This window comes from Myxacorys chilensis (genome assembly GCF_059505265.1).
In genome coordinates this window covers 1-56,416 of record NZ_JCACKG010000149.1, presented here as the reverse complement: position 1 = coordinate 56,416, position 56,416 = coordinate 1, and the positions used below count along the sequence as shown (strand labels likewise).

Below are 56,416 nucleotides of genomic sequence, written 5' to 3'. Positions count from 1 at the left end.
TCTTGACTGATTACACGAGAACGCCCGTAGTCTGGCTCGATATAAAAGGTGTTTCGAGCAACGTGGGCGCAGTGCTTGCAGCCAATACAGACCAATTCATCAACATAGACGCCCTTTTGCCTTAAAAGACCTCCCAACTCAGGCTCCAAACCAGAGCGATCTTGAGCGTCTCTTAAGAAGCCACCCAACTCCGGCTCCAAACCGGTGCGATCGGAGTCAGAATTTGGCTCATCTGCAGAGTTGTACTGTTGGGAGGGGTCAAGCATTATGCACTCCAGCGTTGCAGGACTAAACGAATTGATCCATCTTGATTGGTCTTTTGCTCAGCAACCTGAAAGCCCTTGTGAGAACCTTCATTGACGATCGTGTGGTAAGCATAGCGCTGGGTAACTTTGCTGAGAAAGCGATCAACCGAGCTGCTTTGCTTCCAAAATTGCAAATCGGCGACCAACTCGTACTCATGACCATTCCAGGCAAACCCAACATCGTAGCCGTTGTCTTGTTCGACAACAACTTCGGCAGTCTGGGTCTGTCCGCGATAACCTCGAACATCGCGAGGACCGGTTTTCCAGTCTACGCCTAGATCGTCTAGGGCAGCTTTTAAAGAAGGAAGATTTCGAATTTGGGTTTTAATTTGGCTAAAGTGTGACATGGCAATCGCTACGAAGTTTAACTGCAATCGATCAAAAAACTACCAATCGCTAAAGGTTGCTTGAGTGTTAACGGTTTCAGACTGCTGCACCGGTTGTTGAGCAAAGTATTCAGACGTTGGTTCTTGAGCAATGACTCGACCAAGTTGTGCCTCGATCGCAGCTGTCACCTCTTCGCAAGAGGCTCCAACAATGCCAGTTACTTTCTCCTGAACTCGACCATCTGGATAAATCACAAACTCTAACGTTTCCATGCTGGTTGCCTAGGATAACCTGTTTCTAAAAAACAACAACAGAAACCGGATCGAAGAAAAACGAGCAAAGACCCATTCAGAGTACTGTTCATTTCTCATAAAGCAATCCAGCTGTATCTATTCAAAGCGTCACAGAACTTAGTAATTGATAGGAGTGCGTCTCGACTAACTGTCAGTTTCGCTTAACTTTAAAGGTGAGTCAAGATAGCAGTCCAACGGAAATCTGTTTACATAAATTTGTAATTTTTTGCCTTTCGCTATTCTTCTGTCTGGGGAGTGAGATGCAGCAGTACAGGATCAGTCAGTAATTTTAGATAGGAAAGGCAATTTGAATTACGCACTCAACCTTCTATTTCATAGTTCTCAAGTTGAGACACTGATTTAAGTTTAATCCTCTGAAAATTGGTAATTCATAAGAATTAGATGCTCTCGAAACTGAGCAACAAAAAAACTTTAGCAAACAACTTTTTTTCAGTAGATTTAGCTAATTTCTCGTATGTTAATTTTCTTAAATCAACAACTACTTAGGACAAAATCCATTGAGTGTGATCGTTGTCACATGTTCTAGGAGACTTGTATCACAAGAGTTCTGAGCGTCTAGCTTTTTTCAATTGAGGGGTCAAGCCCCATAGGTCTAATCCGTATCTTTAAGTAACAATAATTACAGTGATTTATTGATTAATTGTTACTGCTCTCCGAAGCTATGCGACCCGAAATGGTGACTTCAATTCCGACAGGAACGCTCCTTAGACAGCGCTACTTGATCAAGCAAGTTTTAGGACAGGGTGGATTTGGTCGAACTTACCTTGCGATCGATCAAGAGCGATTTAACGAGCCATGTGTTTTGAAGGAATTTACGGTTCCCTATCAGGATGATGCTCTCATTGACAAAGCCAAAATCCTGTTTCAGCGTGAAGCAAGCACCCTTCATCAGATTCAGCATGCTCAAATTCCTCGATTCTGGGCTGCATTTGAGCATGAGCAACGGCTTTTCTTAGCACAAGATTTTGTGAAAGGGCAGACCTATCGCACCCTGCTACAAGGACGGAAACAACGTGGTCAAACCTTTTCGGAGACAGAAATTCTTTACCTGCTTAAACACCTTCTGCCAGTACTGAGTTACTTGCATAACTCCGGCATCATTCACCGGGATATTTCACCTGACAATATTATTCTCCAAATCTCTAACGACTCTTATGAGATCGGTGGTGCAGATACGTTCAACGCCAAGTTACCTGTTTTGATTGACTTTGGATCGGTCAAAGAAGCTGCGAGTCATTGGCCCATCATTTCCACAATTACGCGTGTAGGAAAAGTCGGATATGCTCCGCCGGAGCAGTTGCAGACGGGTAACGTTTCGCCTCACAGCGATATTTATGCCTTGGGAGCGTCCTGTTTAGTGCTGCTGACAGGTCGGGAGCCACAAAGTTTGCTTGACAGCCAAACGCTGACTTGGCAATGGCAACCTTACACGCAAATGAGTGAGGGGTTAGCAACTGTAGTGCAGAAAATGTTGGCGCTGCATCCGGGCGATCGCTATCAGTCAGCAGAGGATGTTTGGGCAGACCTACAGCCTTGGATTGAAGGTGAAGTCAAGTCAACTCTACTTAGCCCTGCGATAGCATCCTCTGTTGACCGAGATATTGCCCCTGCTGCAAGAGATATCAGCGATTCAGCCATCATTACGACCCTCAAGACAAAGCTGTTTATGGGTTCTACTCATTCCAACAGTGGATCTTCAGATCCGCCACGTACCATGATTAAACCGTCAGAATCTCAAGGATTACCTCGTAAGAGAGGGCTTACGCCGGGACTCGCGATCGCAGCGAGTCTACTCATTGCCACAGGAATCGGAGCGCATTTGTTTAAGGTGACTTCTCCCCGTGGCAGCGCTCAAGCGATTGGTGTGGAGGCTGGAAAAAATGGAGACAATTCTCGCCCACTCGTCAGCAATGGGCAGCCCAAAAAAATCGAATTTGAACCTGGCGCAATTTCGTCTGTGGAGCAGGGAAATTTGCAAGACAGAAATATGCAGCCCTACTACATTGAAGCGGCTCAGGGGCAAATTATGACCGTCACGCTAGACGGAGCAGGAGTAGAGATGAATCTGCTGCGTGCCAACGGACAAGCGATCAATAGTTCCGCTTACCGAAGCCACAGTTGGACTGGACAATTGCCGGCTGATGAAGAGTACATCATTGAGGTGAATGGCTCAGGTGCCTATTCTATGGATGTTGCCATTACGCCAATCTCTAATTCTCCATACTCGGACACTCAACTGGTGAAGTTTGAACGAGGCAAAGCCTCCACAACGGTAACAGGAGATATTCGGGCGAACCGGATTCGGCGTTACCTGCTTGAAGCCAGGACTCGACAAGTGATGGCAGTCCGGGCATTAAAAGGGGGCGTGGCGCGTAGCGCAGTTCCTTCAGAGTTACGCTTCGCGGTGATTGCGCCGAATGGTCAGCGGATCGGTGGAAGCTCAACCGGTTCTCGCGATTGGCAAGGACGATTACCGATGGAAGGAAAATACGTGATTGAAGTATCCTCACCGAGAACGGAAAACTTCGCGCTGTCCTTGGAGGTGAATTAGAGTCGGGACTGCTTCAGTAAGCTTGGTCTAATCAACTAATCTAATTAAACAGGGATCGGCTGATATCGATCCCTGTTTTGTTGTTAAGGCGGCGTGACTTTGACTCGTTTACTCAGGCAGCGTTTGCACGGTGCCATTTGTTTTGAGAAGCAGCCGAACTTTCGTTTCTTGCCCATTGGGATTGGGCGTAGCGATGACTTCTCCAAGAGCAGGAATAGAAGCGCGATCGCGGTATAGAGTTGCATTTGGTCCGACTGGCTCAACCGCTTGCAGGGAGCCATCTGGTGCCAAGGTCAGAACGAACTGAATATCATCAGGCAATTCTTTGGGCGCTTGCCAACGAGACGTGAAGTAAGTCTTAAGTTCGTCAACTTGAGTTTTCGCAGTCTCAGGAGAAGCCTGTCTTGCAGCATCGCGGACACTCGGCAACTGAGGGCGATCGTTGGCTGCTCCAGCCCCTTGAATACTAGCAGCAGAACTGTTGCTGGGTTCTGAACCAAGGGGAAGCGGATCACCGTCCGGGTCTTTAGCGATCGATCGAGCAGCTGGAGGGGCTTTAGCTACCACTTGAGGCGCTTGAGCACCACTTGCCGTTTGATCGGGAATCGGTGCAACTTGAACAGATCCTTCTGGAGCTTCTCGAACGGGAAGTTGAATTCCTGATTGTGCTCCTTCTGGTGCTTTCTGCTCGACTTTGAATTTCGGCAAATTTTCTGGAGCTGTTGGAGCCGAGGGCGGACTATTTTCTAGCGATGGTAAAGGAACGGTTGTAGTCGGTAGACTTGGCAGTGTAAGGGAAGAGGATGGCTGAGGACTACTCGGTAAGGGCTGAACGGCTAGACGCTGATCGGCACTGCTTGCACCTTGGCTGGAAGCCGTTTGGGGATCAGGTTGTCGATCGAGCAAGCGGACGGCGGTAGTAGTCAACCCGATCGCGACGAGCGATACGGCGGCAATCTTGCCCCAAGCGGGAGAAGTGCTTGCCCAACTGGGTCTATTTAAGGTGGGAATAGCCGTTACGTCCGCCGCGTATTCATCGAGTGCGGTTGCTAAATCGGCAAGTTGGACAGCACTCAGTTGAATGGTGGAACCTGACTCCTCGGTGGCAAGGCTACCTAAGTGTAGTTCGTGGGACAACATGCCCTTGGGTTCGAGGTAGATGCCTGCGGTATTGCTCTGAGATTCAAAAGGCTGCCCATCTGACCCAACAAAGCTTTGGGGAGCGGCAACTGCACCATTGCTCAAGCTTTCGCGCTGTGTGATGAAGTTAGAGGACTGATGCAAGAACCTTTGAACGTAGCTGGTTACTGCATCACATAGGGCTTGAAGCTGGTTGCGATCGCCGCGAACGGCAACCCATCGATCTTCACTAACTCGCGGATCGTCAAAGCTGAGTTTGAAGCGGACATTCTTCAGCGCAGACTGCCCCATCCAACGAGAGAGGGGAGAATTGTTGGCTGCGATCTCTAGAGTGCAGGTGGGCGGCGTATACCGTCTTAAAACTGAGGTTGCAGAGGACATGGGTTCACTGTTGAATGCGGCAAAAAGAGCAGTTAGGGAAGCATAAGGGAATTGGAGCAGACGAGAGCAAGCCGCTCTGCTATGCTCCGAGCGATCGCTCTAGTAAGGTTAACCAGAGACGCCGGACTCCATGATTGCTTCCGTAAAACAATAAATCAATTAGCAGCTTTAGCGCTAAGTTTGTAAGCGATTCAGTCGGAATAATTTCGCCATCTTCCATGCGGTCTTGGTAAGTGTTGTGGAAGGCATCTAAATAGTTTCCTAGTAGAGCGGCTTGGTGAGGTTCGCGGTTTTGTTCTGTCATCTGTTCTAAAAGCGCGACGGCTCGACGAATGAGTTCGTTGTGCTGTTTGGCAAGATGGCAAATGATCAGGGTCAAGGCGCGTGCTTCGTCTACATCTAACTTTTTGCGTCCGCCTTGCCCCTTTCTCAATGGACTCGATTGACGCAGTCGCCACAACGACACACGATCACTGATCATGGATTCAAGTTTAAGATCGGTGGCGGCTTGGAGCATGGCTTCGGAACTGATGCTTGCGATCGCTTCGAGTGCCAGCAAAATCAGATCCAATTGAGCTTTGATGTTATCTAGCTGCTTGGAATCGGGCTGAATTGGAAGCGTAAGTTCCTCTAGGGAAGAGGAAGAGCTAGAGGGCTGCACGGTAGAGGTCATAGTTTCAGAGTAGAAGACAGTCGGGGTGAATGTCCGGCGGTTACAAGTCTTGAAACAAAGGACTTGGCAGAAATTACGAAAGTTTCTAATTGGAGGTTTTTATCAGTCTAGCGGTAGTGGTGCGATTGATCAGTCATCCAATGGACAGAAGACAACAATTTTTCTACTTTGTTAGATAAATAGAAACTGGCTCAAGAAGAGGCCAACAGCAGCACTGCCAATGGGTACAGTCAGATTGTCAATGCCAAATTTGGAGAAGGCTTCTAGGGTTGCAGCTACGATCGCGATCACGAACGAGATGAACCACGCTTGCCAAAGATTTCCTTGGGTTGCAATCAAAATAATTAGGCTCACTAAGAAACTAATGGCCGCCATCGTGAGCGAGCCTTCCCAGCTTTTCTTCATGTCCCATAACCAATAGGGATGGCGTCCAAAGCGCTGCCCGACTAGTGCAGCGAAACCATCTCCCCAGGTCATTACTAAGATTCCGATCGCAGCAAATTGAGGCAGGTTTAATGTCCAAAACCAGGCGACTAAGACGCCAATGCTCACTGCATAGAAAAATGTCCCCAAACTCTTGCGACCGACGCCGTTGATGCTTGGCAAAATGGGTACATAGTACGATAACAGCGCGATCGCGCTAAAGAAAACTGAAGCCACAACGCCGACCCACATCGGAATTTTGAGTAGCCACGCAAATAGAATGACGTTTCCGGTTCCAATGTGAACCACTTTACGAACAATTTCTGTGCCCGCTTGAGTGTAGCGGTTTACGCCTTCTGCCAGTAAGCCAATGAGGAGTAGCCAGAGGGCTACGATCGCAACGTTCATCAGCACGCTTGGAGACGTAGATGCGATCGGGTACTGAGTAAGTGAAGTGAGCAAGCTTGACCAGAAAATCACAGTCGAAACAGTGGAAGGAGCATTTTTAACGAAGCTTTCTCTCTACACTTTATCGGGTTTCGCTCTGTTGCATCTATTACGGTTTCTTAGCATTTCTTTTGAGGAAAAAGAGACACAATCTGGGTGTAAGGCAGCTAGAAGTCGGCACTAAACAGCCTGGAGTTGACGCCAATTCTACTGAAGATCGAATTTTCAAGTCTTTAGAGGGATGGTGAAACCAAAGAGCGGGGATAATCGTCGAGCGATCGCGAAAATTACCTTGACTAGCGCTTAAATTCTCTAATCTTTTCTGATGCAAATTTAATTTATACCGCTAAGCTTTTTTCATAACTGAAAATGGAACCTTTTGCGTGACTTCTAGTGTTGCTCCTTGTATATTCTTTTGCACAAACAAGTAATCCTTGTTTTGCCACAGTGGGATAAACGGAACGTCCTGCATTAAAATCATTTGTAGTTCAGCAAATAGCTTGTTGCGGACTTCTGGGTTTCGCTCTTGTCGGCTCTGATCAATTAGAGTGTTGACGCGATCGCTATAGTAATACGACCCTTGAGACGCGCTCGCTCCCTCTTCACAGCCTGCCTTCGATCCTTTTGTACACTCCATGAACGGTTGGATATAGTTGTCAGAATCGAGAAAATCGGGTGTCCAATCCAGCAGGAACATAGGATACGCACCAGTATCAAGATTTTTGTAGGCTGTGGTTGATTCGACGCTTTTGAGATCAAACTGCATCCATCGACCTAGTCTTTTCTGAGCGATCGCTTTTAAGGTGAGGGCAGCTAACTGATCGGTGACAACATTAGAACGATACCAAAACTCCACTTTCAACGGATTCGCTTCCGAATATCCTGCTTTTGTGAGCCATGCCTTTGCTCGTTCAGTATTCGCATCTCCCTCGGTTTGAAACACAGGTTTTTGTTCCTTCAAGGTAGCGGGAATTAAGCTATATAGCGGCTTAATCTGTCCTTGAAATACGCGATCCTGCAACAGCGATCGATCGATGATTGCCGCGATCGCTTGCCTTACCTCTACTTTATCCAACGGCTCAGACTTGAGATTAATCGTCAAATAGTTAATACCGCTACCCGATTGCTCAATCACGTTCCAGCCTGACTGAGCCGCCTTTTCTTGCAAACTGCGAATTTGATCGAGTGCCATCCCTTGATACGCGACATCGATCGCTCCGGTTCGGAACGCATTGAACAAGTTTGCAGGGCTAGAGAAAAACTGGACATTGACCCCCCGATTGGCAGGCTTTTCTCCCCAATATTGGTCAAACGCATCAAGACGCAGCGAATCGGTTCCATACTTTACCAATTTGTAAGGACCTGTCCCCACAAATCCATCTGGCTTAAAGTCTCCCGACTTAATTTGGTAAGCGTTAGGCGAAACGGCACATGCTCCTGAGAACGCCAACAGAGATGGAAACGCCGCAAATGGTTTTTTTAATTTGATCGTGAGTTGATCGGCTCCAGTAGCCGCGATCGAATCCACGGCATCTGATAGTAAAAATGCAGGAGAACCTCCGTTCTGAATAAATCGTTGAAGCGAAAACTCCATCGCTTTTGCATTAAATGGAGTGCCATCATGAAACACAACTCCTTTCCGTAAGGGAATCGTGTACGTCAATCCATCTGCGCTGACTTTGGGCAAGGCCGTTGCAAGCTGAGGCTGCAATTCGCTTGTGCCCAGTTTGTAGCCATACAGTCGATCACCCAAGTTATAAAGCAAGTTACCTGCAAAAATGCTGTAAGCATCCGCCGGATCAATTGTGCTAATTGTTGCTGTTGTGCCGACCGTGAGGCGATTTGTTTCGGTTGTGAAGGCGTCGGGAGTTGAGCGGGCGCAACTGATGGCGACAAAACAGCACAAGCAGAACAACAAGACGGGCTTCAACAGCGATTTCCAAGCGTTCATAGACGGTGATCGACACGGTACAGATAGTTTATACTAGCGCCGCCTATCCTTAAGAGTTCATGTAGCTCAGTGCAATAGAGACTAAATCAAAACTCACACCAAAATGTTTCGTTGGCATCGGATTTGTATAGTGGATATAGCGGCTGAACAAGTCGATTACAGAAGCTGCTGCCAGTGCGTAAGACCTATTGATAGCAATTTTCTAAAACGCGATTCCCTTTTGTGCTGCTAAGTCAGTGCCGGAAGCCAGTTGAGGCTAGGACTGAAGATCAATGGAGACAAAATCTCCTCGCACCCACCCCGTTGCACCCGATTTTGGAAATTTCACTTGATACCAATACGCCTTGTCTGATCCGGTGCGGCGAGCCAGTAATGTTACTTCATCGCCCGCATATCCAATATGGCGAATCTTTGCGGTTGTACTAGCTTCAGTTCGGATATTAATCGGAGTGTTGTAGTCTTGGCTGGTTGTGAGCGTACCCACACCCCCTGCAAACGGCTCAACGTTTGGTGAAGAGAATGTCTGTACAGAGTTCGCTAATGCTAATACATCCGGTTTGAGTCCGTTCTTAATGAACACGCCATACCTCACAGCGTTAGACTTCCAAGCAACAGAGGCTGTGCAGTATGCACCACACTGATTACTATATTGTGCTGGTGTTCCGTTAGCTAACGTGACTGGCTCAACTGTATTGCTTGGATTTTGAGTTTCATCAGAAATTGGTTCTATTTCTCTACCTTGTTGAGCCGAAATGCCGCCAAAGTTGCAAGCTGTTACCCCATGACAGTCTTTCGTGTGATCGAAGCTAACCTCATAGCGATCGCGGCTTGCCGTGCCGTTAAAATACATTTGACCCTCGACAAGCACGGCACTCGGCAATAGAACCGGAATCTGCGTAATTTGCTGGAGTTTTGATGCCAATGCTTCCGATTCAGCAGAATTCGGCTGTGTGATGTTTGGAGAATTCTGATTCGTGTTGGCTGAGGATGCTTCAGCAGAATTCGGCTGTGTGGTGTTTGGAGAATTCTGATTCGTGTTGGCTGGAGATGCTTCAGCAGAATTCAATTGTGTGGTGGTTAAAGAATTTCGATTCGTGTCGGTTGAGGATGGTTTTGCGGAACTCGTTTGAGATTGACTACAGCCTGTAATTTGAAGAGCGATCGCTAAACCAAATGTAAAGCATAATTTAGCAGGGAATGGAACTGAAAGTGACGTCTTCATAGGTTTATTTCTAATCCCATATCTCAAGGATTAAGGTTGCGATTGTCATTGGCTGTTATGACTTAATACAGAAAATAGCGGAGCAATTCCGGATGGGAATTCGCTGAAAACGCTTGGTCAACTGAGGATAAGCTGATTCGCTAGCGATCGTATTCAAGAGATGATTAGCGATATATTGCCCACGCGATCGCAGATGTTGCCAAAAAATATCGGATTACTCAAATTGTGATTCGGGAAAGCCAGTACCCACATAGAAAGTTATTTCTCTGGCGATCACTCAGCAGTTTCTTTGACTGCTTAAAGACATCAATATTTGCATTATTTGGATAAAAAAAGGAGTCAAGAGATAGAGAGAATGGCATGATGAGACAAACCATTTTTTCTCTCGTTCTATGCGTGTAATTGGTTTAATTAGTGGAACGTCGGTTGATGGCATTGATGCGGCTCTCGTTGATATTTCTGGCTCTGGATTTGAGCTACAAGCAGAGCTAATTGAAGGCGCTACGTATCCTTACCCTGAAGAGTTACAGCAATTGATCTTAAGAATTGGCGGGGGCGCTGCGATCGCAATGCTCGAACTTGCCGAGCTTGACGATCGCATTGCCGATCAGTTTGCCCAAGCTGCGATTGCAATTCAGAACAATCATGCCAAGGCTGACCTGATCGGCTCACATGGGCAAACCGTCTTTCATCGACCTCCTCGCAAGAGCAATGGGTTACAGCTTGGGTATACAGTGCAGCTTGGGCGAGGAGACGCGATCGCGCAGTTGACGCAAATTCCAACCGTCAGCAATTTTCGGGTTGCAGACATTGCCCTAGGCGGAGAGGGCGCACCCTTAGTTTCTCCGGTTGATGCTGCCTTGTTGCGACATCAGACCTACGATCGCTGCGTTCAAAACATTGGGGGTATTGGGAATCTCACTTATCTTCCGGCTAAAAATTCAGAGCATTCAACCAAGATTCTCGGTTGGGATACTGGACCTGGGAATATGCTGCTCGATCTCGCGGTTCAGCATCTGTCGAACGGCGAAAAAACCTTTGATGACAATGGAGCTTGGGCAGCGACGGGAACGCCGAATCGAGCGCTTGTAGACCACTGGCTTGAGCAAGACTATTTTCAAGCCCCGCCGCCTAAATCGACTGGTCGAGAACACTTTGGGCAAGCGTACTTAGCGCAATGCCTAGTCGATGCCTCTGAACTAAACGCGGCGGATCTTCTGGCAACGCTGACTGACCTTACTGCTGCAACGATCGCGCACAGTTACCAAACCTTTCTGCCTCGCCTGCCCGATCAGGTTCTCCTATGTGGAGGTGGTAGCCGGAATGGTTATCTAAAACAGTGCCTTCAAGCGCGTCTGGATCAATCTACGGTGATCACCACCGATGACGTAGGGCTAAGTGCTGACTTAAAAGAAGCGATCGCGTTTGCCGTGCTTGCCTACTGGCGATATCACACCTTCCCTGGTAATCTCCCGGAGGTGACGGGAGCCACTCGGTCTACCCTTTTAGGGGAAATTCGCCACGTACCCTAAAACCCAAGCGTGATAGCATAGGCAGCCATTGAGGAAGGCTAAACGATGAGGGGATACCTTCGACCAACGCTTTGCCAAACCGCACAGGCAATCATCCCAAACCGCCCTCTCCCCATCCCTTAGCACCCAAGGACTGCCATTGTGAACCACACCTTTTTACTGGAATCCGGACGCTGGACTCTTCAGGGAAACTGGCTAGAGCGGCATGGACCCCCCATTCTTGTAAAAGGCAAAATTCTGGTTGCCTGGAGCCGAGATGATTGGTTCACGATGGTGACAAAGCTGGTTTTTCCGGCGGGCGATCGCGAGGAAATAAGCTTTCAGTACAGAGGGCGGTTAGATGCAGGCGATCGTCGCTATACGTTTGTGCTGCAACACAGTCTCCTCGGTCGCGTTGAAGGAGAAGGTTGGATTGCCCCGGAATCAATTGTGCAACGCTATTGGGCCTTGGGTGATCGCCAGCGCCGCAGCGGATTTGAAACGTTGTATCGCGTAGATGACCATAAGTATTACTTGTCGGGTAATGTCCTGTCTGGGCACTATCTGACGAATACGATGGAAGCGACCTTAGAGCGCCAGTCGGAATAGAGCATCAGTGGGAAGTCTCCAGACCTGACAGTTACTTTACAAACCGAACTGTCCATACTGGGCTCAGACTTTTTCTCATGTTTGGTTGCCTCTTCATCTCGAATCTCTACTCCCATTTTTGTCCCCATTCCCCAAGGACTCCTGTGCAGACTCGCTCCCGTAAAGACCCTAGAATCGGACAGCTTCTCTCCAATCGCTATCAGCTAATCGAGTTGATTGGACGTGGGGCAATGGGACAAGTGTACAAAGCGGAAGACGTGTTACTCGGTGGCGTGATTGTGGCGATCAAATTTTTAGCCCAAACGCTGCTGACGCGCAAAATGCGCGATCGCTTCCGCAGTGAAGCCCGAACTTGCGCCCTGCTCAGCACCAAAAGTATGCACATTGTGCGAGTGATGGACTATGGCGTTGATGAGCAGGAGGTGCCTTACTATGTGATGGAATACTTGCAGGGTAGTAGCTTCAGCGATATTATCTCAACCCAGAATTTGCCGTTACCTCGGTTTCTCAGTTTGGCACGTCAGATTTGCGCGGGTATTCAGTGCGCTCACCAAGGCATTACGATCGATGGCTCGACCTATCCGATCATCCATCGCGACATTAAGCCGAGTAACCTGTTGGTCATTCAAGACTCGGGCTTTGGCGAACTCGTCAAAATTCTCGACTTTGGCATTTCTAAACTGCTGCAAGCAGACGTTAGCCAAACGAGTTCCTACATGGGCACGTTGGCCTATTCGTCACCAGAGCAAATGGAAGGGCGCGAACTCGACTCGAGATCGGACATCTATAGTTTGGGTGTCATGTTGTTTGAGATGCTGACCGGAAAAATGCCGCTCCAAGCCGATACTCACTCGTTTGGTGGTTGGTATAAAACGCATCACTTCCAAGCTCCGCGCACGTTTGAATCGATCAATCCCAATCTCAAAGTGCCGAAGATGCTGGAGAACTTGGTAATGAGTTGTCTGGCGAAGGATGTAAATGCTCGTCCTCAAACGATCGCTGATATTCTCAAAGCCTTAGAACCGTTGGAACAGCGCTACAGTGCGACGCGGCAAATTAGCCATCGCATTAGTGAAGCGCTGCTCAGACGCCCAGTAGCTGCTCCTGCTCGCGATCCTGATGCCCTGACACCGGATGAAGCGTGCCAACTAACGACGTGGCCCAAAGACAAACCCGTGGCTCAAATTGTGTTTCCGCATGTTCTAGAAACCAAGCGAGAAACGCTTGCGACAATTTGGGTGATGTTGCCTCAGCAAGAGATTGAAAACATTCAGATTGGCAAGCTCTACAATCGGCTTTACAAGAATTTTCTGTGTACGATGTCGCCTCATCCCATGATTTTATGGGTTACAGCGTTGTATAACCAACTCCACCACAAAGAGACCGATCCGCGATGGTTGCGCTGCTATTTGGATCTTAAAACCGAGCAGGGCGAGAAGATTTCGCGCCTGCTGATCGATAAAGAGAAATATTACATTCTGTTTTTTGCGATCGAAGATCCGCACCATTGCGCTTATGTTCTGCCCTTGCAAATGACGCCGATACAGCGATCGCAGTTGCTTCAATGGACGTTAACGAGTCGTACCTGGGCAGCGATCGGCAAACCGACGCTCAGTAAAGATGTCCTCAAGGACGAATTTGAGAAGCTCAAACCCAAAATCAAAGAAGAACTACAGGCACAGGGAGAGAGGCTTGGATAGCGACAAGCAAAGAGACAAAGAATTTGTTATTCGACAAGATAGATAGCAACAAAAAAGCCCGGTCAGTGATGACCAGACTTTGGAGCTACTCTCTCTTAAACCTGTAAAAATTTTGAGTTCACGGGGAACTGTTTATTCTGTCAAACACTGTTGCGGGTTCTCAAAGCCAACAAACACTGAAAGCGCTTGTAACTATTAGAGATTGCTACTAGAGATCGCCACCGCGAAAGGCTAACAGAAAGATCACCACCGGACCTGCCAGCATAATCATGCCTACCAGGGTCAACTGTGCGATCGCTTCAAAGTTAATGTTACTTAGAAACTCCATCTCTCCTCCCAAACAAGCCCAACTGGGTCATGAACAATGCTGCGCTAAGCGCTATTCTATCGGTCGATTTGTATCAATCTTAAGAAAGTTAACAAAACTCAATAAAACTCTACTTTGTCAGAAGCAAGGTCTTGATAAGCGGTACTTCCCCAAAAATAGTTTCTCATATTCTGGGAGTTGTTAAACTCTAGAGTGTTGTCTTTTCAACGCGATGTATGGAAATTCTGATTGTTGAAGATGAAGCAGAAATTGCTCAACTGATTCAGCTTTACCTTGAGAAAGAAGGATTCTCCTGTCGCACCTGCCGAGACGGATTGAGCGCACTAACCATGTTTCAAGACCAAAAGCCTGATCTAATCATCCTGGATCTAATGATTCCAGGCTTAGATGGTTTGGAAGTGTGCGCTAGAGTCCGTCAAAAGCCAGGGCTGAAAGATCCGTATATTCTGATGCTGACGGCGAAAGGAGAAGAACTCGATCGCATCATTGGGCTTTCGACGGGAGCCGATGATTATATGGTTAAACCATTTAGCCCCAAGGAGCTGGTTGCCAGAGTTCGAGCGTTGCTTAGACGAACTCTGCGTCAAGGCGGACAGAGCCAGATCTATCGGACTCAAAATTTTATGGTGGATTTAGACCAGCGCTCAGCGGTTCGTCAAGTGGATGGCGCTCGCACTGAAGCTTTAGATTTGACCACGCTAGAGTTTGACCTGCTCTCGACATTTATGAGTTACCCTGGTCGCGTCTGGAACCGGACTCAACTGATTGATAAACTTTGGGGTAGTAACTTCTTTGGAGATGAACGCGTGGTCGATACTCATATTGCTCGGCTGCGCAAAAAGATTGAACCCGATCCGGCAAATCCGACGTTTGTAAAAACGGTGATCGGCGTTGGATATAAGTTTGAAGACGCCGTTGCCTAGGCTTAGATGAACAGAATTAACCTCAGTACACGCCTCTTTTTGTCCCACATGATCGTGATGATTGTGGGCATCAGTACGCTGTTGGTGGTCGGAAAAATTTATTCTCCGCAGCTATTTATTTGGCATCTTGAAAAGCTGCAAGGGTACGGGTTTAACTTGATCTATTCCCGACGGCAACTTTTGGAGGGATTTGATTCGGCGTGGAGTCGAGGCGCGTTCTGGTCAGTCATTGTTGGAGGAACCTCTGCGATCGCACTGAGTTATTGGGTGTCCAAACGCATTATGCAACCCTTAGTTCAGATGGAACGCATCACTCGCCGCTTTGCCTCTGGACGTTTAGAAGAACGGGTTCCGACGAACGAAATTCCTGAACTGAATCGTCTGGCTCAAAGTTTTAATCGTATGGCAAAAAACCTGGAAGGAGTGGAACAGCGTCGCCGTGAATTGGTTGGTGACTTGACCCACGAATTGCGAACGCCTTTAACGGTTCTGGAAGGCTATTTAGAAGGGTTGAGCGATGGCACGATCGAGCCTTCAACTGATATTTATCAGCGTCTTGCCAAAGAAACGACGCGGCTTCGCAGGCTCGTAAATGATCTACAAGAATTGTCTAAAGCAGAAGCGGGCTATTTGCCGATCAATCTGCAATCGCTTAATCTCTACCCGTTGTTAAACTCCCTGATTCAAAAATTCTCCGATCAGCTGTTAGACGATAATCCGAGTCTAAAGCTCGACTGTCCTCAAACTCTACCGCTCGTTCTTGCTGATCCAGAGCGAGTCGAACAGATTTTGATTAATTTAATTGGTAATGCGCTGCGCTATACTCCCGAGGGCAGTGTCACCCTACGGGCGTGGGAAGCGGCGGCTCAAGTTTGGGTTGCTGTCGAGGATACCGGACAAGGGATTGCGCCAGAAGAACTACCTCATGTGTTTGAGCGATTCTGGCGATCGGATCGATCGCGCGATCGCCACTCTGGAGGAACGGGTATCGGCTTAGCCATTTCTCAGCGATTGGTCGAGTTACAAAATGGGGTGATTCAAGCCGAGAGTGAATTGGGCAAAGGCAGTATTTTTCGATTTTCTCTACCGATCGCGCCATCTGAAGCATTTAGCATTTCTGCGATCGCAAAACGTTAGTTCTTTGCATTTTAGGATTGACTCGCTCCTGCTGCCTGTTAAAGCGTCGCGATAACAGAGTCATGCGGATGTCAAACCACAACTGTACATTAAGACTTAGTAACCTGAGATTCGCTAAGCTGTGATGTTGCCCTATGGTTTTTGATCTTTTGATGGTCGGTATCATTATCATGTGTGCCCTCGCCTCAATTCGGTATTTGTTTCCTCGAAGCAAGCTTTCGTACTCATCGAGACGGAAGCGCTAATCTGGTTTTGCCCAGCCTCGGTTTTTTCCAGTCTCAGTGCCTATGCCGTACTCGTCAGCGATAGAGGAACCAATCACGCTTGCAGGAACGCAGATTCAACTGCGGAGCGTTGCCCTGCAAGTAGCTTATGCACCGGGTCGATTGCCCGCGATCGTCTGTATCCACGGCGGGCTTGGCAGTCGCTACAATTGGCGGCTGCAATGGGAATTTTTGCGGGCGTCTGGGCAGGCGGTTCTTGCCTATGATTTGGCGGGGCATGGAGACTCTAGGCGCTATCAGCGCTATTCGGTGGGGCGACATCGACGCGATCTAACGCGGTTGCTGAGACACTTTCAGATTGAAAATCCAATTTTGTGTTGTCATAGCTATGGCGTTCCGATTGGTTTGGAGTGGGCAAAACGCCATCCGACGCGGGCCATCATTGCGATCGCAGGTGGCACGCATGATCTAACGCCATGGTGGGAAATTCCCGCGATCAAGTTTTTTGCGCTCTTTTGGAACTTCGCAGAGCGAATTGCTGGGCATAATCTCTATCGTTGGCAGCCACACGTGTTAATCAATTCTCTTGGTAGTGCCCAAGACGATGAGCCTGAACGGTCTCATGATCTCCCGACTGATCCTCACCCCTACGAAGCGATCGAAGCATTTTGGGGCTACGATGGACGCCATCACGAATTTGCTTGCCCAATTACGATTATCACGGGCAGCAGCGATCCGATGTTCCCGCCTGTGATGGGGCATAAATGGTTAGCGCGGCTGCAACATCAGCACCCAAATAGCACTCACATCACGGTGTCAGACGTAGGACATTTGATCATGGCAGAAGCTCCGGGTGTGGTAAATGACGCGATTCTTCAGAGCTTGGTGTAGCCGATTTTTTGGAGTTGTACTCTGCTTTCAGTGCAAGTGCAGTTAGCTATTCCAGAACAGGCAGCGGATTGGGTAGTAGATGAAACGGATGTAGCTTCCAGCACTCCTCTGCAAAAAACAAATAGTGGTAACTAATCTATTCCTCACAAAGTGTTGCCGCAGGCGTTGGCTATGTTCGTAGGCGAAGCTTCTTCCGAAGGTATCCAAAATTTGCTGCCAACGCGCAGTTCGCTCTGCCAAATTCCGAAGGATTGCTGTCTAAGTCCTAAATTCTTGAGCAAGGCGATCGTCTCTCAGCCTTGGCTACAGCTCTCTACTCCATATCATTCCTGAAGCTGCCCAAGCGCAGTAAAAAACCCAGTAGCGCGACACTACTGGGCTGGTAGCTGTGAAAGTTGATACTCTCTAATGAAATGACTTATGTAACTATAGTTGCAGACAAATACCTAAACCTCATCTGTGTTTTTACGTAATTTCAGATTCTACCTGAAGAAATGTTTTTGAGAGGCGTGCAGAGAACTCGTAAAACTGCGGTAGTGGGTTTACGCTAATCACGTTTGAGAGCTAGAGCGTGAGGGATGGAGTGAATTGAACCATGATTCTGATAGCCCTCAGTGTTGTTCCTGAGCAAGCGACTGGCTTTGCCAAACTCTGACCGATCGCTTGCTCCAAGCTCTAAATCGAAAAACAACATTACTTTCAGTGATGGTTGAATCATTACGATTGAGCGAAAATAACAACATGTTTTAAAAATGCGTCAGATGTTATTAGAACTCAGTCGTATTGAAGTTCCGCCGGGGCAGCACGTCTTGCTACAAGATGTTACTTGGGAAGAATTTGAGCGGATTTTGGACGAGTTAGGTGAACATCGTGCCTCTCGGCTGGCTTACGATAATGGAACTCTAGAGATTATGTCACCGCTACCTGCTCATGAAGGAGACAAAGAAATTATCGGAGATCTGATCAAAGCATTATTGGAAGAACTAGATATCGAATTTTTGACGTTAGGCTCTACAACGTTTAAAGATCAGGCCATGTTGACAGGAATTGAGTCTGATCAATGTTTCTATATTCAAAACGAGTCCCAAGTGCGGGGTAAAAGACGGTTCGACTTGGAGACTGATCCTCCTCCCGACTTAGCGCTAGAAATTAATGTCACTTCTCGGACGCATCCACGCCTCTATCAAGCATTAGGCGTTTCCGAACTGTGGCGATTTGAACAGGAAAATCTACAAATTAATATTTTGAAAGACGATCGATATCAGATATCAGAACATAGCTCGATTTTTCCAAATTTGCCATTAACGCAAGTCATTCCTCAATATTTGGTAGAAAGTAGAACGGTAGGGAGAAATACAACATTGAGAGCATTTCGGCAATGGGTAAGAAATAGTATGAACAGTAAAGAGTAGATGAGTAGCTCTTTCAGGAATTAGCACTTCTTCAGAAATTTGCGGTCAGGTTCGAGATGGTTCACCAAAATCAAAATGGATACGTTTATTTTTATTCTCAAAGTGGTTCTTCCCTCATTAGCACTCTCGATCGCTATCAAATATCTTGCTCCGTTTCTCAACGTTGCACCAACGTTGACTACTGTATTGATTGCTGTCCTGTCTCCGTCGATTGTAATTGCGATCGCGCTCCTCATTCAAACCCGCGCTCACCGTAAAAACTAGATTCGCTATGACAAGCTATCAATTTCCAAAAGACTTCCAGTGGGGCGCAGCGACGGCTGCCTATCAAATTGAAGGAGCCACTGAAACAGACGGACGCAAGCCGAGTGTGTGGGATACCTTTAGCGCGACTCGCGGACGGACGGTAAAAGGACATACGGGCGCGATCGCGTGTGACCATTACCACCGCTACGAAGATGACATCAAGCTGATGAAAGATTTGGGCATCCAGAATTATCGCTTCAGCCTCTCTTGGTGCCGCATTATTCCCGATGGTCGAGGCAAGGTGAATGAGGCTGGAATTGATTTCTATAGGCGATTGGTCGATCGCTTGCTCAAACATAACATTACCCCCTACGCGACGCTGTTTCATTGGGATAGTCCGGCGGCGTTGGAGCAAAAATACGGTTCTTGGCGCAGTCGAGAAATGGCGCAAGACTTCGCGGACTATGCAACAGCAGTCGTGAGTCGATTGGGCGATCGCATTACAAACTGGATGACGCTCAACGAAATCTCTTGTTTTACACACATGGGATATGCCGTGGGCAAAACGCCTCAACATGCGCCCGGAACTCGTGTGAAATCTCAAAAAGACGTTTGGCAAACATCCCATCATGCACTGTTGGCACATGGATTAGGATGTCAAGCAATCCGAGCGGCATCGACAAAGGCGCAAATTGCTTTGGTCGATAACTTCGGAATCACGGTTCCGCTCACCGAATCAGCAGAGGATATTGAAGCGGCAAAGCGAGCTTTTCCGTACCACTGTGGCAATGGTGGAATGATTTACCCAGCATTAACGGGAGCATATCATCCCGCGTTGTTAGAACAACTTGGAAGCGATGCACCGGATGTTCAAGATGGTGATCTGAAAACTATTCATCAACCCCTTGATTTTTTAGGTCTCAATATTTATACAGGAACCTACATTCGTGCCGCCGATAACTGGCAAGGCTGTGAGTGGCTCAACTTTCCAAAAGCTTATCCCGCGCTGAATATGCCTTGGCTACAGCTTGTTCCAGAGAGCTTGTACTGGGGGATTCGTCATGTTAGCGAAACGATGAATCGCCCGGATCTACCGATTTACATTACTGAAAATGGTTGTGCGGCTCAAGATCAAGTAAAACCTTCGGGTGAAATCATTGATCTTGATCGGGTTTTGTATTTACGTCACTATCTTCAGAGTGTTCATCGGGCGGCTGTCGAGCACTATCCGATCAAAGGATACTTCGTCTGGAGTTTGATGGATAATTTTGAATGGTCTTACGGCTACGATCGACGATTTGGCATCACATACATCGACTACAAAACGCAGCAGCGAATCCCAAAATCTAGTTATCGCTGGTACGCAGAATGTATTCGCCAAAACCGAGTGGTCTAGGTTTCCTAAACAGTTGTAAAAAATAATCGCCGCGAAAATCTGAAATCGACGATCTGCACGCCTTAACGTTGGGAGTTAACGTGTTACTAATGAATTGGTCACGCCTCTCGTTTTCAACCTATGATTTCAATCTGTAGAAGATGTCCTTGGCTCTCGCTGTCGCTATTACTGGTAGCCTATGCCATTTTTGGTAAATTTATTCTATCCGTTCATTCTCCTGTGATATTTGGAATCGCGATCGTATGGGGACTTGTTCTAGCCATCTTGATGATGAGTCCGATTCGGGGACTGCAACGCATGCTGATCAGGTGGTTTAATTCAGACACTGTTGCGTTCACGTTTTTAATCGGAGCGGCTGCTTTTGCTTCAATCTTGCTCAACTGGTTCAAGATATTCCTGCCGTTCTTCATGGTCTTCTCGGCTGAGTCATTAGCACGGCTTGACATTCAAACAGCAGAATTCAACAACATTCAGGCTCTAATTATGCTGACGCTGGTTGCTTGGTTGGGGTTGGGAATTGGATGGATAGCTGCTCAGTTGATTTAACGACCGTAAAAAACTCGCGCATCAAACTGACGATCGCGCAGAAACTGCTTCACAATTTCAGCATCACTGCGAGTGGCATAAGGACCTACGGCTATATGAGGACCAATCGGGCGATCGCGCAGCCGGATTGCCGTTCGAGAGACACCCAACTGAATGGCGCGATCGCGCAATCTAGGTAGTTCATTTTGAGATCCCGGTACGATCGCGTAATACCCACTCGGGCTTTCCCCTCCACCGGGAATTTGCCCTCCTGATTGGGTCGTAATGCTCGCTCTTATCCCTTGAGAGGCAAGCAAAGCCACCTGCTGACGGGCATTTGCCTCACTGTTATACGTGCCTGTCTGAATCACGCGCCGCCCTCCAAGAGTTTGAAAAAACGCGCCGGGTTCAAACGTTTTAATTTGCTGCAACAGATACGGATCACTGCTATCAACGTAAACCCGGTATTGTCCAACTGTCGGCTGCGAGTAGCTTCCGCTAGGCGGACTATAAACTCGTTCTCCGGGCACGGGATAGGTTTGAGGGGGTGGATAGGTTTGAGGGGGCGGGTAACTGTTGGGCTGAGCGGGAACTAGAACAGGGGGGGGTGGCAGCGTTTGCGCGACGGCTGGCGGCTGTGCTAGACCAATCTGTGCTACACCCATACAAACCGTTACCCCTGTCAAGCGCACTCCTAACGGAACCGCCCTTAATACCTGTCTCCCACACCCCATGGTTTTTGCCCCGATTCAGTAAACAACGTCACAATGAAATTTTAGCGGCAGTGTAACACGGACATTAGCCCTTAATTCAGCAACTTTTTTCTCTGTGCTTCCTACGGCTAATTCATTTCGCTAGAATTGGCGCTTTCTTGCACAGGCTTGCCGCTAGCATCCCTCATTCAACCCTCAACGAACAGTGTTAGCCTAGAGCTATATTTTCTTTCTCTCGGTTTCCATGAACAAAGTCGTGGTTGGACTCTCTGGTGGAGTCGATAGTTCTGTTGCTGCTGCTACTCTACATGACCAAGGCTATCAGGTCGAAGGCATGACCCTCTGGTTGATGAAGGGCAAGGGACAGTGCTGCTCAGAAGGCATGGTAGATGCCGCTAGGCTTTGCGAAGAACTGGGTATTCCGCATCACATTGTTGATACTCGCGATGTGTTTCAAGAAAATATTGTCGATTATTTGGTGTCTGGCTATGGAGACGGGATTACGCCCTTGCCGTGTTCGCAGTGCAACAAAGCCGTCAAATTTGGCCCGATGCTGAAGTATGCTCGTGAGCAGTTGGGCATTGATGCGATCGCGACAGGTCATTACGCCCGGACTCGGTTTGATCCGGCAACCGGACGCCACCAACTTCTCAGAGCCGTGGATCGCTCGAAAGATCAAACCTACTTTTTATACGATCTCAGCCAAGAAATTCTGGCTCATGTGGTGTTTCCGTTGGGAGAAACGCGCAAAACCGAAACGCGCCAAATGGCGGGTGAGTTTGGCTTGCACACAGCAGAAAAGCCCGAAAGTCAAGACTTGTGCTTGGTTGAGGCAAACGGTTCGATGCGGGCATTTCTTGACAAGTACATCACGCCTCAAAATGGTGAAATTGTCGATCGCGCCGGAACTGTCCTCGGTCAGCATGAAGGCGTGCATCATTACACGATTGGACAGCGCAAAGGACTTGGGATAGCCCACAGCGAGCCGCTTTATGTGATTGGTTTAGATGCGTTGAAGAATCAAGTCATCGTAGGAGAGCGGGATGCGGCGTTTCGCCCAGATTGCACTGTGCAGCGCGTCAACTGGGTGTCGATTGCTCAGCCTACTGCCCCAATCAAAGCCGAAGTGCAAATTCGCTACCGCTCGGCCGCCACCCCAGCGACCGTAATTCCGCTTGAAGCGGGGCGGGTGCGAGTTGTGTTTGATGAGCCGCAGTTTAGTATTACTCCGGGTCAAGCTGCCGTTTGGTATGACGGGGAAGTACTGCTTGGTGGGGGCGTGATTGAGCGTTCGGTTTAGGCATCGGGTCGTGAGGTCGGAACTGCGTATTTCGACGGTTGAATTGGCTTGCCTCGATATTTGGAGTAGACTTGCGTGAATTCTGCTCCAAGCAGCAGAATCTGAGCCGAATAGAACACCCAAATTAGAATGACGACCAGCGACCCCGCCGCACCATAACTAGAACTGACACCACCATTTTCTAGGTAAAGCCCAATTAGAAACCTGCCGAGGTTGAACAATATTGCAGTGACCGCTGCCCCGACCCAAAGATTGCTCCAAGGAATTTTTGCATCGGGAAGAAACTTATAAATGGCTGCAAATAGAAAAGTAATTACTCCAAAAGAGATAACGAAATTAAGAATTTTTCCAACAATTAGAAAACCAGGAACAAAATTACCAAAGTAATTGCTGATGAGAGACAATACTGCCGTAAAAACTAATGAAACAAGTAACAAAAATCCGATTACTAGCACCATTGCAAACGATAAAAAGCGGGATTGAATAAAACTCTTTACCGCTCGTCCAGGCTTAGGTTTCACTCCCCAGATGATATTTAGTGCCATCTGAAGTTGTCCAAATACGCCAGATGCACCAAATAGCAAGATCGCAACGCTAATGATCGTTGCGATCGTACCGCCCGAATTAGGTTTATTCGCATTATCAATCAGAGCAGAAATGGCGTCTGCGGCAGGTTTTCCAACGATGCCTTGAAGCTGAGTGACGACTTCTCCCCGTGCGGCTTCTTCGCCTAAGAATGCACCCGCGATCGCGATCGCAATCAGCAGTAAGGGCGCTAACGAAAATACAGTGTAGTAGGCTAGTGCTGCTGCCAGCATCGGAACGTTATCTTCATTCCATTCCTGAACTGTGTCTTTTAGCAGGCGAATTCCAGTTTTAAGTCTCATGGCGAAGGTCGCATACACTAGCTCTTTCAATATCGTCTACGACTGAATAATAGCGCCACATCGCTCCTTAGAAAGATTTATGAAGCAAGGTTAAGGGGGCATGTTCTGATTGGGCTGCAGGATGAATTCTTCGTTCCCAATCTCTAAGCGCGTACTACACTGGATGTTGACAAATGTGCTTCAAAAGCATCTCAATTGTTCGTCATGGAAAAATCAATGCAATCTAAGTCCCCCGACGCTTCCTTCTCGATGGAAGATTTCGCCAAAGCGCTTGAGCAACACGACTATCAGTTTCAGAAGGGTCAGGTTGTGACAGGAAAAGCATACAGCTATGAAAGCGGTGGCGCATTGGTCGATATTGGGGGAAAGTCTCCAGCATTTTTACCCGTTGAAGAGGCGAGTGTTCGGCAAGTGGCGGATGTCTCAACGATTCTGCCGTTGCAGGAAGAGCGAGAGTTCCTGATTGTTCGTGAACAGAATGAAGATGGGCAGGTAACAATCTCGCTACGTCAGCTTGAGTATCGAAAAATTTGGGAGCGCTTGGCAGAAATGCAAGACAGCAACCAAAGCGTACAGGTGCGCGTCACGGGCATGAATAAAGGTGGTGTAACCGTTGATGTTTTAGGATTGCGAGGATTTATTCCGCGATCGCACCTCGTCGAGCGAGAGAACTTAGAAGCCCTCAAAGGCCAAACTCTGACCGTGACCTTTTTAGAATTGGATCGCGATCGCAACAAAATTGTTTTATCTAACCGTCTCGCGGCTCGCGCTCAAAACTTCAGCCAACTCGAAGCCGGACAACTTATTGAAGGTAAAGTCGCGAGTCTCAAACCGTTTGGTGCGTTCGTTGAGTTTGACGGCACGACCGGATTGCTGCACATCAATCAAATCAGTCAAAAGTTCATCCCATCGCTTCCAGCTCTCTTAGAAGTCGGTCAGCCGATCAAGGCGATGATTGTCGATCTCGATGAAGGTAGAGGTCGGATCTCGTTGTCAACCAAAGTGCTAGAGAACCATCCGGGCGAGATGGTGGAGAATTTGGCAACGGTGATGGAAGAGGCAGAATCGCGGCAAGATCGTGCCCGGAAAAACTTGCTAGGCAGTTAGGCAATAGAGCAGTTTGCCTTGCGATCGCTTTCTCGAACAGTGCCTGTTCAACGTCTCCACGGGCACTGTTTCATTTTTATAAACCGTTTCAGTGGGCTTCCCACGATCAGCGTATAGCCGCAATAGGCCTTACAGCTAAAGCCCTGTTTCAGGAAACTTGTCTGTCCAAGTAAATGTACCGAACAGTCGATCGTAGAGTGGAAAGATTGACGCAAAATTACGATCGTAGTGTTGAGGTTCTCGACTGTGATGAATTCGGTGATGCATCGTTGTCGTTAGCACATGCCGCAGCCCCGGCATTACAACTCGACAATTGGAGTGGATTATAATCCCCCACACTCCTAGAAAGAGTCCTAGCGTACCAGTATCGGGCAAAATCAGCCGGACGCATAGCGTTGAAGGAATGACAATAAACACCCATTCTAGAGGCTGCTCTAGCGGGTGGTTCACATGATTCCAGATGTTCATCTCGGTGTGCGAGTGGTGCAGACGGTGAAACCGCCACAGTAGCCTAGAGCGATGCTGTAAACGATGAAACCAGTAGTAGAAGAAGTCAAACAGCAGAAATGGCAGACAGGGAAGAACAAAAGATTTGAGAGCGATGACAGGAAAACGGTTGTCGCTTGCTAAATACTGCACGTTGAAATGTAGCAGACTTGGCATGTTTATCTTGGACACCACCATTAGAAACACAGCTGTCCATGCAAAATATGCTAGTTGCGATAGAACACCTATCAAGTAACTTTTAGCGGAATGCCGCTTGATTGGAACTACCAGCTCAACAACTGTAAAGGTCAAAAAGACCCAAGCGTACAGCTTGTAAATGCTGACGATTTGCTCGAACACCATTGTTGCTTTCTACCTACTTCAATCTGATTTCGCGTTTCAAAGCAAACCCTGATGTTCAGTCGAATTTCGTTACAGTTTTGTCAGGTACTAGCTGCTAATCTCGCCTGGAGTAGTAACCAAAAAACGTTTTTCAACTGTAGAAATACTGACTGTTCACCTTCTATCATTGTTCCGTCCTTTAATACAACCTCATTTTCAGTGTAGAAAAAAAGGCTCAAGTGTGGTATATACTCTCAGCCTTGTCCAGCGGAGAAAAGATTCTATAAAACGCTCATTGCTTTCGATTTCTGCTACTTAACGCTCTACTATTTAACAATTGATTAATACTCGAAGTTGTGATCGTGGTCAGCTAAGCTGCGATCGCCTTGTAGAAATTGCACTTCCATCACCCAATAGCAATAGGATTGCTATAAGACACCCCCGCTTTTAACCTATGACTACGATTTGGGAACTCGATTACTACTCTCGTCCAATTTTGGATGAGCAAAAGAAAAAAGTTTGGGAAGTGTTAATCTGCGAAAGCCCGACCACTGTGGATGCTCAGCCCGAAACCTTATTTCGATTTTCGGAGTACTGTTCCAGTTCCCAGGTCAATTCAATTTGGCTGACAAGTGCGATCGAAGAAGCGATATCTCGTGCTCCGAGTCCGCCCGATAAAATCCGATTCTTTCGACAGGCCATGAATAATATGATCATGACGGCCTGCAAAGAATTAAATGTCCCCGCTTACCTGAGCCGTCGTACCTACGCGCTCAATGTATGGCTGCACGATCGCTTGCTCACGGTTTATCCAGAGCATCCTGGTTATCAGGCGGCTGCCACTCCATCCGTGGCCTTCCCTGTCACTCCCCCGCAGCCCTTACCGGATGCCTTAACGGGTCAGAAATGGATATTTGCCACCTTACCCGCAAGTGCCTTGCACGAGATGAATGACTGGTCAATCGAGTTTGGAGAAGCGTTTCCACTAACGCTCGCCCAACTGGACGCAGAAACTCCTGTATCGGGACTGATCATCTACTCGTCTCGCGCTACAACAATGGCCGCTTGGCTGTCAGGACTAGAACTCGCAGATGTCAAATTTGATCCAGCCTTGCCCAACCGACTGCTGCTGGAAACCGGAATCAGCGATCGCTGGTTTCTCACAAGTTTAGATAAACAAACCAAACCTGAAGCCGAACAGTTTGAGATTGCCAAACACCAAGCAAACGGCGTTCACTTTCTCGCGATTCAAACCAGCCCTGATGTTGAAGCCTTCGCAGGATTTTGGTTACTGCAAGACATCAACTTAGCATCCTCCACAAAAATCTAGACCATTCCTTAAAATCGGGGAAATAGGGGAATCGAATCATGGTTTGATGAAATGGGATTTCTCATTTTTCGTTCCAGCGTTTGCTCTGAGAATTTTTTATGACTTCTAGCGATGCTCAACACACTCTATCCGAACAACTGTTAGCGTTAGCGCTGCGATCGGGCGCAGAAGCCGCAGAAGTCTTTCAGTCGAGATCGCTCTCGCGTCCCGTTTATTTTGAAGCCAATCGGCTCAAACAACTCGAAAGCGCTCAGGCAGAAGGAACAGCACTCAGGCTTTGGAAAAGAGGGCGTCCGGGTTTGGCAGTGGCGTATGGAGATGTCGAGCCTCAAGCCCTTGTGGATCGCGCGATCGCGATTAGTGACCTGAATGAATCCGAGGAAATTGAACTATCTCCCGCTTCAAAACAAATTTATCCAGATGTGGGTGACGCCGTTACGGTCGAAACTTTAGTCGAATGGGGAAAACAATCGATCGAACTCGTGCGCGATCGCTTTCCAGAAGTTCTCTGTGGCGGCGGGTGGGAGTGCGAAGCCGAAACCACTCGATTGATCAACTCCAACGGGCTAGATTGTGGCTACACCGACACCACCTTGAGCGGCTACTTAGAAGTGGAATGGGTGCGCGGAGATGACTTTCTTAATGTAGGCGATGGACAAACTGAGCGGGGCAGCTTGAATCCCGACGCGATCGCACAGCAGGTTTTGCGCCGGTTGGAGTGGGCAAAAGAGAACACCTCGACTCCAACTGGGCGAGTGCCGATTTTGTTCACCTCTAAGGCAGCAGATATGCTGTGGGGCACTGTGCAAGCAGCATTAAACGGGAAGCAGGTGATCGAAGGGGCATCTCCTTGGAGCGATCGCTTAGGACAACAAGTAACTTCAGATGCCATCACCATTTCACAGCAACCTACCTCCGGGCCGTTTAGCTGTCCATTTGATGATGAAGGAACGCCAACGCGACCAATTACATTTATCGATCGCGGTGTGCTGCAATTGTTCTACACTGATCGCACCGTCGGTAAAACCTTGGGAAGCGGCACAACAGGCAATGGCTTTCGATCAGGGTTGGGCAGCTATCCTACACCAGGATTGTTTAATCTCTTGATTCAACCGGGGTCGAAGTCGCTCGATCAGCTAATTGCAACGTTGGAGAATGGGTTAATTCTTGATCAAATGCTGGGCAGCGGGGCCGGAATTTCGGGTGAATTTTCCATCAACGTCGATTTGGGCTACCGAGTGCAGAACGGTCAAATCGTCGGTCGCGTGAAAGACACGATGCTTTCGGGAAGCGTCTACACGGCGCTAAAAAGTTTAGTTGAGATGGGTGGAGACGCAGATTGGAATGGGTCTTGTCATACCCCTTCCGTGATTGTAGAAGGACTGTCTATCACGGGACGCAGTTAGGGTCTTGCTGCTCCAATCAGGCCAGAGATGACGAACAAAATCATGCTAAGGGCAAGGATGGAAAGTTGCAGAGCGCTTCTGGTCGGAAGAAACAGAATTGCCGCAATCAGCAAAACGATACCCATCATAAAGATACTGAGCCACAACCGATTTGGATTACTGTCCCGATTAGTCACCTCAGACCTCCTATGTTTCAATTCAGTGTTTAAAACAATGATAGGGACGTTGTGTTAAACATCCCTATCTGCAATTGGCTTCGCCAAGTTTAATATCTAAATTTACGGCTTCAGCACAACTTTGATACAGTCCTCTTTTTTCTCCTTGAATATCTTGTATCCTTTGGGAGCATCTTCCAGCGCAAAACGATGCGTGATGATGAAAGAGGGATCAATGTCCCCGTTCTGAATTCGCTCCATCAGAGGGCGCAAATATTTATGAACATGAGTTTGACCCATTTTCATGGTTAAACCTTTGCTAAACGCTGCCCCAAACGGAACTTTGTCCAACAGTCCGCCATATACGCCCGGAATTGAGACAGTTCCGCCCTTGCTGCACGCGACCAAAATTTGCCGGAGCGCCGTTGGACGATCGGTTTCTAATCGAACGGCTTGTTTTGCCATGTCGTAGAGCGAATCTACCCCAGCACCATGAGCTTCGAGGCCAACCGCATCAATACAAGAATCAGGCCCACGTCCTCCGGTCATTTGCTTCAGCGCTTCGCCTGCATCGACCTCTTTAAAGTTGATGACTTCTGCACCGCACTGCTCTTTCGCCATCTTCATACGTTCGGGAACCTCATCGATCGCAATCACTCTCTCGGCTCCCAGCATATAAGCGCTGCGGATGGCAAACTGCCCAACTGGGCCACAACCCCAGACCGCTACCACGTCTCCAGGCTGAATATCGCAGTTTTCGGCTGCCATGTACCCGGTAGGGAAAACGTCAGTTAGGAATAAAACTTGCTCGTCCGTCAGTCCTTCAGGAACTTTAAACAAACCTGTATCGGCAAAAGGTACACGAGCATATTCTGCCTGACCGCCAGCGTAGCCGCCAAACAGGTGTGAATAACCAAATAGCCCTGCCGCAGAATAGCCATAAAGCGCTTCTGCCATGAATTGATTGGGGTTAGAGTTGTCACACAACGACCACTTATCGCGGCGGCAGAAAGCGCAGTTGCCGCAAGCGATCGTAAACGGCACAACTACGCGATCGCCAATACTCAAGTTCTTTACATCAGAACCCAGTTCGACGATTTCGCCCATGAACTCGTGCCCTAAAATGTCACCCGATTGCATGGTTGGGATCACACCATCGTACAGGTGCAAGTCAGAACCACAAATCGCTGTAGACGTAATTTTGATAATGGCGTCGCGAGGATTCAAAATCTTAGGATCAAGAACCGTATCTACTCGAACATCCATTGATCCATGCCAACAAACTGCTTTCATCTATTTTAATTTCTCCTGTAATTTACCTTCTAGTAGACCTGGATCCTTGACTGATCTTTCTAGTGACACCTAAATTAATCGTTAGAGTTGCCTAAAACCTCGTTTGCTTTACCCTTAGTATCGTTTCCAAAATCTTTTGTACTCTAGGGAGTAGGCTCATCAAGGTGGAGTTTTTCCTTGACGTTCCCAACGATTTCTTCAAGTTTGTTTTGGGTGTTGCTAATGAGCGGATCTCTACGATCAGGCTTGCCAGCCTCTACCCGCTCTCTCACTTCTTTTGCCGTGTTCAACGTCTCGTGATTGCGAAGTTTCTCAGAAGAGTCTGAAGCTCTCAGCTTTGCGCCTGCTTCTTGAGGACTGTTCGACTCTCGGATAATATCTTTAGCTTCAGAAGGGGTAATGGCAGCGAGGCTATAAGCGCTCGTGCTAAACAGGATGCCAACAAACAGAAACACACTGGTTAACAGAACGATTAGAGTTCTGCGTAGTTGAGTCATTGATTTTAGTAAGTTATAGGTTTTGATAAGTTGTACGAGTTGAAGATTAAATGAGCAACACAGAATCAGCCACTAAGATGTCTTAATCTGTTGTTTAACAGACAAGACATCTGTTTCGGCAACATCAGGGCCTCAGCAGCACCTTGATGCAGTTATCCCGCTTGTGCTTAAACATTTCGTAAGCTTGTTTGGCTTCGGTAAGAGGCATCTGATGAGTAAACACATCAGACGAATCAACATCACCATTCACAACATGTTCAAGCAATCTAGGCATGTACTTTTGTCCGTACATTTGGCCCATGTTGATCTTTAATCCTTTGTTAAAGGCTGCACCTATTGGCATTTTGTCGATAAAGCCTGCATACACTCCCATGATGGAGAGTGTGCCGCCTTTGCGACACGCTACGATCATTTGTCGGAGTACATGAGGACGATCGGTTTCAAGTCGAACGGCTTGTTTAGCTTCGTCATAGAAGCCCATTAAGCCGGTTCCATGTGCCTCTAACCCGACGGCATCAATACAAGCGTCTGGTCCTCTGCCGCCTGTCATTTCTTTTAGCGCTTCTCCTGCATCAACCTCTTCGTAGTTGATAATTTCAGCTTTGCTGTTGTTTTTTGCCATCGCCAACCGCTCAGGAATTCTGTCGATCGCAATGACTCGTTCTGCACCCAACAAATAAGCACTCCGCATAGCAAATTGCCCGACTGGGCCTGCGCCCCAAACCGCAATCACATCTCCAGGCTTGATGTTGCAAAGATCGGCCCCCATATAGCCCGTAGGAAACGCATCTGAGACGGGTAAGGCTTGCTCATCGCTCAATCCGTCTGGAACTTTGACGCATCCGTAATCGGCAAACGGCACTCGCACATATTCTGCTTGAGCGCCTGCATAGCCACCAAACAGGTGTGAATAGCCAAAGATACCAGCCGTTCCGTGACCAAACAAAGGCTCTTGCATCCAGCCATTGGGATTGGAGTTATCACACAACGACCATTCTTGATGTTTGCAAAAATAGCACTGTCCGCAACCAATAATAGAAGAGGTGACCACACGATCGCCGCGCTTCAGTGTCCTGACTTCTTGACCGACGTCAACCACTTCTCCCAGGAACTCATGACCAATGATGTCACCCGGTTGCATCGAAGGAATGTAGCCATCATAGATGTGCAGATCAGAGCCGCAAATAGTGGTGGCTGTGATCTTTAAGATGGCGTCACGGGGATTAAGAATTTTTGGATCAGGTACAGTTTCGACCCGTACATCGTTAGCACCGTGCCAGCAAACGGCTCGCATAAATTGTTTCGCTCCAAATTATTGATGTGGTTGAAATGATTCTTAACCTCTGGGTTGTCCGTCAGTTGTAGCAATCTCGCCTGCTTCCATCAGTTGTTTGAAGCGATTCAGTTCGTCGCCAATTTGCTGTTCTGGTTCTTCACCAAATAGCTTAGCGGCGGCAGCGGCTAGCGTCCCGCCAGGAACATTGTATTCCAAAACGACCTTAACTTCAGTACCCCGATTTCCGGGTGCAGGTTGAAAGCGGACGAACCCAGAATTATCAACATCTGCTCCCTCAAGCGATGCCCACGCGATTAGATGGTTGGGCAGATCATTGATGATGTCAGCGTCCCACTCCACTGTTTGTCCTAGCGGTGCGGTTGCGACCCAATGAGAGCGACGAGCATCTTGTACCGTCACAGATTGGAGGTGCTTCATAAACGTCGGCAACCTTTCAAAGTCGTGCCAGTAGTTGTACAACTCTTCGGCTGATCTGTTGATGGTGACTGTCTTTTCGACTTTGATCGCTTTGTGTACTCCTACTGCATCACCTACCTTATCCGTTAAGCTTTTGTCAGTCGTTGCGCCGTGATAAGCAAGACCGCCACCTGCGATCGCGGTTAAAATTCCCCGCAGCGATCGCTGTTGCAGTCCAGCTAACACCATCGCACCGCCTCCGATAATCGAGGCCCACTTTTCGGTGTCCGACACGCCTGCCTGCTGAGCATCGGTAGAACTCGTGATTTTATTAGACTCAGTTTCCATGTTGAATTCCTCTAAAAATTACCTAAATGCGTAAAGCAACATTGGATGAGGAACGGGTGACTTCCCTAAAATGAATCATCCGTTTCATCCGCTTTTAATTGGTTGCTAGTCCTATCCCGCTGTAACCGAAGGACTGCTCGACGGCTGCGGAGATTGGGGGGCGCGATCACCTAGGCGATCTTTGTACATCTCAGCAACGCGAGCTTCATCTCTAGCGAGCACAATTTCCATCTGATCGAAAATGTCAACGGTCGCCGGATCGGTAAGCTTGTTACGCAAGCCATAAACATCGACAACGCCTGTTTGCATATCGCCCAGTGCCCGACGCAAAACATCAATATTGCTGCGGTTATTTTGGAAGAATGCTTTGACATCAGCATAGAAATTGCTAATTGCGGCGGTTAGAGACGGCTTCTCTCCTAATACGTTTAGACGCGATTCTAGCAATTGAATATGCTGCTGTTTATGAGCACAAATTTCGTGAAAGAGTTCGCGCATCGCTTCGTCCGATGCGTTATCGACATAATGTTGAAAGGCTTCGAGACTGTAGCGCTCTCCCGCGATCGCGGTGTTAATCGCTTGGACAATTTCGCTCTTGCTCGATCCGCCCCACTCTTCGCCCAGCTTCCACCAGCCTGCATCAGCATCAGCTACGTTCGGCAAGCTAGTGTCCGGAACACTGAGGTTTAAGTATTGAAGAATTGCTGTTGTAAAAATTGGCAAATCTCCCGGACGGCGAGAGGTAATTAAGTTGTCATCGATGACTAATGGCTCGTCAACAAAGACGGCTCCAGCATTCTGCATATCTTTACGAATGGCTCGGAACCCCGTTGCTCGAACATTCTCTAGCATGTCACCTTCGATTAGAACTTGAGGGCCGTGGCACACGGACGCTACTAAAACGCCCGCGTCTAACGCCTCTTTGACAAAGTTGACGGTGTTCATGTTCGTCCGCATCTTGTCCGGTGCTTGTCCACCCGGAATGATCACCGCGTCGAAATCGGCTGCGATCGCTTCAGTCGTTGTGGCATCAGCCTTGACCGCCACCTTATTCTGCTTACCTTTGTACTCTTCATTAGTCCGAGAGCCAAGGACGACTACATTAGCTCCAGCTTTCTTCAGCGCATTGTAGGGAATCTGAAATTCTGCATCTTCAACGCCTTGCTCAATCAGAATTGCAACTCGTTTTGTCTCTGTCTGGGTCGTCATCACCATTTCTCCTTAGTCTTTAATTTGGTTTCTAAAATCTTTTATGAATGCTTACTCTTAGCAAACTGCACCGCGTTGAATGCTGTGACGCAGAGCATGGTTTCTTATGCAGCACTGTTCAGCGTAGAATTTCTTGCGATCGCACCCCTCACTCTAGAGTGATAAGCCGTCCTCGCTCTTACGACGGATTCCCGCCGCAGAGCGCCCTGATCTGCCTATGTGAAGATTTGATACTTTCTTAAAATCGCTACCGTTCAGGTAACTAAGAAAAAACGAAATTCAACCGTCTTGGATAGAGAGGTACTAATTATGACTAACGCAGGCTATAGCCGGGATAGTTCTGGCTCCAGAAATCCCACGGATGACACTGATTTAGAATCCTCTCTTCACAACTTGGGCGGTGACGTAGAAGATGAGGCAGATGCTAACGCAGCAGAGATCGACGGTACATTCGATGAGAACGGCGAAGAACTACCTCAAGAAATCACAGAGTCTTACGGAACTGGCGTCCACGAGCTTCCGGGCTACAACATAGGGGGCCGGACGATGCGAAATCGCGCCGAAGAAATGAACGAAGCCACCCCAGAGCTGACGGGTGGTGATATTGATGCCAACTACGAACAAGCTAATGCTGTGGGCGATGAGTCGGTTGGTGGAACGGTTTCAACCCCTGATATGGATATCGTCGATAATTTGGGAAAAGCAGTCGGTCTAGAAATGGATGACGCTAACTTTCTGCATACCAACGACATTTTAGAACAACGCGATGAGCGTCGCTGGGAACTAGAACCAACCTCTTCAGAAGATTATGCTGAGAGACGAAACCTTGCCGAAGATGAATGAATACTGAGTCCAATGCTAAGTCTATAGCTACGCAAAAGTTAAGCAAACAGAAATTACGTCACTGAAGAAACAAGAAGATAATGAATTTGAAGCCAATTGATCAACAAGTTGTCGCCGTTGTTGGCGCGTCGAGTGGCATTGGACGAGATGCCGCCTTAAAGTTCGCTCAGAAGGGTGCAAAAGTAGTCGTCTCCGCTCGGAGCAAAGAAGGACTAGCAACCCTCGTCGAAGAAATTTCTAGAGCAGGCGGAGAAGCGATTGCAGTTCCGGCGGATGTTGCCGATTTTGAACAAGTCAAAGCAGTTGCCGATAAAACTGTCGAGCGCTTTGGTCGATTGGATACTTGGGTCCACACTGCAGCGACGGGAATGTTTGCCACGTTTGATTCAATTACGCCTGAGGAATTCAAGCGGGTGATCGATGTAAACCTGATGGGGCAAGTCTATGGCGCAATGGCAGCTTTGCCTCACCTCAAGCGGGAAGGTCGCGGTTCACTCATTCACATCACCTCGGTTGAAGCGCGGCGATCGCTGCCGTTCCAAAGCCCTTATTCCTCTTCTAAGCATGGTGTAGAAGGGTTTCTAGACGCGATGCGGTTAGAGTTGAAGCACGAAGGCTATCAGATTAACGTGGCGAATATTTTGCCTGCGGTAATCAATACGCCGTTCTACAATAAAGGCAAGACAAAATTAGGTGTCAAGCCTACGGGTGTACCGCCTTACTACAATCCGAGTTTGGTGTCCGAAGCGATTCTGTATGCATCTGAGCATCAGGTCCGCGATTATATTGTGGGTGATATTGGTCGAATTATCGATGTTGTACATAAAGTGTCTCCTGCATTAACGGATGCAATGCTATTAGCCATCGGATTTGCAGGGCAAAAGACTACCGACCCTAAAGCAGAAGATCCAAACAATTTGTATGACCCAATTCCGGGCTACGATCGCGTAGAAGGTGACTTTAAGGGTTTTGAAATTCCTAGTTTTCTAGACAAGATTGATAAGAGTCCGGTTGCTGCATTTGGAGCGCTGGCGATCGCAGCTCTTGGCGGTCTAGCCTTGCTGGGTGGATTGCGCGATTAGCCCGCCACTTCTAAAGATTCCCAATTCGCTCAAAACGATTCAACAACGATTCAATGTGATCTCCTCTTCGTAAAGGGAAGAGGGGATCTTTCGTGTCTAATAGCGGACTTGCTCTCTCTCATCAACAATGGCGAAAAAACAAAAGCGCGTTTCAATTCAAAAAATCGCTCACGATCGCTTAGGATACGACGATTTGCGTCCGGGACAAGAAGCCGCGATCGCATCAATTCTCGAAGGGCACGATACGTTAGCGGTAATGCCAACCGGGTCTGGAAAATCGGCAATCTACCAACTGACAGCCGCTCAAATTCCGGGTTCAACAATTGTGATTTCGCCGTTGCTCGCCTTGCAGCAAGATCAGTTGGATGCCATTGCAGAAGAAGAAGAAAGCATCGGTGCGGCTGCTGTGATTAACTCAACAATCTCACTGGCAGACCGAGAAGCCGCTTTCGCACAATGGAATGAGGGACAGCTGGAGTTTTTGTTTCTCGCTCCAGAGCAGTTTGATAATCCTGATACGCTCGATCAGTTGCAAACGAAACCGTCTTTGTTTGTCATTGACGAAGCGCACTGTATTAGCGAGTGGGGACACGATTTTCGACCTGCTTATCTTCGCTTAGATACCATAATTGAGGCATTGGGGCACCCCACCGTACTAGCGCTTACCGCGACCGCTTCTCCGCCTGTACGAGAGGAAATTGTACAGCGCTTAGGAATGCACAATCCCCGCGTCATTGTGCGAGGATTTGACCGTCCTAACCTCTGGCTGAGTGTTGACCGATGTGATGAGGAAGCTGAAAAACAGGATGCTTTCGTAAGGCAGATTCAACAGCTACAGAAACCTGGCATTGTATACGCGGGAACGCGCAAAGCAACAGAGCAACTTGCAACTCTGCTCAATCAAGCAGAAACTAGCGCGTCTGAAAAAGCCTGCAAAGCCGTTGCCTATCACGCTGGAATGAAGTCAAAAGAGCGCGAGCAGGCGCAATTTGCTTTCATGAATGATGAGGTCGATGTGATTGTGGCGACGACTGCGTTTGGTATGGGCGTCGATAAACCCAACGTTCGCTTTGTTTTGCATTACAACATCAGCGATTCGATCGACTCGTACTATCAGGAAATCGGACGGGCAGGACGCGACGGAGAGCCGGCTTATGCACTGTTGTTCTACACGCATAAAGATTTGAATCTTCGGAAATTCTTTTCAGGTAGCGCTAAAGTCGATGCAGAACAAGTGGTTCACGTTGCCGAACTTGTTGAAAGTCAACCAGAGCCGATCAAACCAAAACACTTGAAAGAGCTAACGGATTTATCCAAAACGAAGCTCAAAACAACGCTCAATCAATTACAGGATGTTGGTGTTGTTGATCTGCTTTCAACGGGAGAAGTAACCGTCGTTGAAGATCCTCCCGAATTTTCAAAAGCGGCGACAGAGGTGCTGCACGCTCAAGAACGAGCTGCGCATGTGGAGCGATCGCGCCTAGAGATGATGCGCGGTTATGCAGAAGTTCGCGATTGCCGTCGAAAATACTTACTCAATTACTTTGGCGAACAGCTTGATGAACCGTGCGGATATTGCGATAACTGCAAAGCAGGCATCACGGCAGACAACGAAGATAAATTGCAGCCGTATGAGATTGATAGCCGAGTTGAACACAATGCTTGGGGTGAAGGAACGGTAATGCGGCATGAAGAAGATAAGGTCGTTGTTCTGTTTGATGAGGTTGGCTATAAAACGCTGAGTGTTGCAACAGCTCTGGTTCAACGGTTGCTGAGAAAAGTGGAGTAGTCGAATTTGGCAAAAGGATTATGAAGTCCGAAGACCATTCAAAACAGAAACATTTTTCTTGCAAATAAGAACGGACACTTTGTGAAGCAAAGCGATCGCACCTAAAACAGAACTATTTCGATGTGAAACAGAACAGTTTCTACTCGAAACCGAAACGATCGCAATTCAAGCAGGAGCGATTGCATTTCAAATAGAACGAGTCCTACTTCAAACAGGAGCGAACAGTTTGTGAAGCACATCTACCACACTTGAAGCAGGAACGATCGCATGAGAGATTCTCGCTTTCGAGGCGTCTACATTTTTATTAGCCACCATTGAGCGTATCAGACGCGGCTAAATCCATCTCAACGTCTTCGTAGACTAGCGAAAGCGGGCACAGAAAATCAACACTAGTGAGATGAACTTCTAAGTCATCTGGGGGCGTTTTCAGGAGATCATCTGGAGTGTAGGAATTCAGTTCCCAAGTGCCTCGATCGTTGCGACGGTAGCAGTCCATACCCCTGCGATCGCACTCGACGACCACGTACTCTTGCAGACTCTCTAACTGACGATAGCGCCGAAACTTTTCGCCTCGATCAAATCCTTCAGTAGATGGAGATAAGACCTCGATAATCAAACAGGGGTAGCGTATCATCTTGATGGCCGTGCGATCTCGCTCATCACAACTCACAACCACATCTGGATAGAAGAATGGTCCTTGGTCAGTAATGCCCACTTTGGCATCTGACATGAAGACCTTACAACCTCGTCCTCGAATATGAGACTTAAGTGCAGAAGCTAGGTTAAGTGCAATAGAGGTATGAGGAAGGCTTCCACCTGTCATGGCGTAGGCTTCGCCGTTAATGTATTCGTATTTGAGTGGCTGCTGGGCTTCCCAGTCTAGATAATCCTGGGGTGACAATCTTAAATCGTCGCGATTAGCAATCATGACAGAGACAAGAATGATGGCTATTGCTATTGTCGCTTGAAAACAAAGAACTGCGGACGGCGTTCATCGCAACTCTCGCTCTTTGGCTCCAGACTGAACCTGCCACAGTTTGGCATACACTCCGCGTTGTTCTAATAGCTGCTCGTGAATTCCTTGTTCTACAATCTGTCCATGTTCGACAACATAGATCCGGTGAGCGTGACGAATGGTTGATAGGCGATGCGCGATCGCAATCGTTGTGCGATTTTGCGTAATGTGTTCTAGCGATCGCTGAATCGCTGCCTCAGTTTCGTTATCCACCGCAGAGGTGGCTTCATCTAAAATCAGAATCGGCGGATCTTTAAGAATAGCGCGTGCGATCGCTAACCTCTGTCGTTGTCCGCCCGATAGTTTCTGGCCGCGTTCGCCAACGATCGTGTCATAGCCGTGTGGAAGCTGCGCAATAAAGTCATGGGCTTCGGCTAATTTTGCCGCTCCAATCACCTCTGCACGGGTTGCATCGAAACTGCCGTACGCAATGTTTTCTGCCACCGTTCCGTGAAACAGAAACACATCTTGACTGACCCAACCAATGCAGCGTCTCAAGTCGTGTAATGTTAGCGATCGGATGTCAATATCATCCAACAGAATCTGCCCCTGCTGAATCTCGTAAAACCGCAGCAGCAGCTTGACCAGCGTACTCTTGCCAGAACCTGTTGAACCCACTACTCCGATCGTTTTTCCGGCGGGAATGTGTAACGTTAAATTCTCTAGAGCATTCGCCCGACTGTTGTACGCAAAGGTGATGTGATCGAATAGCACGTCGCCTCGAACCTGATGGACAGGCAAGCTGCGATCGCCGGTTGGAATCGAGACAGGCGTATCAAGCAGATTCATCACGCGATTGATGGAGGCCATCGCTCGCTGATATTGATCCAAGGTTTGACCTAAGGTCGTGAAAGGCCACAACAATCGCTGAATGGTAAACACCATAAAGCTGTATATTCCGACTGAAAGCTGACCGTTAGCGGCTTTTAGCCCTCCTAAAAACAGCGTCGCGGTAAATCCAATCAAAATTACAAATCGAATGAGAGGCACAAATCCAGCACTTAGGGCAATGGTTTTGCGATTGCTGCCGCGATAGGCTTCACTTTCGGCACTGACGCGATCGCGCTCATACGCTTCAGCGGTAAAACTCTTAATCGTTGCAATTCCAGACAAGTTATTGGCTAATCGACTGCTGATAAGCCCCGCTTTTTCTCGCACATCAGCATATCGCGGGGTAAGCCGTTTTTGATATGTCAACGTACCCCAGATGATAAACGGAATCGGCAGCATCGCCCACCATGACACTTCAGGCGCAACAATGATCAGCGTTCCTCCGATCGTAATCACTGTCGTCAAAAACTGCAGAATGTTATTTGCGCCGCTATCGAGGAAGCGTTCGAGTTGATTAATATCGTCGTTTAGAATCGAGAGCAATGTGCCAGTACTGCGCTCCTCAAAAAAGCCGAGTTCTAGCTCCTGCAAATGAGAATACGCCTTCATTCGCAAATCATGCTGAATTGTTTGAGCAAGATTGCGCCAGCGTAGCTCAAAGGCATACTCAAACAACGACTCTAAGCCCCAAATCATTAGGGTGAGCAGCGAAAGAACGATGAGTTGACTCGTAACGCCCGTGACGCCAAGATTGCCGAGCCAGGACTGTTCTCGTTTCACAACAATATCGACTGCCATTCCAATTAGAAACGGCGGCGCAAGGTCGAAGACTTTATTTAGAATCGAGTAGATGCTGGCTTGAACGATCGGTTTTCGATAGCCGCGCTCGTAGCGAAGCAGTCGCTGAAGCGGATGAATAGTGCTTGAACTCATTAAAACTAGGTCTCCTCAGGCTCTCCTTTTTCTGGCTTCAGCAATGGAAATGCAATGACATCGCGAATGCTAGGAGAATTAGTCAGCAACATGACCAAGCGATCGATACCAATACCTAGCCCTCCCGTTGGCGGCATTCCATATTCCAACGCGGTTAAGAAATCTTCGTCAACGCCTTGCGCTTCGAGGTCTCCAGCAGCTTTTCGCTTGGCTTGGGCGTCTAAGCGATCGCGCTGATCAAGCGGATCGGTCAACTCTGAGAAACTATTTGCCGTCTCCCGTCCCACAATAAACAACTCAAACCGCTCTACCAGCCCATGCTTCGAGCGATGCGGTTTTGCCAATGGAGAGATTTCAACCGGATAGTCGAGAATAAACGTTGGCTGAATCAGCGTTTCTTCTACCGTTTGCTCAAATGCTTCATTTAGAACTCTGCCAATCGACTCACATTTGTCAATGTCATGAAGTCCCGCTTGCTTTGCCGCCGCTTTCGCCTCTTCTACCGTCGCGAACTGCGTGAAATCAAGTCCTGACTTCTCCTTCACCACGTCATGCATCGTGACACGCCGCCAAGGTGGAGTCAAATCAATCTCTTGATCTTGATACGTGATCTTTAACGATCCTAAAACCTCCTGAGTCACCGTTGTAATTAAGGCTTCAGTTAGATCCATCATGTCGCTGTAGTCAGCATACGCTTGATAGACCTCGATCGAGGTGAATTCTGGGTTATGGCGCGTCGAAATGCCTTCGTTACGAAAGATGCGACCGAGTTCAAACACTTTCTCAAATCCGCCGACAATCAGGCGCTTTAGGTGCAACTCAGTTGCGATCCTTAAGTAAAGCTCCATCTCCAGCGTGTTGTGATAGGTGACAAACGGACGCGCATCTGCTCCCCCCGCTTCTGAGTTCAAAACAGGCGTTTCGATCTCAATGAAGCCTCGCTGATCCAAATAGCGACGCATTCCAGCTGTGACTAATGCTCGTTTCCTAAACGCATCGCGGACTTCAGGATTTACGATCAAATCAACGTAGCGTTGACGATAGCGTTTTGCAACGTCCGTTAATCCATGCCATTTGTCGGGTAATGGTAATAACGATTTCGTCAGCATTGTGTATTCTTGCACGTACACCGATAGTTCACCTTTCTCGGTGCGCTTAATTGTTCCTTTTGCGCCTAAAATATCGCCCGCATCGGTCAACTGCTTCAGATGCTCAAAGGCTTCTGCATCCTGAGAACCCATGTTTTCTTGAATGCGTTTCTTCTCCAGATAAAGCTGAATCGCTCCGGTTTCGTCTTGCAAGGTAAAGAACGCCAGCTTTCCGAAGACTCGCCGTGCCATGATGCGACCCGCGATCGCAACCTCGATTTCTACTTCTTCCCCACTCGGCAACTCCGCAAATTTTGCCTGCAACTCCGCTGCATGATGGGTCGATTTCCACCCATAAGCATAGGGATTTAGGCCCAATTGCTTTAATTGCTCAGCTTTTTCGATTCGAGTGGCACGGAGTTCTTCTGACATGACGTTGATGTTCGCTAATCGCAGTCTCCAATTATAAAGCGATTTTCCAAAGGACTGATTCAAACTTGCAAACTCAGCTGATTTGATGTCTTGAAGGTTAGCCTTCCTCAACCTGCTGCATAACGCCTCTGAAACCGACGTGTATTGCTTATGACAACTGCCTACCAAGGAAATGATGAAATTTCAACTCCGTCGCGCTCTGATAGGAGCTTCTTTGTTGACTGGGCTGTTCCTGACGTTTGCATTAGCGTTCGATATCTATGCCCGAAGATCCTATGAAGCACTAACCGATCTTCAAGTGTGTAACAACCAATTGAACGGGAAGAGTTTTGCCAGAACCGAGCTATTTTTTGGCTTATCTAAACCAGATGGCTCAGTGATCACCGAACCCGAGTTTCAACAGTTTATAGACCGTAAAATCACTCCTCTTTTCCCAGAAGGTCTGACCTTGTTAACAGGCACAGGTCAATTCCAAACCTCGACTGGAACCGTTACCAAAGAACGATCGAAGCTCTTGATATTGCTCTATCCGTCTGGCAACGATCGCAACGGAGCCGTCGAGCAAATTCGGAAAGCCTATAAAAATGCCTTTAAACAAGAGTCAGTGCTGCGGGTTGATGAGCCGCTGTGCGCGTCCTTCTAACGATTCGAGTGATTTTCTGACTCGGCAGAATCTTTGCCAAATGTTTTGGCAATGACTTTATCGACAAAATCGGTGACGGTCTGCGCGATCGTAGATGGCAAATTCTTAGAAAACCACCGATGAACATAGACTAGCGTTGGGATATCTACTTCTTTCTCATTAAAAATTTCCTTCTGTAGATCATCTAACCGCTCTAACGCTTTGCCTTTCATGTCATTTGGCGCTTCGGCTTGAACTTGATTAACCAAGCGCGCAAAATTGTTCTCTAGCATCGCAAAATCTAGATCTTGCACCTTCAATTCAGTCGTGCTTTTTGTCGCGACATGTCCATTGCCATTTGTTAGAGAGTTTACTTTGAGCTTTTCATCTAACTGTTTTGCCCGACGAACTTGTTCTAGCAGTTCTTGTCCTTCTCTAACAGGTTCAAGAGCTAGGGCATCTCTTAACCGTGCGATCGCGTCATCAAACTGCCCTAAATCTCTCAACTGCGCTGCATAATTCAAAAACGTTCTAATGTAGACGTCCCTAACCCGAACCGGATCGATTAAATACGCTCGTTCGTAAGAGACGATCGCTCGCGCAAACTGCTCCAAGTCAGCAAGTGTTGAAGCCAGTTCCAACAGCGCTTCAAAATGATTGGGATTGAGTTTTAATGCTCGATCAAGCAGCGTTGCGGTTCTAGGTGTCGCGCCGTGATCAGCGCGATCGCGCTTCGCCCGTTGGTACAAAGCGTCAGCTTCAGGACTCAACATACTGAGTTCTTTAATCTCTTTACGAATCGGATGCCTGCCGACCAACCATCGACGCACTAGTTCGATTGTGACTCGGTAAGTCGAAATGCTGGGTGGGATCGTTGCTGAGCGAACCCGTGGACGATGGGTAGACGCTTGCAGAAATTTCCAATTCACAAGATTGAGAATGCTGCGGCGGATGTCATCAGTCACAATCACACCGCAGTCGCCTAACAATTCCAGCGGCTCTATCTCTGTAAATTCCAGCGACAAATCACCCAAATTCGCGGCTAACTTCAGTTCTGGAACTTCGGCAGCGGCTGAAAACACCACTCGTTCTGGAAGCGGAATGCCGTCCCAAAACCAAGCTAGTCCCCCTTCTCCAAACTCGATTGCCCGGTCAACAATCTTCTTGACATCATCGCGAATTACCTTCCAGCGCCCTTCTTCTCGTGCATTAATAAATAGCGAGAAGCAAAGCATCTGCGTGAAATAAGGATGTCCTGCAGAAAGTTCTAAGATGGCGTCGATCGCACCCGGAAAGTACTCTAAAATTTTCTCAGCCGGTTTCGTAATTAATTTCTCGGCGCTGCGTCGATCGAGCAGTCCCACTTCCTGGTAAGGCGCTTCTCGAAACAGACTGAGCAGCGATCGTAAGTCCGTAAGCTGCCGTCCCACAACTGGAATGATGTATAGATCCCGGTGCTGATAGACTTCTGACTGCAAAAATGGAAACAAATGACCCGCCGCATCGGTCATGTCAGGTCTGTAGTCTCCTACGGCATCAAACTCATCAAGCAGCAGCACAATGTTCTTCACGCCCAGCACCCGCCGCAGATCTGGTAAGAAGCGATCGACAAACAGCTGAGGCTGTTCGGTCAACTCTTCGATCGAAGGAACCTCGACTTGATCTTTGAAGCGATCAAAATAATCGAGGGAATCCCGCGCCAGTTCATGTAGTACCATGCCAAGTGGTTTGCGGCTATCTCCTTCGAGCGAAAGCGGCACAAACTCAAAATCTTTCAGCTTCACAAAGTGCGGAATCTGCGCTAACACAGATGATTTTCCAATCCGGCGTTGCCCGTGGAGCAAAATCACCTGCGCCCCTTGCAGCAAATTATCCTGAATAAATTCAAACAGAGTCTCCCGTCCGAAAAACATCTCCGGCTCTACGATGGGACGACCAATAATATAAGGATTTTTTCGACCGAACGAATCGCTCATATACCAAAGATAAAACGTTACCTACCCGGTCAACCTACCCTTGCATGAAGCCTTTGGGCAATGCTGCCGATAGCTTCCCTAACCATGCCAGGATCGAGGGCATTGCTTCCTTATGCTGCCACAACCAGCGAATCGCCGCTGTAACACTCTCCGCTTGGCGATGACTCATCAAGTTGAGAAATCCTTTTTGGCGGGCTTGCAGAGATGCTTCATCACTGTTTTCAATCTCTTTGATCACCCACCACTCCATTAGCGACGAGGCAAATTGATAGACCTTCTGACCGTCATGCACCTGATGGAAGACTACTCCACGTTCCTCTAGATCCCTTAATTCTCGCTCTTTCTGACTGAAAATGATATCTACATCGCCCAAATCGTAACGTTTGCCTGGAATTCGACCTTTGAGGTTGACTAATGCCAGTAGCATTAATAACGTTTGTTCAATCTCGGTAGACAGATTCCAAACGTCCTCAAAATAGTGTTCCGTCATTTGCTGAAAATCTTTCGCAAAGTTGTCCGCTTGAGGCACATGTCCGGCACGAAGTTCCCGATACAACAGAAATCCGGCATTCTGTAACAGTAATGGATTGCCGTCAGCGACTTCGCGAATGCCCTCTCGCAAGGCAGGGGTCATGGGCATTCCGCCCAGCAAACCCGCGACTTCGGTTTCACTAAACGATTTGAGCGGTTGAAAAAGATAGTGGTTATACCAAGGAGAGCCGTCGGGCTTGAGTTTTGGACCGAGTTCGTTTAACCGCCGCAGCGACGTAACGACCATCGAGAGAAATTGCCGCTCTCGCGAATGAGAGGCAAGGTTGCGACAATCGCTCAAAAACACCATGATCTCTTGATCCCTGTAGTTCTCATGGGGACGAAGGGCGACATCATAATCATCCACGAGCAGCAGCAAAAACTTTCCTTTTTTGCCTAGCTCTCGCAAAATATGTCTGAGGCAATCTTTATTGGTATCGCCTTTGTCGATCAATTTAGTCACTTCTGCCTCAATATCTGGTTCATCGCTCAGTTGCTCTTTCAGCAGAACGAAGACTTCCCGCCAGAAATGGGTAGCTGTAAACGGTTCGATGCTGAGACAACTGAGAATGACAATGATCGCATTCGATGGATCGTGACCCCGCACTTTCCAAGCTGGAGGCGATGCCAACAGTTCTAGAAACGATGATTTTCCGATTCCTGGGCCGCCCCAAACGGCTAAATTACTCCGACTAAAGATTTGATCGAACGCGGTTTCAATCTCGCTGGTGCGTCCAATGAATTTGAGGGGCGGAACAGGGTTGCCTACAACATAGGGGTTTTGGGGTAATTCGGGGCTATCGGTCATAATCGACGCAATTTATTCCAGCAGAATTTCTCTGATCGTAGCTCTAGAATCTCAACTGTGTCAGCATCTCTCTATAGCTATCCAGATCAACCCGTATCAATAGCCCTCTACGCCTTCATGCTGGAGCAACCAGCGTTTACGCTCCAAGCCTCCTGCATATCCAGTTAGTTTTCTATTCGCTCCAATGACGCGGTGGCAAGGCAGCACAATGCTGATCGGGTTGAGAGAATTGGTCATGCCTACGGCTCGATAAGCTGTAGGTCGCCCGATCGCGTGCGCTAACTGTCCATATGTCCAAACCTGTCCGACAGGAATGGTTCTTAGCGCCAACCAAACCTGCTGCTGAAACGGTGTTCCGCCTAAGCTAAGAGGAATATTATCTAAACTGGAAAAGTTGCCCGATAGGTAAGAGCGGAGAGCATCACAAATGCTTTGCAGATTTGATGTTGGAATCAGATCTACCTGCCCAAACCGCTGTCTAAGCAGTCGCATCATCCGTGCTTCATAGTCGGAGAAGTCTACCGCGCACAGGCTTTCACCATCTGACACGACGAGAATGTGACCCAAGGCAAACGGGATCGAATCAACAAAGAGTTGCTTCGCCTGAGTAGCGACAGTAGACTGAATCATATTGACTGTCTTATAACTTGGCCGACTTAAACACTGACGCCATTATGACGCATTGCTTCTACTTCTACAGAGGGCTTGCTCAAGGGCGCAATACCAGCCAAATCTAGAACTTGTGGAATTAAGTCTTCTCGCTTAACTGCCATCATGTGAACCCCGTGGCATAGGTCTTTTGCGAGTAAGACTTGTTCTGCCGCGATCGCAACTCCTTCCAACAACGGATCAGACGCCTTCTCCAATCGCTCAATAATATGCTCTGGAATGTTTACTCCTGGCACAGCCCGATTGATGAATCGAGCATTCTTGGCCGACTTCAATAAAAATATTCCAGCAAGAACAGGTTTGCCTGTACCTTTGGCGATCCCCGTCATAAATTGGTCCAATCGATCAAAATCAGTGATTAATTGGCTTTGAAAAAACTGTGCACCTGCTTCTAATTTCCGCTCAAAGCGCTTCTGCAAGCCTGACCAACTGCCACACTGGGGATCAACAGCGGCTCCAGAGAATAGTTCAGTCGCACCATCCGTTAAAGGCTGATCGTTCCAATCTAAGCCGCAGTTGAGTTTATCGATCATCTTCAACAAGCGCACCGATTCAAGTTCAAACACGCCCCGCGCCGCTGGATGATCTCCTGCTTTCACGGGATCGCCCGTCAGCGCTAACACGTTCCGAATGCCTAGCGCTTGCGCTCCCATTAAATCCGCTTGCAGGGCGATGCAGTTGCGATCGCGACACGCCACCTGATAGATCGGTTCTATTCCTTGCTGCAATAACAGTGCTGCCGAAACCAGCGATGACATCCGCATTACCGCTCGACTACCATCTGTGATGTTGACGCCATGAACCCTTCCTTTCAGCATGTGCGCCATCGCCAACATGTGGGATGGGTCAGCCCCCTTTGGCGGAGCGACCTCTGCCGTAATCAGAAACTCTCCTGCTTCAGCCGCTGTCCGAAATGCAGAAAGCGGGGCTTGACCATAAGATTTGGCAAATCGGAAGTTTGTCATGAGCGATTAGGAATGGATTGCATTTGCTCTAGGGTATCGGTCGTCTACTCAAAATTTGAAGCAACCGCTCGAAACCTTTACAAGAAATTAATTTGGAACAACTCTGATTTAGAACACTAATAGCGTTTCTAACTGGGCAAGGTGTATCCCATTGCTTTCTTGGCTTTGTTCAGTGTTTGGTTTGCGATCGCAGAAGCTTTCTCACGTCCCGATCGCAACACTGACTCTAAGTATCCCTGATCGTCCATGATGGCGTCGTACTTCTCTTGGATGGGTTTGAGCGCTGCGATCGTTGTTTCTGCTAGCAATGGTTTAAACTGTCCCCAGCCCATATCCTGACACTCTGTTGCCACTTCGTCTTTGCTTTTGCCCGAAAGCAACATATAGAGCGTCAGCAAATTGTTACACTCAGGGCGCTCTGGATCGCCAAAGGTTAGACCTCGAATCGGATCAGTTTTGCAGCGCTTAATTTTGTTTTGAATTGCTTCGGGTGGATCGAGCAGATTGATGCGGCTCAACTCTGATGGATCAGACTTCGACATCTTCTTTGTGCCATCACTAAGGCTCATCACCCGCGCACCTTCTGCCCGAATTAGTGGCTCCGGGCGCTTAAGAACGGGTGCTTTTGGCGTCGCGAATTTGTGGTTAAAGCGATCGACAATATCTCGTGTGATCTCTAAGTGCTGTTTTTGGTCTTCTCCCACCGGAACTTTATCGGGTTCATACAGCAAAATGTCTGACGCCATTAAAACTGGGTAAGTCAGCAACCCTGTTCCTACGTCCTGACCTTGTTTGATCGCTTTCTCTTTGAACTGGATCATGTCTTCCAACCAGTTCAACGGAGTGATACAACTGAGTAACCAAGCGAGTTCTGTATGGGCAGGAACGTGAGACTGAACAAAAATTGTCGTGTGTTGGAGATCCAAACCACAGGCTAAATACACTGCCGCCATTCTGTAAGTGTCAGCCGCTAGCGTAGATGGATCATGGGGTACAGTAATCGCGTGTAGATCCGCTAGAAAGAAATAATTCTCGTATTGGCTTTGTCCCTCAACCCAGTTGCGAATTGCACCTAGATAGTTGCCTAAATGCAGATTACCAGTGGTCTGAATACCTGAGAGAACTCGCTGCTTGGTCATAACCGTGAAGATGGCTCAGAAAAAACAATCAGTACAATGAACTTATCAAATCCTTTAGCCCCTACCGTTGAGGTTTGCGGCTAGAAGGAGTCCTTCAGTGTACCTATTTTAGGGTGTCTCCCTGAGCTTACCTTAGTGAGATCTCAAACCAAACGGATTTAGATTGAAGCTGAGTGTCTAAGCCTAAGGTTTTTGCTCGTTGGACGAGAAGAACCAGTTTTTGATGGTGATACTCAGCCAAAACCAATGGAACCAACCAATCGCAGCTATAGAGAAAACCCAGCCCTCTGCAATGTCCTCTATATCAATCTTGCCTGAAACTAAATCAAGCCAGATAAAAGGCGCAAATAGGAGTGACATTAAATACTACAGTGGGCCAACTAATGTTGGAAGACTAATTATTGCAGGTAGAAGCCATATCAAAAGTGCTGTGATGCGCTTACTCCGGAGTGATTTACAGGAACTATAAACTAGAGCAGGAATAGACTGAACTAGAAATAATGGAATTAAGTAACCCCCAAGTGTTGACAAGGATGTGATGACACCAAGACGATTGAGGTGGTTAAGAAATAAAGAAAAGGGGATCAGGACTCCTCGCAGTTGGTCTGAATTCTCTGAAACTACTTGATGAGCAATGACTCCAAGAGCTAATGTCGCAGACTGAAACCAGCTAATACTCAAAACACAAAATAGAAGCCAAGAACGACGTTCTAACCAATAAGCTAGGGTTTCTGCAAGATTTTGTAGCTTTCTCACTAGACTCTACCTACTTTTGATACCGAGCAGCCTAATGCTCAGGTTATGCCGCTTGATTACGCAGAAAGGGTAAGGGACTAGAATCTGCTCAGTTCGTTTAGGTGCTCTCCTCCAGTTGCAACCGCATAAACGGTACGAAGAATGTCGGCTGAGTAATATCGATTGCCACGATGATGACAAACGCAGACCCTACATCCTCAAGAATCACAAATCCATCTCTATGCCTAAGCGATCGCAGTTAGGCGAGCCTTCCTCAAACCAGAATTGTTGAACGCGCGATCTCTATCATCGTTCTCAGCAAAACCGAGGCGTCTACTTCTATGAGCGTCGATTCTACCAATCACTCACAAGATTTTTGAGATTTCCACCGGGTGACAAGACACCGTTCTAAAAGCTCGACGCGGTAGTGATGCCAAAATCGTTTCGGATTTAAGATCAATGGATACGCTTGGTGAAACAAAGGCTGATTGAGGTATTGCCAAACTGGGAATTGGGTTTTGTAAAAGCCAGAAAGCATGGGAATTCGTTCTAGGGTAGGAGTGCTAGGCAACCCTTCGTAAAGCCCATTCGTGTTCCGCAGGGTGAGAAACACTTTCTACGACCTACGAGGGATGACTTAACGTTGTTTGCCTTCCCTAAGATGCCCAACTCAGTAGTTCACCCTTAGTGAGGATTGCGGAATCTAAGAAAAAAGTTTGTGAGAAAAGATCTGTAATTCTAGGGATGAAGATTAAGGCTAGAGGCAACTGTGCTCTAATCAGCGAGAAGTTTTAGGAGCGATCGCCCTAAGTACTGATACTGGTTGGGTGTGTTGTACAGTTGTGCCGAAATTCTGACCAGTCGCTTGGGTTCGCTTGGATAGGGCACGATTGGAACCTCAATGTTAAACGATTCCCACAAGGCATCTTGAAGCCCAGCGTAGGAGCCATCAGGTAACGGAATCGTCGCTAGTGCACCCAGCATTGACTCCGGGCATGGCGGTTCGACGTTGAGCAGATCGCACAGTAGCGCTCTTGCCGCGATCGCTTTGGCTCGATTACTCGCCCTCAGTTCTGCCCATCCTCCGGGGAGAAGCGATCCCATCCACTCGATTGCTTTTGCAACGCTGAGATAGGCGGTTGGGTCATCAGTTCCCATCCAGTCAAACTCTAGCTGAAAGCGGGAGCGATCGCGTCTTGGAGAGTTTGCCCCGTGACTGATCGTGAGCGGACGAATTGCGGATTGGCGATCGCGTTGAACATATAAGAACGCCGCACCTTTAGGCGAACAGATCCATTTGTGACAGGTCGCGCTATAGTATGTCGCGCCAATTTCTTTCAGGTTAACCGGAACCATTCCAGGCGCATGAGCACCATCAACCAACGTCTCGACGCCTCGTTTAGCGAGTTCTTGAGAGAGGTGCGCGATCGGCAAAACTAACCCCGTCTGACTCGTGATGTGATCTAAGAGTGCCAATCGTGTCTTCGATGAAACGGCTTGCAGCACAGGTTCAATCACTTGATCTGGTGATGCGATCGGGTAAGGTACGTCTGCAACAACAATCTTTGCTCCCGTTCGTTCGGCTACAAAATTCAAAGCATTACGGCAAGCGTTGTATTCCTGGCTGGTGGTGAGGAGTTCGTCATCGGGCGTAAAGTGCAGCGACCTTAGCACTGCATTTACGCCTGTCGTCGCATTAGGCACAAACACTAAGTCTTCTGAATCTGCACCCACAAAGTCAGCCAGCGTCTGACGGGCTTGATCCAATAATGCTTCAAAATCTCTTGAGAAAAATTTAAGTGGTTGCCGCTCTAATCGCTGTCGCAACGCTTGCTGAAATTCTAAAACTGGAGTCGGACACGCCCCAAACGATCCGTGATTGAGAAACGTTACGTCTGGGTCTAAGTTCCAACATTTGCTGAACTCCGAAGGCTGAAACTCTAGCTTAGAAGTTTCATCCCTCATCTTTTATCCCTCTTGTTAAAACTCCCCAGGCAGGATTCGAACCTGCGACCAATCGATTAACAGTCGACCGCTCTACCACTGAGCTACTGAGGAACGTCGCTCTTTGCGAATATCATAATAGCGACAAACCTAGGACTTTGGCAAGTGTTTTTGAAACTCTTCGATCAGCGATCGGGCAAACCAAGAATTATTCGCAACCTTCCGTAGCAATTGCCACTGTGATCCAGCGATATGGTCAAATGAAAGCTGAAATTCTGTTGAGTCGCCTCCCTTGCACAGTCAATTTATGGCGTCTTACCGTCTATAGGAGATCGAAATTGCAGAAACTACTTCGCCTCTCCAGCGCGATCGATCAAATAAACGAAAAAATTGGGCAGCTTGCGCTATGGCTTGTTCTATTGATGGTTGGCGTTGGGGTTTGGAACGTAATTGGGCGGTACATTGGCAAAGCGATTGGGCAAAACCTCACGTCCAATGCTTGGATCGAAAGCCAGTGGTACATTTTCGACCTTGTGTTTCTGTTGGGGGCAGCCTATGCCCTCAAGCACGATGAACACGTGCGAGTTGATATCTTCTACAGCCGTTGGAATCGCAAATGGAAGGCATTGGCGGATTTGTTCGGAACGATTTTTTTTCTGATTCCGTTTAGCTTGCTGGTGATTTACTTCTCGTGGAATGCGATCGCGCAGTCGTGGATTACCCGTGAAGTCTCGCCCGATCCAGGCGGTCTGGTTCGCTACCCCATCAAAACCATGATTATTGTGAGCTTTGTGCTGCTCATTGTTCAGGGAATTTCTGAAATTATCAAAAACTGGGCAATTTACACAGGTCAACTGCCACCCCAGCGCGATTCGTCAGAGCTTAGCAGAGCCGATCACCACGACATAGAAGGGTAGGAGGTAGGCATGGATTTTTGGAATCAGTACGAAATCGTGTTTGATGCAGAGTGGCTTGGGCCTCTGATGTTTCTAGGAGCGTTAATTCTCTTGTCTATCGGATACCCAGTTGCGTTTGCGCTGGGTGGCACTGCCATTTTATTTGCCATCATCGGCGTGTTGCTTGGCGTGTTTGATCCAATCTTTCTTACCGCGATGCCCCAGCGCATTTTCGGCACCATGTCGAACTATACCCTACTAGCGATTCCCTACTTCATCTTTATGGGGTCGATGCTAGAAAAGTCAGGGATCGCAGAACGCTTATTGGAAACCGTTGGAATTTTATTTGGCAAAGTGCGGGGTGGGTTGGCTTTAGCGGTTATTTTAGTGGGCGCATTGCTAGCGGCAACAACAGGTGTGGTCGCCGCAACAGTTGTGACGATGGGATTAATTTCGCTGCCGATCATGCTGCGCTATGGCTATGACAAGCAATTGGCAACCGGTGCGATCGCGGCATCCGGAACGTTAGGACAAATTATTCCTCCCAGCGTAGTATTGGTCGTGCTGGGCGATCAGTTAGGCGTCTCAGTCGGCGATTTGTTTATCGGGTCGGTGATTCCGGGTCTCATGATGGCGGGAGCCTTTGCGCTTCACGTGTTAATTACCGCTTGGATTCGTCCCGATGTTGCTCCTGCCCTGCCGGAAGAGGTGCGATCGCAGCTTGGCGTCGGCAAGGAATTTGGCAAGCAGGTATTTCTCGCGATCGCGCCTCCCCTCGTTCTCATTCTGCTGGTGTTGGGCAGTATTTTCTTTGGTTACGCTACTCCCACTGAGGCGGGCGCAGTGGGATGCTTGGGCGCAATTGTGCTGGCGGCGCTGAACCGAAAACTATCCCTGCGATCGCTGCGAGACGTTTGTGACTTGACCTTACGAACCACCAGCATGGTTGTATTTATCCTGTTTGGTTCGACGGCGTTTAGCTTAGTATTTCGCGGCGTTGAGGGCGATCGCTTTGTATTCGATGTCCTCACTAATCTGCCTGGTGGAAAGATTGGATTTCTACTCGTCAGTATGTTGGCGATCTTTCTGCTGGGTTTCTTTATCGATTTCTTTGAGATTTGCTTTATTGTTGTGCCGCTTTTTGCACCCGTGGCGCGACAGTTAGGATTAGATATGGTCTGGTATGGAGTAGTGCTGGGAGCAAATCTTCAATCCTCCTTTCTGACGCCTCCCTTTGGGTTTGCTTTGTTTTATTTACGCGGTGTTGCTCCTCCAGAAGTCAAAACGACCGATATCTATCGTGGAGTAATTCCATTTATCTTGCTGCAACTGCTGGTGTTGGTACTGATCATCACATTTCCTGGAATTGTCGGATTTCTGCCTTCGATCTCCAAGACTTAATTGGCAAACTGCAGATGGGTAAAATTAACTTTCAGTTAGCGCAAAGTCTGAAAAACTAAGTTCATTAATTCTGTTCCACTGATAAAGCTGACTACGGAACTGTTTCCACTGGTCGTACACTTGCTTGAACGTGGCATTTTTACTAGAATTTTCTTCATACAAATCAAAAGAAGCTTTCTGTGCAGCCTGCATGATCTCTTTGCTGTAAGGCGTCAGTTGGGTTCCGGCGGCAGTTAAGCGTGCGATCGCTTCTCGATTCAAAGAATCATATTGTGACAACATATTCATGTTTGCCTCATACGCTGCTGCTTTGAAGACTTCCTGATACTCCTTCGGCAACTTCTTCCAATCCCCAAGATTCACCTGAACTTCGAGAGTCGGACCCGGTTCCCACCAACCAGGGTAGTAATAGAATTTTGCAGCTTTGTAAAGACCGAGCTTTTCATCGTCGTATGGGCCAACCCATTCGGCAGCGTCGATCGCCCCTCGATCCAACGCTAAATAAATCTCTCCTCCCGGCAAAACTTGCACATTGACACCCAAGCGAGACATCACCTCCCCGCCCAAGCCTGGAATTCGCATCTTCAAACCCTTTAGGTCTGACAAGGATTTCACAGATTGCTTAAACCAACCGCCCATCTGAACGCCTGTATTCCCAGCAGGAAAGTTAATCACGCTAAAGTCCGAATACAGCTTGTGCATCGTCTCAAGCCCATTTCCGTGATATAACCATGCGTTTTGCTGCTGGGCATTCAGCCCAAACGGAACGGCGCATCCAAACGCTAGGGCAGGATTTTTGCCGATATAGTAGTAACTCGCTGTATGTCCGCACTCGACTGTGCCATTCTGCACCGCATCTAAAACTTGTAGCCCTGGAACAATTTCACCAGCGGCAAAGGGCTGAATCGTAAAACGCCCATCGGTCATTTCTGCCACACGCTTACAAACGGTGGCTGCACCCCCAAAAATGGTGTCTAGAGACTTAGGCCAACTTGTTGCCATTCGCCAAGCTACTGTCGGCAGGGCTGCCCCCGCAACCGCCATTCCCCGCTTCCGAATCGTGCAAGCGGTCAGGGTACTTCCCGTCGCGATCGCAGCAGTACTCACGAATGCTCTACGCTTCATAACCGTTGGGTATCTTAATGCTTTGTCGATAGCTAGATCCCAAATTTTACAGGCGAACGGAGTCCAGGTAGCTGAATGTTGCGGAACCTAAAGCTCTGTGAGGCGTTTCGTGAACTTGGAGATTTACTTCTTGTGATCGCTAGAGCGAAGTTGAGCCAGTCGCTGCTGAGCGATTGGGTCTAATGAATGCATTAAGAAGCGCCCTGTTGGCTTTTTAGCAGGCTTTAGGTGGCGTTGAACACGGCAAGCAACAAACTCTACATCAGTTGCTAGCCGTTCAGCCGACATCCAATCGGCTCCAAATCCAATGACCGTTATTTTCTGCGCTTGATCAGAAGTCGCCACGATCAGCCGCTGCTTAAATTTTCGGAGATCTTGGCGAAAATCAGCGCAAGTTCGTTCGATAAACGAGTCTGCGGTTTGTCCAAAGTCGGTGTAGTACACCGATACATGTTCTGTAATGACTTCTCGAATATTGGGTGAATCGCGGTACTGGGCATCAAACACGATCTGCGTCTCAAACCCTTTATAGGAGCTATAGCCCATGAGCGCTTCCACCAGCCGACGCCTGGCTTCCTCTAACCCCTGGCGATCGCGCACTTGTTTCAACTCATGCCAAGCTCCGACCATGTTATAGCCGTCTACTAACAAAATTGCTTCTGGTGTAGCGCGTGGCATCGCTCAAGATCCAGGAATAGGGTTTGCAAATCGAGTTCTTCCCTAATATGGCATCTTCACTCGTTATCTGTACACAAAAATTTGCATCTGTAGCAGCAGATACCGCTAAAGACACATCTCAGAAATCGAAACTCTATTGATTAGCTGAAGTTATGAATCGACATTGCTCTCAATTTACTCAAAATAGTCAACTCAGATCGAGAGTAGAGGCTTCGCTTTGCATCAGTCTTTGCTTCAACCGCTCTGGCTCTCCTTGATCGACGACTCGGCCTTGTTCTAGAAGAAAGGCTCCGTCGCAGTACTCTAATTCCTCTAAACGGTGCGTCACCCAAAGCGCACTAATCCCTCGCTCTTTAACTAAGGTTCTGACTTGAACAACCAAATCGAGTTGACTGTCTGGATCAAGAAGGGCAGTGGGTTCATCTAATAAAAGAACTTCACAGTGACGAGCGATCGCGCCTGCGATCGCAACTCGTTGCTTTTGCCCGCCGCTAAGCGCATAAATTGGACGTCGTTGAAAAGCCTCTAAATTCACGGCGGAGAGCGCTTCTTCAACTCGTTGCCGAACAATTGGCGTCGGCAGTGCTTCCTGCACCAAACCAAATGCTATGTCCGCGCCAACCGTTGGCATGACTAATTGATGATCTGGATTTTGAAATACAAACCCAATGGGTCGCTGAACCTCAATCTCACCCGCTATAGATGTAAGTAGCCCAGCCAGTAGTCTCAGTAACGTTGACTTACCACTGCCATTCGTACCCAGCAGCATCCAAAATTCCCCTTTTGGGACGTCTAAAGTACAAGCGTCGAGAATCAGTTTGTCTTCTGTCCAACCGAAATAGAGATCCCTGGCTTGAATGGCAGTAGTAACGTTCAACGTCATAGCGTTATGCTTCAGCCATTGAAAAGAAGCCCGGAGTCCTGCCTGAAGAAGTTGCACTAGACTTCTCGTACATCTGCACAGCCGCGAGGCTGTCCGTGAAGATAGCCAGTTTTTTCTCAGGCTGGCGATCGCAAGCCAACTCCAGAAGCTGGTTTCCGCCCGACTTTATGGCATCTACAATCTTTTGATAAGTCTCCTGAGCATCTTCCTCAGACTTGCGCTGGACAGAAAGAGGAATTGGATTAGTCTTGAGAGTCAATTCGATAATGAACATAAAAAGCGTGTGAAACAGCCAGATTCTAGTATTACAAATATCTGAAATAACGGCTTACAAAGTCCTTAGGCAGCCTGAGAGCAAAGTGTAGCCCTCTTGTTTATGCATGTTATAGCCCTTTTATTTATACAGATTAATTGCAGGACTAGAAATTTTTAAAACCTATTCTTATAATGAATGTCATATAGTGAAGAAAAGTAAATTCTCTCATAAACCTCCGCCAATTCTCTCATTTTTGAGATTGGTGTCTGGTTTGGGGAAGCCTTCTTTACCTGCAATAAATCTAGGAGTTTTCCAACTATGACCATAGCAGTAGGGCGTGCGCCCGCGAGTCGGGGATGGTTCGACGTCCTCG

Annotated in this window: 55 protein-coding genes and 1 tRNA gene (1 of these 56 cut by a window edge); 21 read left to right on the top strand and 35 right to left on the bottom strand. The window is 48.0% G+C overall.

Annotated elements, in window-relative coordinates; genetic code table 11:
* The 3 genes in view from AC5JLB_RS11015 to AC5JLB_RS11005 are tightly spaced (at most 39 nt apart) and all read right to left on the bottom strand, a layout consistent with a single transcriptional unit that may run on beyond the window.
* Positions 1 to 266, bottom strand: the 5' portion of a protein-coding gene (locus tag AC5JLB_RS11015) for a ferredoxin (protein WP_495873877.1). Its footprint begins 202 nt before the window's first position; only the first 266 of its 468 coding nucleotides appear in the window; the start codon lies at positions 264 to 266; its stop codon lies beyond the left edge, outside the window.
* A complete protein-coding gene (locus AC5JLB_RS11010; RefSeq protein ID WP_495873876.1) occupies positions 266 to 652 on the bottom strand; it encodes a DUF1257 domain-containing protein in 387 nt (128 codons plus the stop codon). Before AC5JLB_RS11010 ends, AC5JLB_RS11015 begins: the two co-directional genes overlap by 1 nt.
* A gap of 39 nt (positions 653 to 691) precedes the next feature.
* The gene (locus AC5JLB_RS11005; protein WP_495873875.1) at positions 692 to 904 is read right to left on the bottom strand and encodes a DUF2997 domain-containing protein; all 213 of its coding nucleotides are present in this window, start codon (positions 902 to 904) and stop codon (positions 692 to 694) included.
* A gap of 715 nt (positions 905 to 1,619) precedes the next feature.
* Between AC5JLB_RS11005 and AC5JLB_RS11000 the strand changes: the two genes are divergently transcribed.
* A complete protein-coding gene (locus tag AC5JLB_RS11000) occupies positions 1,620 to 3,497 on the top strand; it encodes a protein kinase domain-containing protein (RefSeq protein WP_495873874.1) in 1,878 nt (625 codons plus the stop codon).
* Positions 3,498 to 3,605: 108 nt separating this feature from the next.
* On the opposite strand, the gene AC5JLB_RS10995 is transcribed toward AC5JLB_RS11000, so the two are convergent.
* The 5 genes from AC5JLB_RS10995 to AC5JLB_RS10975 all read right to left on the bottom strand — a co-directional run bounded on the left by AC5JLB_RS10995 (position 3,606) and on the right by AC5JLB_RS10975 (position 9,734).
* The gene (locus tag AC5JLB_RS10995) at positions 3,606 to 5,018 is read right to left on the bottom strand and encodes a DUF4335 domain-containing protein (RefSeq protein ID WP_495873873.1); all 1,413 of its coding nucleotides are present in this window, start codon (positions 5,016 to 5,018) and stop codon (positions 3,606 to 3,608) included.
* Positions 5,019 to 5,097: 79 nt separating this feature from the next.
* A complete protein-coding gene (locus AC5JLB_RS10990; protein WP_495873872.1) occupies positions 5,098 to 5,691 on the bottom strand; it encodes a DUF3038 domain-containing protein in 594 nt (197 codons plus the stop codon).
* 171 nt (positions 5,692 to 5,862) lie between these two features.
* The gene (locus AC5JLB_RS10985) at positions 5,863 to 6,576 is read right to left on the bottom strand and encodes a diacylglycerol/polyprenol kinase family protein (RefSeq protein WP_495873871.1); all 714 of its coding nucleotides are present in this window, start codon (positions 6,574 to 6,576) and stop codon (positions 5,863 to 5,865) included.
* A gap of 331 nt (positions 6,577 to 6,907) precedes the next feature.
* Positions 6,908 to 8,512: an ABC transporter substrate-binding protein gene (locus AC5JLB_RS10980; RefSeq protein WP_495873870.1), complete on the bottom strand. Its 1,605-nt coding sequence runs from the start codon at positions 8,510 to 8,512 to the stop codon at positions 6,908 to 6,910.
* 256 nt (positions 8,513 to 8,768) lie between these two features.
* A complete protein-coding gene (locus AC5JLB_RS10975; RefSeq protein WP_495873869.1) occupies positions 8,769 to 9,734 on the bottom strand; it encodes an SH3 domain-containing protein in 966 nt (321 codons plus the stop codon).
* 392 nt (positions 9,735 to 10,126) lie between these two features.
* On the opposite strand from AC5JLB_RS10975, the gene AC5JLB_RS10970 reads away from it, so the two are divergent.
* From AC5JLB_RS10970 to AC5JLB_RS10960, 3 genes are all read left to right on the top strand, one after another.
* Positions 10,127 to 11,266: an anhydro-N-acetylmuramic acid kinase gene (locus AC5JLB_RS10970; RefSeq protein WP_495873868.1), complete on the top strand. Its 1,140-nt coding sequence runs from the start codon at positions 10,127 to 10,129 to the stop codon at positions 11,264 to 11,266.
* Positions 11,267 to 11,407: 141 nt separating this feature from the next.
* Positions 11,408 to 11,854, top strand: a complete 447-nt coding sequence (locus AC5JLB_RS10965) for a hypothetical protein (protein WP_495873867.1) — start codon at positions 11,408 to 11,410, stop codon at positions 11,852 to 11,854.
* 143 nt (positions 11,855 to 11,997) lie between these two features.
* Complete coding sequence (locus tag AC5JLB_RS10960) at positions 11,998 to 13,554, top strand: serine/threonine protein kinase (RefSeq protein WP_495873866.1); 1,557 nt, start codon at positions 11,998 to 12,000, stop codon at positions 13,552 to 13,554.
* Positions 13,555 to 13,762: 208 nt separating this feature from the next.
* Here the strand turns inward: AC5JLB_RS10960 and psb30 are convergent, their stop codons facing one another.
* Positions 13,763 to 13,882 (bottom strand): photosystem II reaction center protein Ycf12/Psb30, encoded by a 120-nt coding sequence (gene psb30, locus AC5JLB_RS10955; protein ID WP_495697339.1) that lies wholly within the window; start codon positions 13,880 to 13,882, stop codon positions 13,763 to 13,765.
* A gap of 215 nt (positions 13,883 to 14,097) precedes the next feature.
* On the opposite strand from psb30, the gene AC5JLB_RS10950 reads away from it, so the two are divergent.
* From AC5JLB_RS10950 to AC5JLB_RS10940, 3 genes are all read left to right on the top strand, one after another.
* Positions 14,098 to 14,805, top strand: a complete 708-nt coding sequence (locus tag AC5JLB_RS10950; protein WP_495873865.1) for a response regulator — start codon at positions 14,098 to 14,100, stop codon at positions 14,803 to 14,805.
* A gap of 48 nt (positions 14,806 to 14,853) precedes the next feature.
* Positions 14,854 to 15,942 carry a sensor histidine kinase gene (locus tag AC5JLB_RS10945; RefSeq protein WP_495873959.1) on the top strand — a complete coding sequence of 363 codons (1,089 nt, stop codon included), beginning with the start codon at positions 14,854 to 14,856 and terminating at the stop codon, positions 15,940 to 15,942.
* A gap of 287 nt (positions 15,943 to 16,229) precedes the next feature.
* Positions 16,230 to 17,057 (top strand): alpha/beta fold hydrolase, encoded by an 828-nt coding sequence (locus tag AC5JLB_RS10940; RefSeq protein ID WP_495873864.1) that lies wholly within the window; start codon positions 16,230 to 16,232, stop codon positions 17,055 to 17,057.
* A gap of 547 nt (positions 17,058 to 17,604) precedes the next feature.
* On the opposite strand, the gene AC5JLB_RS10935 is transcribed toward AC5JLB_RS10940, so the two are convergent.
* A complete protein-coding gene (locus tag AC5JLB_RS10935; protein ID WP_495873863.1) occupies positions 17,605 to 17,775 on the bottom strand; it encodes a hypothetical protein in 171 nt (56 codons plus the stop codon).
* A gap of 34 nt (positions 17,776 to 17,809) precedes the next feature.
* Here AC5JLB_RS10935 and AC5JLB_RS10930 point away from each other — a divergent pair, with 34 nt between their 5' ends.
* The 4 genes from AC5JLB_RS10930 (at position 17,810) to AC5JLB_RS10915 (ending at position 20,657) form a co-directional block, all read left to right on the top strand.
* On the top strand, positions 17,810 to 18,469 hold the full coding sequence (locus tag AC5JLB_RS10930) for a Uma2 family endonuclease (RefSeq protein ID WP_495873862.1): 660 nt from the start codon (positions 17,810 to 17,812) through the stop codon (positions 18,467 to 18,469).
* Between the two features lie 75 nt (positions 18,470 to 18,544).
* The gene (locus tag AC5JLB_RS10925) at positions 18,545 to 18,733 is read left to right on the top strand and encodes a hypothetical protein (protein ID WP_495697345.1); all 189 of its coding nucleotides are present in this window, start codon (positions 18,545 to 18,547) and stop codon (positions 18,731 to 18,733) included.
* A gap of 7 nt (positions 18,734 to 18,740) precedes the next feature.
* The gene (locus AC5JLB_RS10920) at positions 18,741 to 20,111 is read left to right on the top strand and encodes a GH1 family beta-glucosidase (RefSeq protein ID WP_495873861.1); all 1,371 of its coding nucleotides are present in this window, start codon (positions 18,741 to 18,743) and stop codon (positions 20,109 to 20,111) included.
* Between the two features lie 120 nt (positions 20,112 to 20,231).
* Positions 20,232 to 20,657: a hypothetical protein gene (locus AC5JLB_RS10915; RefSeq protein WP_495873860.1), complete on the top strand. Its 426-nt coding sequence runs from the start codon at positions 20,232 to 20,234 to the stop codon at positions 20,655 to 20,657.
* Here the strand turns inward: AC5JLB_RS10915 and AC5JLB_RS10910 are convergent.
* Positions 20,654 to 21,370: an SPOR domain-containing protein gene (locus tag AC5JLB_RS10910; RefSeq protein ID WP_495873859.1), complete on the bottom strand. Its 717-nt coding sequence runs from the start codon at positions 21,368 to 21,370 to the stop codon at positions 20,654 to 20,656. The two genes, AC5JLB_RS10915 and AC5JLB_RS10910, sit on opposite strands and share 4 nt — an antisense overlap.
* A 223-nt stretch (positions 21,371 to 21,593) precedes the next feature.
* Between AC5JLB_RS10910 and mnmA the strand changes: the two genes are divergently transcribed.
* Complete coding sequence (gene mnmA / locus AC5JLB_RS10905; protein ID WP_495873858.1) at positions 21,594 to 22,649, top strand: tRNA 2-thiouridine(34) synthase MnmA; 1,056 nt, start codon at positions 21,594 to 21,596, stop codon at positions 22,647 to 22,649.
* Here mnmA and AC5JLB_RS10900 read toward each other — a convergent pair.
* Positions 22,646 to 23,536, bottom strand: a complete 891-nt coding sequence (locus tag AC5JLB_RS10900; RefSeq protein ID WP_495873857.1) for a YihY/virulence factor BrkB family protein — start codon at positions 23,534 to 23,536, stop codon at positions 22,646 to 22,648. The two genes, mnmA and AC5JLB_RS10900, sit on opposite strands and share 4 nt — an antisense overlap.
* 216 nt (positions 23,537 to 23,752) lie before the next feature.
* On the opposite strand from AC5JLB_RS10900, the gene AC5JLB_RS10895 reads away from it, so the two are divergent.
* Positions 23,753 to 24,643 (top strand): S1 RNA-binding domain-containing protein, encoded by an 891-nt coding sequence (locus tag AC5JLB_RS10895; protein ID WP_495873856.1) that lies wholly within the window; start codon positions 23,753 to 23,755, stop codon positions 24,641 to 24,643.
* A 135-nt stretch (positions 24,644 to 24,778) separates the two neighbouring features.
* Here AC5JLB_RS10895 and AC5JLB_RS10890 read toward each other — a convergent pair whose 3' ends face one another.
* Positions 24,779 to 25,492: a sterol desaturase family protein gene (locus tag AC5JLB_RS10890; protein WP_495873855.1), complete on the bottom strand. Its 714-nt coding sequence runs from the start codon at positions 25,490 to 25,492 to the stop codon at positions 24,779 to 24,781.
* A gap of 433 nt (positions 25,493 to 25,925) precedes the next feature.
* Between AC5JLB_RS10890 and AC5JLB_RS10885 the strand changes: the two genes are divergently transcribed.
* Entirely contained in the window at positions 25,926 to 26,801 is an 876-nt protein-coding gene (locus AC5JLB_RS10885) for a Tab2/Atab2 family RNA-binding protein (protein WP_495873854.1), read from the top strand.
* Positions 26,802 to 26,899: 98 nt separating this feature from the next.
* Positions 26,900 to 28,207, top strand: a complete 1,308-nt coding sequence (locus tag AC5JLB_RS10880; RefSeq protein ID WP_495873853.1) for a TldD/PmbA family protein — start codon at positions 26,900 to 26,902, stop codon at positions 28,205 to 28,207.
* On the opposite strand, the gene AC5JLB_RS10875 is transcribed toward AC5JLB_RS10880, so the two are convergent.
* The 6 genes from AC5JLB_RS10875 to AC5JLB_RS10850 form a co-directional block, all read right to left on the bottom strand.
* On the bottom strand, positions 28,204 to 28,383 hold the full coding sequence (locus AC5JLB_RS10875; protein ID WP_495873852.1) for a hypothetical protein: 180 nt from the start codon (positions 28,381 to 28,383) through the stop codon (positions 28,204 to 28,206). The genes AC5JLB_RS10880 and AC5JLB_RS10875 overlap by 4 nt on opposite strands.
* 102 nt (positions 28,384 to 28,485) lie before the next feature.
* The gene (locus AC5JLB_RS10870) at positions 28,486 to 29,628 is read right to left on the bottom strand and encodes a zinc-dependent alcohol dehydrogenase (RefSeq protein ID WP_495873851.1); all 1,143 of its coding nucleotides are present in this window, start codon (positions 29,626 to 29,628) and stop codon (positions 28,486 to 28,488) included.
* 170 nt (positions 29,629 to 29,798) lie between these two features.
* Positions 29,799 to 30,152: a hypothetical protein gene (locus AC5JLB_RS10865; RefSeq protein WP_495873850.1), complete on the bottom strand. Its 354-nt coding sequence runs from the start codon at positions 30,150 to 30,152 to the stop codon at positions 29,799 to 29,801.
* 124 nt (positions 30,153 to 30,276) lie between these two features.
* Positions 30,277 to 31,446 carry a zinc-dependent alcohol dehydrogenase gene (locus AC5JLB_RS10860; protein ID WP_495873849.1) on the bottom strand — a complete coding sequence of 390 codons (1,170 nt, stop codon included), beginning with the start codon at positions 31,444 to 31,446 and terminating at the stop codon, positions 30,277 to 30,279.
* A gap of 42 nt (positions 31,447 to 31,488) precedes the next feature.
* On the bottom strand, positions 31,489 to 32,193 hold the full coding sequence (locus tag AC5JLB_RS10855) for an SRPBCC family protein (protein WP_495873848.1): 705 nt from the start codon (positions 32,191 to 32,193) through the stop codon (positions 31,489 to 31,491).
* Positions 32,194 to 32,304: 111 nt separating this feature from the next.
* A complete protein-coding gene (locus AC5JLB_RS10850; protein ID WP_495873847.1) occupies positions 32,305 to 33,402 on the bottom strand; it encodes a DJ-1/PfpI/YhbO family deglycase/protease in 1,098 nt (365 codons plus the stop codon).
* Positions 33,403 to 33,711: 309 nt separating this feature from the next.
* On the opposite strand from AC5JLB_RS10850, the gene AC5JLB_RS10845 reads away from it, so the two are divergent.
* The 3 genes from AC5JLB_RS10845 to AC5JLB_RS10835 all read left to right on the top strand — a co-directional run bounded on the left by AC5JLB_RS10845 (position 33,712) and on the right by AC5JLB_RS10835 (position 37,116).
* Positions 33,712 to 34,245 (top strand): DUF6335 family protein, encoded by a 534-nt coding sequence (locus AC5JLB_RS10845; RefSeq protein ID WP_495873846.1) that lies wholly within the window; start codon positions 33,712 to 33,714, stop codon positions 34,243 to 34,245.
* An 80-nt stretch (positions 34,246 to 34,325) separates the two neighbouring features.
* Complete coding sequence (locus tag AC5JLB_RS10840; protein ID WP_495873845.1) at positions 34,326 to 35,327, top strand: SDR family oxidoreductase; 1,002 nt, start codon at positions 34,326 to 34,328, stop codon at positions 35,325 to 35,327.
* Between the two features lie 127 nt (positions 35,328 to 35,454).
* Positions 35,455 to 37,116, top strand: a complete 1,662-nt coding sequence (locus AC5JLB_RS10835) for a RecQ family ATP-dependent DNA helicase (RefSeq protein WP_495873844.1) — start codon at positions 35,455 to 35,457, stop codon at positions 37,114 to 37,116.
* A 304-nt stretch (positions 37,117 to 37,420) separates the two neighbouring features.
* Here AC5JLB_RS10835 and AC5JLB_RS10830 read toward each other — a convergent pair whose 3' ends face one another.
* The 3 genes from AC5JLB_RS10830 to lysS all read right to left on the bottom strand — a co-directional run bounded on the left by AC5JLB_RS10830 (position 37,421) and on the right by lysS (position 41,415).
* A complete protein-coding gene (locus tag AC5JLB_RS10830; RefSeq protein WP_495873843.1) occupies positions 37,421 to 38,044 on the bottom strand; it encodes a Uma2 family endonuclease in 624 nt (207 codons plus the stop codon).
* 63 nt (positions 38,045 to 38,107) lie between these two features.
* Positions 38,108 to 39,895 carry an ABC transporter ATP-binding protein gene (locus AC5JLB_RS10825; protein ID WP_495873842.1) on the bottom strand — a complete coding sequence of 596 codons (1,788 nt, stop codon included), beginning with the start codon at positions 39,893 to 39,895 and terminating at the stop codon, positions 38,108 to 38,110.
* Between the two features lie 5 nt (positions 39,896 to 39,900).
* Complete coding sequence (gene lysS / locus AC5JLB_RS10820; protein WP_495873841.1) at positions 39,901 to 41,415, bottom strand: lysine--tRNA ligase; 1,515 nt, start codon at positions 41,413 to 41,415, stop codon at positions 39,901 to 39,903.
* Positions 41,416 to 41,587: 172 nt separating this feature from the next.
* Here lysS and AC5JLB_RS10815 point away from each other — a divergent pair, with 172 nt between their 5' ends.
* The gene (locus tag AC5JLB_RS10815; RefSeq protein ID WP_495873840.1) at positions 41,588 to 42,058 is read left to right on the top strand and encodes a DUF3574 domain-containing protein; all 471 of its coding nucleotides are present in this window, start codon (positions 41,588 to 41,590) and stop codon (positions 42,056 to 42,058) included.
* Here AC5JLB_RS10815 and AC5JLB_RS10810 read toward each other — a convergent pair.
* The 9 genes from AC5JLB_RS10810 to AC5JLB_RS10770 all read right to left on the bottom strand — a co-directional run bounded on the left by AC5JLB_RS10810 (position 42,055) and on the right by AC5JLB_RS10770 (position 50,918).
* On the bottom strand, positions 42,055 to 44,013 hold the full coding sequence (locus AC5JLB_RS10810) for an ATP-binding protein (RefSeq protein ID WP_495873839.1): 1,959 nt from the start codon (positions 44,011 to 44,013) through the stop codon (positions 42,055 to 42,057). The genes AC5JLB_RS10815 and AC5JLB_RS10810 overlap by 4 nt on opposite strands.
* A 34-nt stretch (positions 44,014 to 44,047) precedes the next feature.
* Positions 44,048 to 45,352, bottom strand: a complete 1,305-nt coding sequence (locus AC5JLB_RS10805; RefSeq protein WP_495873838.1) for an ATP-binding protein — start codon at positions 45,350 to 45,352, stop codon at positions 44,048 to 44,050.
* A 96-nt stretch (positions 45,353 to 45,448) separates the two neighbouring features.
* The gene (locus tag AC5JLB_RS10800; protein ID WP_495873837.1) at positions 45,449 to 45,982 is read right to left on the bottom strand and encodes a methylated-DNA--[protein]-cysteine S-methyltransferase; all 534 of its coding nucleotides are present in this window, start codon (positions 45,980 to 45,982) and stop codon (positions 45,449 to 45,451) included.
* Positions 45,983 to 46,008: 26 nt separating this feature from the next.
* On the bottom strand, positions 46,009 to 46,986 hold the full coding sequence (locus AC5JLB_RS10795) for a methylenetetrahydrofolate reductase (RefSeq protein ID WP_495873836.1): 978 nt from the start codon (positions 46,984 to 46,986) through the stop codon (positions 46,009 to 46,011).
* A gap of 128 nt (positions 46,987 to 47,114) precedes the next feature.
* Positions 47,115 to 48,125 carry a tryptophan--tRNA ligase gene (gene trpS / locus AC5JLB_RS10790; RefSeq protein WP_495873835.1) on the bottom strand — a complete coding sequence of 337 codons (1,011 nt, stop codon included), beginning with the start codon at positions 48,123 to 48,125 and terminating at the stop codon, positions 47,115 to 47,117.
* Between the two features lie 183 nt (positions 48,126 to 48,308).
* Positions 48,309 to 48,485: a hypothetical protein gene (locus AC5JLB_RS10785; RefSeq protein ID WP_495873834.1), complete on the bottom strand. Its 177-nt coding sequence runs from the start codon at positions 48,483 to 48,485 to the stop codon at positions 48,309 to 48,311.
* A 736-nt stretch (positions 48,486 to 49,221) separates the two neighbouring features.
* On the bottom strand, positions 49,222 to 49,473 hold the full coding sequence (locus AC5JLB_RS10780) for a hypothetical protein (protein ID WP_495873833.1): 252 nt from the start codon (positions 49,471 to 49,473) through the stop codon (positions 49,222 to 49,224).
* Positions 49,474 to 49,634: 161 nt separating this feature from the next.
* Positions 49,635 to 50,825: an aminotransferase class V-fold PLP-dependent enzyme gene (locus AC5JLB_RS10775; RefSeq protein ID WP_495873832.1), complete on the bottom strand. Its 1,191-nt coding sequence runs from the start codon at positions 50,823 to 50,825 to the stop codon at positions 49,635 to 49,637.
* Positions 50,826 to 50,846: 21 nt separating this feature from the next.
* Positions 50,847 to 50,918 (bottom strand) — tRNA-Asn (locus AC5JLB_RS10770).
* A 224-nt stretch (positions 50,919 to 51,142) separates the two neighbouring features.
* On the opposite strand from AC5JLB_RS10770, the gene AC5JLB_RS10765 reads away from it, so the two are divergent.
* Together AC5JLB_RS10765 and AC5JLB_RS10760 are read left to right on the top strand one after the other, a co-directional pair.
* On the top strand, positions 51,143 to 51,721 hold the full coding sequence (locus tag AC5JLB_RS10765) for a TRAP transporter small permease subunit (protein ID WP_495873831.1): 579 nt from the start codon (positions 51,143 to 51,145) through the stop codon (positions 51,719 to 51,721).
* Between the two features lie 9 nt (positions 51,722 to 51,730).
* Positions 51,731 to 53,101: a TRAP transporter large permease gene (locus AC5JLB_RS10760; RefSeq protein ID WP_495873830.1), complete on the top strand. Its 1,371-nt coding sequence runs from the start codon at positions 51,731 to 51,733 to the stop codon at positions 53,099 to 53,101.
* Between the two features lie 24 nt (positions 53,102 to 53,125).
* On the opposite strand, the gene AC5JLB_RS10755 is transcribed toward AC5JLB_RS10760, so the two are convergent.
* The 4 genes from AC5JLB_RS10755 to AC5JLB_RS10740 all read right to left on the bottom strand — a co-directional run bounded on the left by AC5JLB_RS10755 (position 53,126) and on the right by AC5JLB_RS10740 (position 56,061).
* Positions 53,126 to 54,226 carry a TRAP transporter substrate-binding protein gene (locus AC5JLB_RS10755; RefSeq protein WP_495873829.1) on the bottom strand — a complete coding sequence of 367 codons (1,101 nt, stop codon included), beginning with the start codon at positions 54,224 to 54,226 and terminating at the stop codon, positions 53,126 to 53,128.
* 123 nt (positions 54,227 to 54,349) lie between these two features.
* Entirely contained in the window at positions 54,350 to 54,904 is a 555-nt protein-coding gene (locus AC5JLB_RS10750; RefSeq protein WP_495873828.1) for an NYN domain-containing protein, read from the bottom strand.
* A gap of 187 nt (positions 54,905 to 55,091) precedes the next feature.
* On the bottom strand, positions 55,092 to 55,787 hold the full coding sequence (locus tag AC5JLB_RS10745) for an energy-coupling factor ABC transporter ATP-binding protein (RefSeq protein ID WP_495873827.1): 696 nt from the start codon (positions 55,785 to 55,787) through the stop codon (positions 55,092 to 55,094).
* Between the two features lie 4 nt (positions 55,788 to 55,791).
* A complete protein-coding gene (locus tag AC5JLB_RS10740) occupies positions 55,792 to 56,061 on the bottom strand; it encodes a UPF0367 protein family (RefSeq protein ID WP_495873826.1) in 270 nt (89 codons plus the stop codon).
* Between the last annotated feature and the right edge of the window lie 355 nt (positions 56,062 to 56,416).

Bases quoted from the DNA above. Each gene is read 5' to 3' on its own strand.
- AC5JLB_RS10895 (WP_495873856.1), top strand. From the start codon at position 23,753: ATGCAATCTAAGTCCCCCGACGCTTCCTTCTCGATGGAAGATTTCGCC.
- AC5JLB_RS10840 (WP_495873845.1), top strand. From the start codon at position 34,326: ATGAATTTGAAGCCAATTGATCAACAAGTTGTCGCCGTTGTTGGCGCG.
- AC5JLB_RS10755 (WP_495873829.1), bottom strand. From the start codon at position 54,226: ATGAAGCGTAGAGCATTCGTGAGTACTGCTGCGATCGCGACGGGAAGT.
- AC5JLB_RS10785 (WP_495873834.1), bottom strand. From the start codon at position 48,485: ATGTCACTCCTATTTGCGCCTTTTATCTGGCTTGATTTAGTTTCAGGC.
- AC5JLB_RS10800 (WP_495873837.1), bottom strand. From the start codon at position 45,982: ATGATTCAGTCTACTGTCGCTACTCAGGCGAAGCAACTCTTTGTTGAT.
- AC5JLB_RS10920 (WP_495873861.1), top strand. From the start codon at position 18,741: ATGACAAGCTATCAATTTCCAAAAGACTTCCAGTGGGGCGCAGCGACG.
- AC5JLB_RS10805 (WP_495873838.1), bottom strand. From the start codon at position 45,352: ATGACCGATAGCCCCGAATTACCCCAAAACCCCTATGTTGTAGGCAAC.
- AC5JLB_RS11010 (WP_495873876.1), bottom strand. From the start codon at position 652: ATGTCACACTTTAGCCAAATTAAAACCCAAATTCGAAATCTTCCTTCT.
- AC5JLB_RS10925 (WP_495697345.1), top strand. From the start codon at position 18,545: ATGGATACGTTTATTTTTATTCTCAAAGTGGTTCTTCCCTCATTAGCA.
- AC5JLB_RS10975 (WP_495873869.1), bottom strand. From the start codon at position 9,734: ATGAAGACGTCACTTTCAGTTCCATTCCCTGCTAAATTATGCTTTACA.
- AC5JLB_RS10760 (WP_495873830.1), top strand. From the start codon at position 51,731: ATGGATTTTTGGAATCAGTACGAAATCGTGTTTGATGCAGAGTGGCTT.
- AC5JLB_RS10865 (WP_495873850.1), bottom strand. From the start codon at position 30,152: ATGACTCAACTACGCAGAACTCTAATCGTTCTGTTAACCAGTGTGTTT.
- AC5JLB_RS10830 (WP_495873843.1), bottom strand. From the start codon at position 38,044: ATGATTGCTAATCGCGACGATTTAAGATTGTCACCCCAGGATTATCTA.
- mnmA (WP_495873858.1), top strand. From the start codon at position 21,594: ATGAACAAAGTCGTGGTTGGACTCTCTGGTGGAGTCGATAGTTCTGTT.
- AC5JLB_RS10900 (WP_495873857.1), bottom strand. From the start codon at position 23,536: ATGAGACTTAAAACTGGAATTCGCCTGCTAAAAGACACAGTTCAGGAA.
- psb30 (WP_495697339.1), bottom strand. From the start codon at position 13,882: ATGGAGTTTCTAAGTAACATTAACTTTGAAGCGATCGCACAGTTGACC.
- AC5JLB_RS10815 (WP_495873840.1), top strand. From the start codon at position 41,588: ATGATGAAATTTCAACTCCGTCGCGCTCTGATAGGAGCTTCTTTGTTG.
- AC5JLB_RS10810 (WP_495873839.1), bottom strand. From the start codon at position 44,013: ATGAGCGATTCGTTCGGTCGAAAAAATCCTTATATTATTGGTCGTCCC.
- AC5JLB_RS10845 (WP_495873846.1), top strand. From the start codon at position 33,712: ATGACTAACGCAGGCTATAGCCGGGATAGTTCTGGCTCCAGAAATCCC.
- AC5JLB_RS10910 (WP_495873859.1), bottom strand. From the start codon at position 21,370: ATGGGGTGTGGGAGACAGGTATTAAGGGCGGTTCCGTTAGGAGTGCGC.
- AC5JLB_RS10775 (WP_495873832.1), bottom strand. From the start codon at position 50,825: ATGAGGGATGAAACTTCTAAGCTAGAGTTTCAGCCTTCGGAGTTCAGC.
- lysS (WP_495873841.1), bottom strand. From the start codon at position 41,415: ATGTCAGAAGAACTCCGTGCCACTCGAATCGAAAAAGCTGAGCAATTA.
- AC5JLB_RS10835 (WP_495873844.1), top strand. From the start codon at position 35,455: ATGGCGAAAAAACAAAAGCGCGTTTCAATTCAAAAAATCGCTCACGAT.
- AC5JLB_RS10980 (WP_495873870.1), bottom strand. From the start codon at position 8,512: ATGAACGCTTGGAAATCGCTGTTGAAGCCCGTCTTGTTGTTCTGCTTG.
- AC5JLB_RS10825 (WP_495873842.1), bottom strand. From the start codon at position 39,895: ATGAGTTCAAGCACTATTCATCCGCTTCAGCGACTGCTTCGCTACGAG.
- AC5JLB_RS10945 (WP_495873959.1), top strand. From the start codon at position 14,854: ATGATCGTGATGATTGTGGGCATCAGTACGCTGTTGGTGGTCGGAAAA.
- AC5JLB_RS10850 (WP_495873847.1), bottom strand. From the start codon at position 33,402: ATGACGACCCAGACAGAGACAAAACGAGTTGCAATTCTGATTGAGCAA.
- AC5JLB_RS10995 (WP_495873873.1), bottom strand. From the start codon at position 5,018: ATGTCCTCTGCAACCTCAGTTTTAAGACGGTATACGCCGCCCACCTGC.
- AC5JLB_RS10880 (WP_495873853.1), top strand. From the start codon at position 26,900: ATGACTTCTAGCGATGCTCAACACACTCTATCCGAACAACTGTTAGCG.
- AC5JLB_RS10855 (WP_495873848.1), bottom strand. From the start codon at position 32,193: ATGGAAACTGAGTCTAATAAAATCACGAGTTCTACCGATGCTCAGCAG.
- AC5JLB_RS10990 (WP_495873872.1), bottom strand. From the start codon at position 5,691: ATGACCTCTACCGTGCAGCCCTCTAGCTCTTCCTCTTCCCTAGAGGAA.
- AC5JLB_RS10930 (WP_495873862.1), top strand. From the start codon at position 17,810: ATGCGTCAGATGTTATTAGAACTCAGTCGTATTGAAGTTCCGCCGGGG.
- AC5JLB_RS10935 (WP_495873863.1), bottom strand. From the start codon at position 17,775: ATGATTCAACCATCACTGAAAGTAATGTTGTTTTTCGATTTAGAGCTT.
- AC5JLB_RS11005 (WP_495873875.1), bottom strand. From the start codon at position 904: ATGGAAACGTTAGAGTTTGTGATTTATCCAGATGGTCGAGTTCAGGAG.
- AC5JLB_RS10740 (WP_495873826.1), bottom strand. From the start codon at position 56,061: ATGTTCATTATCGAATTGACTCTCAAGACTAATCCAATTCCTCTTTCT.
- AC5JLB_RS10870 (WP_495873851.1), bottom strand. From the start codon at position 29,628: ATGGATGTTCGAGTAGATACGGTTCTTGATCCTAAGATTTTGAATCCT.
- AC5JLB_RS10750 (WP_495873828.1), bottom strand. From the start codon at position 54,904: ATGCCACGCGCTACACCAGAAGCAATTTTGTTAGTAGACGGCTATAAC.
- trpS (WP_495873835.1), bottom strand. From the start codon at position 48,125: ATGACCAAGCAGCGAGTTCTCTCAGGTATTCAGACCACTGGTAATCTG.
- AC5JLB_RS10860 (WP_495873849.1), bottom strand. From the start codon at position 31,446: ATGCGAGCCGTTTGCTGGCACGGTGCTAACGATGTACGGGTCGAAACT.
- AC5JLB_RS11000 (WP_495873874.1), top strand. From the start codon at position 1,620: ATGGTGACTTCAATTCCGACAGGAACGCTCCTTAGACAGCGCTACTTG.
- AC5JLB_RS10940 (WP_495873864.1), top strand. From the start codon at position 16,230: ATGCCGTACTCGTCAGCGATAGAGGAACCAATCACGCTTGCAGGAACG.
- AC5JLB_RS10950 (WP_495873865.1), top strand. From the start codon at position 14,098: ATGGAAATTCTGATTGTTGAAGATGAAGCAGAAATTGCTCAACTGATT.
- AC5JLB_RS10795 (WP_495873836.1), bottom strand. From the start codon at position 46,986: ATGACAAACTTCCGATTTGCCAAATCTTATGGTCAAGCCCCGCTTTCT.
- AC5JLB_RS10745 (WP_495873827.1), bottom strand. From the start codon at position 55,787: ATGACGTTGAACGTTACTACTGCCATTCAAGCCAGGGATCTCTATTTC.
- AC5JLB_RS10915 (WP_495873860.1), top strand. From the start codon at position 20,232: ATGATTTCAATCTGTAGAAGATGTCCTTGGCTCTCGCTGTCGCTATTA.
- AC5JLB_RS10885 (WP_495873854.1), top strand. From the start codon at position 25,926: ATGACTACGATTTGGGAACTCGATTACTACTCTCGTCCAATTTTGGAT.
- AC5JLB_RS10970 (WP_495873868.1), top strand. From the start codon at position 10,127: ATGCGTGTAATTGGTTTAATTAGTGGAACGTCGGTTGATGGCATTGAT.
- AC5JLB_RS10890 (WP_495873855.1), bottom strand. From the start codon at position 25,492: ATGGTGTTCGAGCAAATCGTCAGCATTTACAAGCTGTACGCTTGGGTC.